Raw genomic sequence first — 57671 nt, 5'->3', positions numbered from 1 at the left:
CCCCTGGAAGCTGTAGAGAGAGGTGCGCGGTTTGAAGGCGCCCCCACGCAGCATGCAGGCACCCGCCGCGCGCACCCGCCGGGCGGCCTCCAGCAGCTGTTCCTCGCTTTCTACGGCGCAGGGACCGGCGATCACCGCCAGCCTGTTTGCTCCAAAGGTGGCATTTCCTACCCGGACTACGCTGCTCTTCCCCTTGGCCTCGCGGCTGACCAGCTTATACGGTTTCATGATCGGTATGACCCTTTCTACTCCGGGCATGGCTTCGAGGGCCAGCGAATCGATGGCGCTCCTGTTCCCAACGGCTCCGATTACCAGGCGTTTGACGCCGCGGATGAAGTGGGCCTGGAACCCGGCCTGTTCCAACCTCTGCTGTACCTCCCTGATTTCCTCCGCTGTTGCTGAAAGATTCATCACGATGACCATTTTTTTATGCCTCCTTATCCTGAAAGTTAACGGACGGTTCCTCCCTGTGCCCGCTTTCGGGCTCGGCAATGCCTTCGCCTTGCCAGTTGCCGGTGATAAGCGATTGGTCTGGAATGGAAAGGAATGGCAAGACGTCTCCAACGAGACCGGCGACCGATTGCCGGTCACCGACTCGTGGCCGCCGGGGTGACTTCAGGTTTTCCGCCCTCACTCAAATTGAGACTCTTTAGATAAACAAAGCCCGCTGCTTTTCCCCCAGGGACGAAAGCAGCGGGCTTCCGCGGTACCACCCTTCTTGGCCGATCAGGCCCTCTTGTCTAAGGGTACGGGAAAGACCCCTCCGGGAGGGCCGTTCCGGAGCTGAATAAAAAGGCCTCTCGCCCTAGAGACGAGAAGCCTTTGCTTTCCGCGTTACCACCCTAGGTGGCCCGTTGTCGGAACGGAACCCCCTTTGTTTAAGAGTACGGGAAGTGTCTTCCGATACCCCCTCCCGTGTAACGTCGGGAGCCGACGGTCAAGCCTACTTGCCGCCGAACGGCGGTTTCAGCCGACACCTCCGGGGCGAACTTCGGCAGGTCTTGATCCGGGAGTGCTTGCAGCCGGTGACACTCCCTCTCTGGGAACCGGTGTCCTGCGTACTTTTCCCCTTCACGGGTTTTGAGGTATTTTTGTACAGTATAGCCGCTCCTAAAAGAAAATGCAAGAGCAAAAATTTCCTTTTTGTCACCGGACTGTGATATTTTAGGGGTGGCTCGGATTCCTCCCTCTTACTCCCTGGCGGGAATGGTCATCCGGTAGAACGTTCGCCATACGAAGAAGATGGCAATTGCAAGAAAGACGAGACCAACATAAGGTGCTACATCCCTAAAACCTTCGGCAATGGCAATTTCCATGGCAAGAAGGCCGAAGAGCGTCGTGAACTTGATGATCGGATTGAGGGATACCGAAGAGGTATCCTTGAAGGGATCGCCAACAGTATCGCCGACGACAGTAGCAGCATGAAGCTCAGAGCCCTTTTCCTGGAGGTCAACTTCCACCACCTTCTTGGCATTGTCCCAGCAGCCGCCAGCATTGGCCATGAAAACAGCCTGGAAGAGGCCAAAAAAGGCGATGGAAATCAGATAGGAAACGAAAAGGGCAACAGCTGCCGGCGTCGTCATGGGAGCCGAAAGACAGGCAAAGGCCAAGGCGAAGGAGAACAAGGCAACGAAGATGTTCAGCATCCCCGCCTGTGCGTACTGTGTACAGATGCGGACAACTTCCTTGGAATTCTCGGTGGCTGCCCTTTGGTTGGCGTTGGGATCCAAGTTGATGTGCCGTTTGATGTAAGCCACCGCTTTATGGGCACCGGTTGTAACCGCTTGGACGGAAGCCCCTGAAAACCAGTAAATTACGGCTCCCCCACAGACAAAACCAAGGATGGTGTAGGGGTTAAGGATTGTGAGGAGCGTTGCTGGATCCACCCCAAGGACATTTTTGATGACCAGGATCAGAGAAAAGATCATCGTCGTCGCTCCAACAACTGCGGTTCCAATGAGAACTGGCTTCGCGGTAGCCTTGAAGGTGTTGCCGCTACTATCATTCGCTTCCAGGTAGTACTTAGCTTTGTCAAAATCTGGCTTAAACCCGAAGTCCTTTTCAATTTCCTCGTCGATATTCGGAATGGTTTCAATAAGGGAAAGTTCATAGATGGATTGAGCGTTGTCGGTTACTGGGCCGTAACTGTCGACAGCAATAGTTACCGGCCCCATTCCAAGCATTCCAAAGGCTACAAGGCCAAATGCAAAAATCGACGGATAAGCCATGATTTCAGCAAGGCCAAAGGTACTCGCCAAGTAGGCAATGAACATGAGCAGGATGAAAACCATCCCCATCCAGAAGCCACTAAAGTTACCCGCCACAACCCCTGACAAGATGTTCAGGGAAGCTCCTCCTTCCCGAGATGTCTTTACGACCTCCTGGACGTGTCCTGACTTGGGGCTGGTAAAGATCTTGGTAACTTCGGGAATTAAAGCTGCACCCAAGGTTCCACAGCTGATGATTGTCGCCAAGATGTACCACAGGTGCTGGAGATCTTTTGGAATTCCCGAGTTCGGCCCCAGTATCACGTAGCTGACACCGTAAGTTACAGCAATGGAAAGGAGGGAAGTTAGCCAAACCAGATTGGTTAGGGATTGCTCGAAATCGAGATGATCGCGGTTGCCGTAGCGGTACTGGGTTACTCCCTTGATGATGAAGAAAGAGACCGCTGAGGTGATGATCATCAGGATGCGCATCACGAAGATCCAGGTAAGCAAGGTTGTCTGCAGTTCAGAAACAACCGCAAGCACAATAAAGGTAATGAGAGCCACTCCGGTTACTCCGTAGGTCTCGAAGCCGTCGGCTGTAGGCCCAATGCTGTCTCCGGCGTTGTCGGCCGTGCAGTCCGCAATGACCCCAGGATTGCGGGGGTCGTCTTCCTTGATCCTGAAGACGATCTTCATCAGGTCGGAACCAATATCGGCGATCTTGGTAAAGATCCCTCCAGCGATCCGCAGAGCACTAGCTCCCAGAGATTCCCCGATGGCAAAACCAATAAAACTTGGTCCGGCCAGTTCCCGGGGGACAAAGAGGAGGATAATAAGCATCATGATTAGTTCCACGGATACCAAGAGCACGCCAATACTCATCCCGGCGTCCAAGCAGATACCCATAACTTTGACCGGACGCCTTTCGAGCCCAGCAAAAGCTGCGCGGCTGTTGGCCAAATTGTTCATTCTAATCCCATACCACGCCACGCCGTAAGAACCGAGAATACCGATGATGGTCCAACCGAGGATGATCAGCATGCTCCCTAGGCCCATGCGCTGGAGAAAGCCGAAGTAGAAGATGATACACACCGCAATAAAAGCGAATAACAGGACCAAAAACTTCCCTTGTTGGATGAGATAAGTTTTGCAGGTTTCGTAGATGGTTTCCGCAACGTCTAACATCGAACGGTGTGCCGGATACCGCCGGACTTTTTGGAATTGGTAAAGCCCGAAAATCATCCCTAGCAAGCAAACAAGGATTCCGACCATCAATAGGGTGCTCTGCTCAGGAGCAAGTTCGGGGAGCACGATATTAGCCTCACTTGCCCCCGCCTTGGCAGGGAGCAACAAGATGTTGAACAATCCTGCCAAAAAAAGAGTGATCAGCCATCGCCACTTCATTGCTCGCTCACATCCCCTCCTCAGTGTTTTGTGTGAATTTGTGTAACCCTGAGAACCTTGAAAACCTCGGATGTAAAAAATTCCTAGTAGATTCTAAACGATTCTAGATAAAAAGACAAAACCATTCGCTTTTGCAAAAAACAACCCTCACTAACCAACCCTCGGGAAGAAGGCAAAGAACTTTCCTAAAAGCTGCAAAATACCGTGATTAGGGTTTTTCCTTGACTTGTCCGTTTTTCCTGGTAAACTTAAATTGAGTGTAAATTTTTTGTTTTTACGGTCATCATCGCGGTCTACTTACCGACTGCTCCCCTTTGCTAAGAAGATCACGACAAACGGCGGAGCTTTTGGCTCCGCCTGCCCTTTGAATTCTTTTAGTACCGTTTTCCCTATTTCCCGGAGGCAACAAGGAAAAAAGCTTTCACATTTTTTCGCCAATCGCCAATTCAATTTGCGAACCCCTTGTGCGACAAGAAAGACAGCTCCCCCAAGAAGACGTCTTCCTTTGATAAGGAGGATCAGCAACAAGATCGTGAATTGCCCCCATGATCTGCCCACCAGTGGGTACTTGACAAAAGAGAAAAATACTCGGCCGAAAATTCTCGAAGAAAGATTGTGAGGCATTTCTTCCCTGCCTGGGCTGCCCTTTGCGTAATGAAAAAACGGTTGCGGTCTAAGGTCTGCAGAAAACCCTTGTTTTTGTTTCGGCTCATCCTGTAGAATTTAGGGAAGGAAATGGCAGGGGCGTTGCGTCATCTTCTCGTTAAACCCCCGCCGGGAGGTGTTTGTCGGTGTATGAACCGCGATGGGTGATTCCCGGAGTCCTGGCCAGATCCGCCCGGCCGGGGCGACACCTCGGACCTTATTCGGAGGTCCCCCGGGAGGAGGTGGACGGGTGGCTTTCAAGCCTGCGGGAGATGGGGATTCGCTCCATCCTCTGCCTCCTCGATGACCTGCATCTGCGGTTGTATCCCGGACTTCCCGGAGGCCTCTTGGAGTATTACCGCCGGAGCGGTTTCGCCGTGGCGCATGTTCTGATGCGCGATCCCGAAGCAGGCGGGGTGATCACGGAGAAGGCCCTGGAAAAAGCCCGGCGGGCCTTTGAAGAGCTGCCCAAACCGGTCCTTGTGCACTGCAGTGCTGGGAGGGACCGCACCGGGAAGGCTGTGGATTATATTTTGCGGTGGCTGGGCCGGGGGGGCGGTTGATCGGGAACGGCGTTTTAAAGAATGCCCGCCGGTTCCCGATCATCGGTGAAAGAAACAACTGCGAAAGGGATGTGAGGTTTGGCGCCGGAGCATAGCGGTGATTACCAGACGGCTTTGATCTCCAGGGGCACCTTTGCCCCCATGGCCAGCCGCAGGCGCCTTTCTACTTCCTCCCAGTTAACCAGGCTCCACCAGGATCGCACATAGTCCCTCCGCCGGTTCTGGTAATCCAGGTAGTAGGCATGCTCCCAGGTATCGACGACGAGCACCGGGATCGCCCCCCATTGGGTGAGGTTCTGATGCTTTTCCGCAGTTAAGATCTCCAGTCTCCCCCAGGAAGGCACCCAGGCCAGGATCCCCCATCCCGAAGCCTCCACCTGAATCGCCGCTTCGCTGAACTGCCCCTGAAATGAGGAAAAACTCCCGAAGTATCTTTCAATCTCCCTGCGGGTGTAATAACCGGGGGCTCCCCTTCCCCCTGGAGCCATCACCGTCCAGTAGATGCTGTGCAGAATGTGGCCCGATCCGTTAAAGGCGATCTCCCGCTCCCAGTGCTTTACCAGACTGAAATCACCCGTCCGCCGCGCCTCAACCAGCTTCCGTTCTGCTTTATTTAACCCCTCCACATAGGCGAGGTGATGCCGGTCGTGGTGGATTTGGAGCGTCCTCCTGCTGATGACGGGTTCCAGGGCGTAGTAAGGGTAGGGGAGGGGGGGCAGCCTGTGCCCGCCCGGCGGTACATATGCCGAATCCAGTCCTGCGTTTTCCATAGACAGCGGCCGTCCTTTCTCTTGCGGTAAAATCTGGTATTATGCTATGCGGGAAGCAGGCAGTCTGTGAGCAGGAGGGCACAAAAAAACCGCCGGCCAACCGATTGCCGGCGGTTATCCGTAACTGTTGCTGAATATCATTGTTCCGACCTCTTTCATGTCAGTTTTCCTGGAATGTTTTTTGGATGTAGTCGTAGAGGAGGTACATATCGGCATAGGGAAATTCGTAAGGTCTCTCATTGGTGGTCTTGGTGGTGGGAACCAGCTTCAAGGTCCTCTTTTCTCTTACCTTCTCTTCAATACCCTTCAGCACGACTGCCATTTTCTTCAACCTCCTTCTTCTGCAGCCTTCAGCTGCGTGTGATTCTTTTCACCAATATGTTATAGCAAGAAGTGTGCCAGTTGGTCTTACCCGGCTGTGGCCTGTCTTTCAGCGCGCGTATTTCCCGGGCTTTTATTGCGGCCGGTGTGACCGCAAAGGCTGCGTCAAAAGGGGCGTGCGCCATTGGGGGAGTCCAACCGGTTGTCCGGGGGGCTCCTGCCTCGTTGAATGCCTCGCAGTCTGCGGTTCTCCTGAAGTATCTTTTCCGCAGTTACGTCACCGGTGCCGAAATTTCGTTACGTTCTTGACGACTTTCGTTACTTTCTTCACGTTCCCGCACTCTCTTCTCTTTCTTGCTTGACGCTCCCTGTCATATTCCGTAAGATTATTGAGGAAAGGAAATCGATGCAAAGCCGGCAAACCGGCTTGAATTAAGGAGAGGTTTGGATGATGTCAGCGGGAACGGGGGATATGGTGGCAATCCGCGAGGAAATCAGGGAATGGAAGGAAAGGCGGAAGGCGGTGATCCTGGCGCACTATTACCAGCGCCCCGAGGTGCAGGAGATCGCCGATTTTGTAGGGGATTCCCTGCAGCTGGCCCGGCAGGCTGCAGGGGTTGCTGCTGAGGTCATCGTCCTTTGCGGTGTTTATTTTATGGCTGAAAGCGCCAAAATTCTCTCGCCGGAGAAAACCGTCCTGCTCCCCGAAGCAGGGGCGGGCTGTCCTCTGGCCGACACGGCTGCGGCGGAGGAGGTGCGATTGAGGAAGGAAAAAATCCCGGGCTGTATCGTCGTCACTTATGTGAATTCTTCCGCTGCGGTGAAGGCCGAGAGCGACATCGTCTGTACTTCCTCAAATGCCGTCAAAGTCGTCAACTCCCTTCCCGCGGACAGGCCGGTGCTCTTTGTCCCGGACGGCAACCTGGGGAAATATGTGTCCCGGCAGACCGGAAGGAAGCTGTTTTTGTGGGACGGCTGCTGTAATGTGCACCATCAATTGACCGCGGAGGACATCCGTCTTGCCCGGGCTGCCCACCCGGAGGCCCTGGTGATGGTGCACCCGGAGTGCCGTCCAGATGTGATCGACCTGGCCGACTATGTAGGCGGTACCGGAGGCATGCTCAGGTTCGCCCAGGAGTCTCCCCACAAAGCTTTTATTGTGGGAACTGAGGAGGGAATGATCTACCCCCTGCGGAAGGCCTGTCCCGACAAGGCACTCTATCCTGCCGCCTCTTCCCTTGTCTGTCGAGACATGAAGCTGACGACGCTGGAGAAGGTGAAAACCGCTCTTGAGATGATGGAGCCTCAAGTTGAGGTCGACCCCGGGGTGGCGGAAAGGGCGCGGCGCGCCCTGGAGCGGATGCTGGAGATCTCCTGAGCCGGTTCTTTTATAGAGAACCGGGCACCGGAGATCGGAAGGAAGAGGCCGCCGTCGGGAGCGGGCTGCTTTGCCGGAAACGGGCGGACGGCAACGGCTGGAAGGAGCCGTTCGATTATTGGACTGGAAGGGGATGAAATTTCTTGCCTTCCGGGGAAGCCGATTTTTTGGTGATCGGGAGCGGGATCGCCGGCCTTTTCGCCGCTTATAAAGCAAAAGAATATGGGTCGGTTCTGGTCGTGACAAAGGATCGCGCCGAAGATAGCAACACCGGAGAGGCCCAGGGTGGGATCGCCGCTGCCATCGATGATGAGGATTCGCCCTATCTGCACCTGGAAGACACCCTGGAATCCGGGGCCGGCCTCTGCGACCCCAGGGCCGTGGAGATCCTGGTAACCGAGGGCCCGGCCAGGGTCATGGAGCTGGTGGATATGGGAGCGCGCTTCGACCGCAAAGGGAGTGAGTGGGCTCTGGGGCAGGAGGGGGCTCACCGCAAGAGGAGAATTCTTCATGCCGGCGACACCACCGGGGGTGAGATTGCCAGGACGCTTCTCCGGGAGTGCCGCCGTGACAGTAGGATCACCCTGCGAGAGGGCTGTTTTCTGGTGGATCTCCTGCGTGAGCCGCGCACCGGTAGGTGCCTGGGCGCTCTGGTGATGGACAGCCTCTCGGGGGAGTTTTCCGTCTGCAGGGGAAGAGTCGTCATCGTGGCGACAGGAGGGGCCGGGCAGCTGTACCGGAACACCACAAACCCCGCGGTGGCTACCGGGGACGGGATGGCTGCCGCCTATCGGGCCGGGGCCGCTCTGGTGGATCTGGAATTCGTTCAGTTCCATCCAACCGCCCTGGCCCTCCCGGGTGTGCCCCGCTTTTTGATTTCCGAAGCCGTCCGCGGGGAGGGCGCTTACCTGCGGAACGTCCGCGGAGAGCGCTTCATGCCCGGCTACCATGAGATGGCCGAGCTGGCGCCGCGGGATGTGGTCTCCCGGGCGATTGTCACCGAGATGCGCAAAACCGGGGCCGATCATGTCTACCTCGACTTTTCCCACCTCGATCCTGAGAAAGTGCGGAGGCGTTTTCCCAATATCTGGCACACCTGTTGTCAGTACGGTCTCGACCCCGGAGAAGGCCGTATTCCTGTAGCCCCGGCTGCCCATTACATCATGGGTGGTATCGCAACCGGCAGGAACGGCGAAACCTCTATTCCCGGGCTTTATGCCTGCGGGGAGGTGTCCTGCAGTGGTGTGCATGGAGCCAACCGCCTGGCCAGCAATTCCCTGCTGGAAGGGCTGGTTTTCGGCGCCCGGGCGGTGGAGCACGCCCGAAGGTTTATCGAGAAAAACCCCGGGGAGCCTAAGATGCCGGATCTGGCGATCGGGGAGAGAACGCCGGACTGGAGCGTTCCCTGGGAAGAGGTTACCGGGCGGGTGCGCTCTCTGATGTGGGAGAAGGTGGGGATCATCAGGACGGGGGAGGGCATTGCCGCTGCTTTAGCGGAGCTGGAAGAACTCAGGCGGCAGTATCCTGAGCGCCCTGCCTCCCGCCGGGGGGTCGAAGGGGAAAACCTGATGACCCTGGCCTGGCTGACGGCCAGGGCGGCCTTGATGAGGAAGGAAAGCCGCGGCGGCCACTTCCGGGACGATTTTCCGTTGAGGGATGACCGCTGCTGGCTGCGCCATATTGTTTTTCAGAGATAATTTTTGCGTTTTAAGCTGTGTTGTTGAAGGCATTCTGTAAAACAGCTGCCGGCGGGAGCAGGATTCTCCTCTCGTTACTAGTTTTACCCGGCGGATTCGGCTCTGGTCAATGCGGCCGTCTAAAAAACCCGGCCGTAATTCGGACGGCAAGGGAAAGGTGGATAAAAGTGCTTCCTTTATGGATGATCGATGATGTGGTGCGCCGGGCTCTGATGGAGGATGTGGGCAAAGGGGATCTGACCACTGCTGCTCTGGTGCCGGAGGGCGCCTGGGCGGAGGGGGTCATCCACAGCAAGGCGGAGGGGGTTCTGGCGGGGACGCCGGTTGCCCTCCGGGTGTTCCAGCTCCTCGACCCGAATGTGGAGGTCGCTCAGGAACTCCCTGACGGGAGCCAGCTGTTCCCCGGGGCCGTCATCGCCCGCATCAAGGGGGCCGGGCGAGCCCTGCTGACCGGAGAGCGGGTGGCCCTGAATTTCCTGCAGCGCCTCTCCGGGATCGCAACTGCTACGGAGCGCCTGGTGAAAATGCTGGAGGGCACGAAAGCGCGATTAATAGACACCAGGAAGACCACTCCGGGGCTGCGCCTCCTGGAAAAATACGCGGTGCGGGTCGGCGGGGGGTACAACCACCGCTTCGGGCTGGATGGCGGTGTTCTCATCAAGGACAACCACATCAAGATCGCCGGGGGGATCACGGAGGCCATCCGGCGGGCGCGGTCCTCGGTGCCTCATACCGTCAAGATCGAGGTAGAAGTGGAGAGCCTGGAGCAGCTAAAGGAGGCCCTAGAGGCCGGGGCGGATGTAATCATGCTGGACAACATGCCCCTCGACCTGATGCGGGAGGCCGTGCGGATCACGGCGGGGCGGGTGCCCCTAGAGGCGTCGGGCGGCATATCCGCGGACGCCGTACGGGAGGTGGCGGAGACAGGGGTCGACCTGATCTCTGTAGGCGCCATCACTCACTCCGCGGCGGCTCTGGACATCAGCATGGACATCGGTGAGATCAAAGGGGCTCAGGGAAAACGATGATCTTAAGGGAAAAGCTCTTGACTGTATTCGAGAAGGAAATGGGGAACTATGTCTCCGGGGAGGAGTTGAGCAGGAAACTGGGTGTCAGCAGGACGGCCGTTTGGAAACAGGTAAGCAAGCTGCGAGAGCTGGGTTACCGGATCGACGGAACCACCAGGTCCGGCTACCGCTATCTGGGGCCACCCGACATCCTCTACCCCCGGGAGGTCCGGCGCGGTCTTAATACCCGCTTCTTCGGGAAAGAGGTCCTTCACTTTCAGAGGGTCGGTTCCACCAACCAGGTGGCCCTGGAGCTGGCCCGCAAGGGCTATCCGGAGGGGACGCTGGTGGTGGCCGAGGAGCAGACCGCCGGCAGGGGGAGGTGGCGCCGGCCCTGGCTGGCACCGCCGGGGAAGGCCCTTCTCTTTTCTCTTGTTTTACGCCCCTCTCTTGTCCCTTACCGTGTTCCGGAGGTCACCCTGGTGACGGGGGCCTCCGTCGCCCGGGCGATTCACGAGCACACTGGACTCCGGGTGGGCATCAAGTGGCCCAATGATTTGCTCTATGAGGGAAAGAAATTGTGCGGTATTCTGGTGGAGATGGAGGCCGCTGCCGAACAGGTCAACTATCTCGTGCTGGGGATCGGCATCAATGTGAACCAGGAGCGGGATGACTTTCCCCCGGAGTTGCAGGATACGGCCACCTCTCTCCGCATGATCCTGGGGGAGAAGGTCCTGCGCCTACCCTTGCTGCAACGCCTCCTGGAGATTCTGGAGGATGACTATCAGGAATACTGTCGAGATGGCTTTGCTCCTTCCCGGGAGCGCTGGCTCGGATATCAGGTTACCCTGGGGCGGAGGGTGCGGATTTCCGTAGGAGGGAAGGAGTTCTCCGGGGAGGCCGCGGGGGTGGCGGAGGACGGCAGCCTGCTTCTCCGGCTTCCGGGGGGGGATCTTATCAGCTGTAATTCCGGGGAGGTAGTTCTCTGCCGGGAGGAGGGTGAACCATGATCCTTGTATTCGATGTCGGCAATACCAATGTTGTGCTGGGAATTTTCGACGGTGAAGAGCTGCTCACCAGCTGGCGGATCGGGACAGACCCCCGGCGCACCGCCGATGACCTGGGGATGTTGGTCAAAAACCTCTTCGATTTCCGGGGTCTGCGGTTTCAGGACGTTGATTCCCTGGTGATGTCCTCGGTGGTGCCCCCTTTGACCCCCGCCCTGTGCGAGATGTGCCGTAAGTACTTCGGCAAGGAACCCCTTGTGGTGGGGCCGGGTGTGAAGACGGGGATGCCCATTCGCTATGAAAACCCCCGTGAGGTGGGTGCAGACCGGATCGTCAACGCAGTGGCGGTGGTGCACCGCTACGGCGTTCCGGCCGTGATCGTCGATTTCGGTACGGCTACCACCTTCTGCGCCGTTTCCAGGAATGGGGACTACCTGGGAGGAGCCATTGCACCGGGGATCGGGGTTTCCATGGAGGCGCTCTTTGCCAAGGCCGCCAAACTGCCCCGCATCGAGCTCTCCAGACCGGCCCAGGTGATCGGGAAGAATACCGTTGCCAGCATGCAGGCGGGGTTTTACTATGGCTTCATCGGGCAGGTGGAGGGGATCGTCCGGCGGATGAAGGCCGAGATCGGGGAGGAGGCCGTTGTTGTGGCCACCGGCGGCCTGGCGGAGCTGATCTGCAGTGGAACCGAGTGCGTCGATCATGTGGACCCCTATCTCACCCTCTGGGGGCTTAAGATCATCTATGAGCGCAACCGCTGAAGTGAGAATCGAGGATCTTGCCCTGCCCAATCCGGTATTTCTGGCGCCCATGGCCGGGTTCACCGATAAGCCCTTCCGGATGCTGGCCCACGAGTGCGGATGCGGCTTCACCTATACCGAGATGGTGAGCAGTGAGGCCATCCTCTACGGCAACCAAAAAACCGCCTCCCTCTTCGACCTGAGCGGTGAGGAGTACCCGGTTGGCGTTCAGATCTTCGGGTCAGATCCGGAAAGGATGGCCCGGGCGGCCAGAGTGGTGGTGGAGCGCGGGGCTGCCCTGGTGGATATCAACATGGGCTGCCCTACCCCCAAGATCGTCAAGAACGGGGAGGGAAGTGCCCTGATGCGGGACCTTCCCCGGGCGGCCGCCATCATCCGGGCGGTCAGCGAAGCGGTTCCCGTTCCGGTTACCGTCAAGATGCGCAAGGGATGGGCTGCCGGTGAGATGACGGCGGTGGAGCTGGCAGTGTTGGCCGAGGAGAACGGCGCCGCCGCAGTGGCCGTGCACGGGCGCACGCGCGACCAGTTTTATTCCGGGAAGGCGGATCGGGGGATCATCCGCCTGGTGAAAAAGGCGGTGCGGATCCCGGTCATCGCCAACGGGGATGTCTTTACTCCGCAGGATGCCGGGAGCATGATGGAGGAAACGGGGTGTGACGCCGTCATGATCGGGCGCGGTGCCCTGGGGAACCCCTGGATTTTTCGGCGCACGGTGCATTATTTGCGGACTGGGGAGCTTTTGCCGGAGCCGACTGCAGCGGAGCGCCTGCGGATGGCGCGCCGGCACTTCGACCTGGCGGTAAGGCTGAAGGGCTCCGGGGTGGCGGTGCTCCAGATGAGGAAGCAGCTGGCCTGCTACTTGAAGGGCCTGCCCGGCGCCGCCAAAAAGAGGGACCGGATCAATGGCTGCAAAACGGCAGAGGAAGTGCAGAGCCTGCTGGATGAGTATTTATGGGAGTTCTCCTCCCCCTGATGCTCGCTGCATTTTGGCCGTGCACGACCCTTTGGCCGACTTCTCCGGAGGGGAAAGAGGGTTCCTTCCTTGGGAAAGAGGAAGAACAGACCTGGGAGACTGCTTGTTTCAGGTGTAATAATACTTATTATAACGTTATTATGCTTTATTGATAACGAACTGATCGGGGTCAGCCGGTATGATGTGGAGATCGGCGGTCTTCCCCGGTCATTCGTAGGATTTAAAATCCTCCATCTGAGTGATCTTCACGGAAAAGAGTTCGGCAGTGGCAACCGAAGGCTGCTGAAGATAATCGAACGGGAAAACCCCGACATTATCGTCGCCACGGGAGATATGATCGACTCTATCGGAGATGATGGGAGTTCCTTTCTCAATCTGCTCAAAGGAATCAACGGCCGATACCCCGTCTACTTTTCCCTGGGTAATCACGAGCAGGCTGTCAGGGTTCGCGATCAACGGCAGGATACGGAGGTTTTCCGTGAATTTATAAAACAGATTCGGGAAGCCGGAGGTATTGTTCTGGACAACGAGAGAGCGGAAATCAAGAAGGAGGACGGCTCTCTTCACCTTTATGGTTTGACATCAATGCTTTACCACTATACGGGCAGTGATACAGCTTATTGGGAAGGTTCAGATCTGAAGGCGGATTTTTTGGTTGCTGAACTGGGCAGGCCGTCCGGAGAGGGGATCGATCTTCTTCTGGCGCATAATCCCAAGTATTTTGCTGAGTATGCCCGATGGGGCGCGGATATTGTTTTGGCAGGGCATGTCCACGGCGGTATTGTCAGATTGCCCTTTTTGGGGGGGATCTTCTCTCCCGATAGAACCCTTTTCCCGGAGTACCAGGCGGGGATCTACAAGCGGGGAGATGCGGTAATGCTGGTGAGCCGGGGTTTGGGGAGCTCTGTTATACCATTGAGGCTGTTCAACCGACCTGAGGTGGTAGTAATCACACTGAAGTGAGAGGGGGTAACATTTGCAGTGAAGGAAACCGGAAGACGCTAATAGCGGATATCCCTGCCGCTTCGCCGGTATTGATAACCATCATAATAAGAGGAGTTCACCACTGATGGCAGACTTATTTTTGGAACTGGCGTTAAAAGTGACCGGTTTTATCGCTTCTCTCGGTTACTGGGGGATAGGGATTTTGATGGCTGTTGAAAGCTGCAATGTGCCCATCCCCAGCGAGATTATCCTCCCCTTCGGAGGCTACCTCGTCTCTACCGGGGAGCTGCATTTCTTTCCCGCCGCCCTGGCCGGGGCCACAGGTGGCACCGCCGGTTCGGTGCTCTCTTACTACATCGGTCTCTGGGGCGGACGGCCGTTTCTCTTCCGCTACGGCAAGTACTGCGGCCTGACCCCGGCGCGGCTGAACAGGGCGGAAAGCTGGTTTCTCCGTTACGGGGATGCAGCCGTCTTTTTCTCCCGCCTGCTCCCGGGGATCCGCACCTTTATCTCCCTTCCCGCTGGGGCGGCGCGCATGAAAATGCTCCCTTTTCTGATCTACACCTTCATGGGATCGCTCATCTGGTCGCTTGCCCTCACTTACTGCGGCTACCTGCTGGGGGAAAACTGGGAACTGGTGCGTACCTGGTTCCACCGCTTCGACCTGATTCTGCTGGCCGGGGTCGTTCTGCTGGTGGCCTGGTACATCTGGAAGAGGCGCAGATAGTCATGTGTTTCCCCTGTTCTTTGTAAACTCCGGAAATTATTCTCTCTCCGGGCCGGTGATGTCAAAAATCCTGTGGCTAAGGGTCCAACTGTCTGCGAGAATCATCCCCGCCGGCGTTATTATCTTTTCCTGGTCTTGACAACCGTCCTGTTCCTTATATATACTTACGTTTAACCAGGAGAGGATTACCCGCAACAGTGCAGGAGATCCGGTCCCCGGTTGGGCCGGCCGGATAAGCATAGATGGGTAAAAAACTGCATAAGTTATAAAAGTTAACAGATGAGTTGTGAGGAGTCGAGCAGAGCAGAGTTGAGCTGAGATGAGGCTGGTGGCGTTTGTTTTCTGAAACCAACCGGCGCTCATTTGAGTGCTGGTTTTTTTGTTTCAATTGAGGGTAGGAGCGGTATAACTTTGATCTCGCCTTCCCGGGAGCGTTAGCCGTTGGTATGCGAGGAGGGTGCGCCTCGGATTTCGTTCGGCATGAAGCGGTGGTGGCTATGAAATCTTATCGACTGGTGAGCCGTGAGGCCAAAACGGAAAAAACCCTGGTCAGAGTAAGGGATGCCGTCTTCGGCGGTGAGAGGGTTGTGGTTATCGCCGGTCCCTGTGCCGTGGAGAGCAGGGAGCAGCTGCTTGCCGTGGCAGTTAGGGTGTGCCGGGCTGGAGCCTGTATGTTGCGGGGAGGTGCTTTTAAGCCCAGGAGTTCACCGTACAGTTTTCAGGGCTTGGGCAGGGAAGGTTTAAAACTCCTGGCGGAGGCTTCGGCGGCAACCGGGCTGGCTACGGTCACCGAGGTGATCGATGAAGCCAGTCTGGAACTGGCCCTGGATTATGTGGATATGCTCCAGATAGGAGCGAGAAACATGCAGAACTTCAGTCTGCTGCGGGCGGTGGGGCGCTCCGGGAAGCCGGTTCTTTTAAAGCGCGGCCTTTCCGCTACGGTGGAGGAATGGCTGATGGCAGCCGAATACATTGTCGCCGAAGGAAACGGGAACGTGGTGCTCTGTGAACGGGGGATCCGCACCTTTGAAAGGGCCACCCGCAATACCCTCGATCTCAGCGCCGTTCCCCTCGTCCAGGAGTTGAGCCACCTCCCGGTGATCGTCGACCCCAGCCATGCCACCGGGGACCGCCGCCTGGTTGTACCCATGTCCCGGGCTGCGGTTGCCGCCGGTGCGGATGGCCTGATCCTGGAGGTGCATCCCGAGCCCGAAAATGCCCTCTGCGATGGGGTCCAGTCCCTTTCACCAGACAGCTTCGACCGCTTGATGGCGGAGTTGCAGCCGATCGCGGCGGCGGTGGGGAGGGTTGCCTGACCGGAAAAACCTCTCTGGGGTGAGATGAGCCTGAGGTGGGGTGGAGAAACACGGCGGGGCGGATAAATTACACGCCGTGACGGGGTGCCGTCGGGCACCGGAGTTGAGCGGAGTGCAGTTGAGCTGAGATGAGCCCGGGGTTTATTTCTTTGATGAAAAAATGGCCGGCGCTCATTTGAGCGGCGGTTTGTTTGTTCTCGGAAAAGATTCTTTGTTGTAGGAGAGGAGTGATCCTGATGGTTTTTCCCGGGAGGGATGAATACCTGCAGCTGGCGGCCAGCTACGGGATGGTGCCGGTCTGGGAGGAACTGCCTCTCGACCTGGAAACCCCTGTTTCCCTTTTCCAAAAGGTGGTGACGGGGGACTATGCCTACCTTTTGGAGAGCGTTACCGGTGGTGAGCAGGTCGCCCGCTATTCCTTTATCGGTTATGACCCCTTCCTTATTCTCCGGGCGAAGGGTGACCGGATAGAGATTATTCGGGATAATGACGGGTCGGAGGAGAGGGGGGAACCCCTGCAAAGGTTGGGGGAGTTGCTGGAGGGCCTGAAGGTTCCCCCCCTGCCCGGTAAGCCGCGTTTTTTCGGGGGAGCCGTCGGTTATCTGGGGTATGATCTGGTGCGCCATTTCGAACGCCTGCCGGAGCAGGCCGTGGACGACCTGAAGTTTCCCGACTGTTTTTTCCTGCTGGCAAAAACCGTGCTCATCTACGACCACGTCAGGCGTTCCCTGATGATAGCCTCTTTCCTTCCCTGCGGGGAGGACCCTGCCGCTGCCTATGAAGAGTCTGTTGCTATCATCGAGAGGGTCGTAGAGAGGATCGGGATTCCCCTGCCTACTAAAGAGCTCCCGGACCGCCCTTCGGACGGCCGGCCCCCTTGCGGGGTGAATTTCGACGATGAACAGGCCAACATCACCCGCCAGGAATTCCTGGAAAAGGTGCGTCGGGCGAAGGAGTACATCAGGAAAGGTGACATCTTCCAGGTGGTCCTGTCTCTGCGCTTCAGGCGCCCCGCCGGGGATGATCCTTTTCTCGCCTACCGGATGCTGCGGAATCTCAACCCCTCCCCTTACATGTTTTACCTGAAGTGCGGCGACCTGATACTTGTCGGCTCTTCACCGGAGATGCTCGTCAGGTGTGAGAACGGCATTGTCGAGACCCATCCCATCGCCGGCACCCGCCCGCGGGGGGAAGACGCGGCTGCCGATGAGGCCCTGGCCCGGGAGCTTGAGGGGGATCCTAAAGAGCGGGCGGAGCACGTAATGCTGGTGGATCTCGGAAGAAACGACCTCGGACGGGTCTGTGAGTACGGTTCGGTGGCGGTTACCAGGTTTATGGAGAACGAGCGCTACTCGCATGTGATGCACCTGGTTTCCGAGGTGAGGGGGAAGCTCGCCGCAGGTCGGGCGGCCCGGGACGCCCTGATAGCCTGCTTCCCCGCCGGAACGGTTTCCGGAGCCCCGAAGGTGCGGGCGATGGAGATCATCGAGGAGCTGGAACCAACCAGGAGGGGGCCTTACGCCGGCGCGGTGGGCTATTTCAGTTTCAACGGGAACCTGGATACCTGTATTGCCATCAGGACGATCGCGATCAAGGACGGGTGGGCGTACGTGCAGTCCGGAGCGGGGATCGTCGCCGATTCCAACCCGGAACAGGAGTACCGGGAATGTGTGAACAAGGCCGGAGCGCTTCTCCATGTATTGGAACTTGCCGGAAAGGAGGGAAGGTTGTGATTCTGGTGATCGACAACTACGATTCCTTTACCTACAACCTTGTGCAGTATCTCGGAGAGTTGGGGGAGCAGGTGCGGGTTTACCGCAATGACGGGATTACTCCCGCTCGTATCCAGGCGATGAACCCTTCTGCCATTGTCATCTCCCCGGGGCCGGGAACCCCCTCCCGGGCGGGGATTACCAAGGAGGTGATCAGGCAGTTTGCCGGGCGGATACCCATTTTGGGGGTCTGCCTGGGGCATCAGGCCATTGCCGAGGTTTTTGGGGGGAGGATAGTTCCGGCCGCCCGCCTGATGCACGGAAAGACCTCCGCGGTCTGGCACGACGGCAGGAGCGTCTTCACAGGTCTGAAAAACCCCTTAACCGTCTGCCGTTACCACTCCCTGATCGTCGACCGGGAGGTGATTCCCGAAAGTCTGGAGGTGACGGCCTGGACCGGGGATGGCGAGGTGATGGGGATCCGCCACCGGGAGCACCTGGTTGAGGGGGTGCAGTTTCACCCGGAGGCGTTCCTGACAGAAGCGGGGAAGGACCTCCTGAATAATTTTCTCGTGCTGGCCAGATGCTTCCATTCCGGTCAGCCTTTGTTGATAACAAAAAGAGGAGGGAGAGGTATGAAACTGCAACAGTTGATCGACAAGGTGGTCAGCAGGTACCACCTGGGAGAGGGGGAAGCGGAGGAGGCGATGACCCTGATCATGAACGGGGAGGCGACTCCGGCACAGATCGCCGCCCTGATCACCGCCCTGCGGTTGAAGGGGGAGACGGTGGAGGAGATCACCGGCTTTGCCCGGGCGATGCGGGCCAAAGCGAAAAAGATCAGGGCGAAAAGCCGGCTTATGGACATTGTCGGCACCGGGGGGGACTGCAGGTTTACCTTCAATATCTCCACGACCACGGCTTTCGTGGTGGCGGGGGCTGGCCTTCCCGTGGCCAAACACGGGAATCGCTCGGTCTCCAGCAAGTGCGGGAGTGCCGATGTGCTGGAGGCTCTGGGGGTGAAGGTCGCCCTGGCGCCGGAGCAGGTGGAGCGCTGTCTGGAGGAAGTGGGGATCTGCTTCCTGTTTGCTCCTGTTTTTCATGAGGCTATGAAGTATGCCAGCGGACCCAGGAGGGAGATCGGGATCCGCACCGTGTTCAACCTCCTGGGGCCTCTGACCAACCCTGCGGGGGCGCAGGTTCAGCTGGTAGGAGTTTACGAACCCGAACTGACTGATGTCATCGCCCGGGTCCTGCGCAGCCTGGGGGTGGAGAGGGCGATGGTTGTGCACGGCGAGGACGGTCTGGACGAGATTACTAACACCGGGAGAACCAGGGTGAGCGAACTGGTTGGGGGTGAGATCAAAACTTATTACTTGACCCCGGAGGACCTCGGGCTGCGGCGGGGGAAGCTGGCGGATATCTGCGGCGGGACGGCGGAGGACAACGCCCGGATTACGAAGGATGTGCTGACCGGCCGGCCGGGCCCCTGCCGGGATGTGGTCTTAATGAATGCTGCCGCCGCCTTGGTGGTGGGAGGAAAGGCGAAAGACCTGCAGGAAGGATTGCGCCTGGCTACGGAGGTCATCGATTCCGGCACCGCCCTGCGCAAGCTCGAGGAACTGCTGGCTTTTACGGAGAGGTGTGCATAGACGAAAAATCCGGTTCGGGAGGTTGCCATGATTCTGAAACGCATTGTGGATGCCAAACGGGAGGAGGTGGCCTTCTTTCGGAGTCTCCTTCCCCTCAGGGAATTGAGGAGGCGGGTTGCTGCGGCTCCGCCCGTCCGCGACTTTTTGGGGGCGGTACGGCGGAAAGGGGCGACGGTCAATTTGATCGCCGAGATCAAGCGGGCCTCCCCCTCGCGCGGGCTGCTGCGGCCGGATTTCAACCCGCCGGAGATCGCCTGCGCCTACGAAAAAGCGGGGGTGCAGGCCATCTCCGTTCTCACCGATGAGGGGTTTTTCGGCGGCCATCCTAAGCACCTGCGGGAGGTAAGACGGGTGACCCGACTTCCCCTGCTGCGCAAGGACTTCATCATCGATCACTATCAGCTCTACCAGTCCCGCCTCCTGGGGGCGGATGCCGTGCTGCTGATCGCCGCCCTTCTGGAGCAGGCACGGCTGGTCGATTTTCTCGGCCTGGCCGGTGAGCTGGGGCTGACCGCCCTGGTGGAGGTGCACACCCCGGAGGAGCTTTTCCGGGCGCTGGAAACAGGGGCTGCTTTGGTGGGGATCAACAACCGCGACCTCCGCACCTTTCAAACGGATCTGGGAGTCACCCTCAGGTTGCTGCCGCTGGTGCCTGAGGGAACGGTGGCCATAAGCGAGAGCGGTATCCGCAACCGAAGGGATGTAATGAGGCTGGCGCGAGCGGGTGTTGATGCACTGCTGGTGGGGGAGACCCTGATGCGCTCCCGCGATATCGGAGCGGCGGTGGCAGAGTTGATGGGTGATGAAGATGAGGATGCCGTCGATCCCGCCGGCCGGAGAGGATGAAGGGGGGGTGAGGGGATGGTTAGGGTGAAGATCTGCGGCATCACCACCCTTGAGGAAGCCCTGGCAGCGGTTGATTGCGGGGCACATGCCTTAGGCTTTGTCTTTGCCGAGAGCCCTCGGCGGGTGGACCCTGTTCAGGTGCGCCGCATCGTGCAGAAACTGCCTCCTTTTGTCTGCAAGGTGGGGGTTTTCGTTAACGCCAGAAGGGATGATGTTTTCAGGTTGGCCGCATACTGCGGTCTGGACGCCCTGCAGTTTCACGGAGAGGAAGGCCCGGAGTACTGCCGGGGCTGGCGCTGGCCGGTGATCAAGGCCTTCCGGGTGCGGGACCGTTCCTTTATCGAGGAAATTACACGGTACCGCGTCTCCGCCTGTCTCCTGGACGCCTTCGTGCCGGGGAGAAGGGGGGGCACCGGGGTGAGCTTTAACTGGCAGCTGGCCCGGGAGGCCGGGGGATTGGGGAGGATCGTTCTGGCGGGAGGGCTATCTCCCGCCAACGTGGAGGAGGCAATCAGAACGGTGCACCCCTTTGCCGTCGATGTGAGCAGCGGTGTGGAAACGGAGGGCAAGAAGGACCCGGAGAAGATGAGAGCGCTGATGGCTGCAGTAAGGAGGGCTGATGATGGAATTCCCGGATTGTAAGGGGCATTTTGGCATATTCGGCGGGCAGTTTGTCCCGGAGACGCTGATGCCCGCCCTGGAGGAACTGACACTGGCTTATGAGGAGGCGCGCAGCGACCCCTCCTTTCAGGAGGAACTGAATTACTACCTGAAGGATTATGTGGGCAGGCCGACCCCGCTCTACTTTGCGGAGAGGCTGACTCGCTACTTAGGGGGAGCGAAGATCTACCTCAAGCGGGAGGATCTCAACCACACAGGGGCGCACAAGATCAATAACACCATGGGGCAGATTCTCCTGGCCCGGCGGATGGGAAAAAAGCGGGTGATCGCCGAAACGGGCGCCGGCCAGCACGGGGTTGCTACGGCGACCGCCGCGGCCATGTTCGGGCTGGAGTGTGCCGTCTACATGGGAGCCGAGGACATCAAACGCCAGGAGCTGAACGTTTACCGCATGCGGCTGCTGGGCGCGGTGGTGGTGCCGGTGACCGCTGGGAGCCGCACCTTAAAGGACGCCATGAATGAGGCCATTCGCGACTGGGTGACCAATGTGGAGAACACCTATTACCTGCTGGGTTCGGTTGGGGGGCCGCATCCCTATCCGGTGATGGTCAGGAACTTCCAGTCGGTTATCGGGAGGGAGGTTAAGGAGCAGGTGCTGGCCGCGGAGGGCAGGCTCCCCGATTTCCTGGTGGCCTGTGTGGGCGGCGGGAGCAATGCCATGGGCCTTTTTTACCCCTTCCTGGACGATCAGGTGCAGCTGATCGGGGTGGAGGCGGCGGGGCGCGGCCTGGATACGGGTAAGCATGCGGCCACCCTTAGCGCCGGGCGCCCGGGGGTTCTGCACGGGGCGCTGAGCTATCTGCTTCAGGACGAGTACGGGCAGGTGCTGGAGGCCTACTCTATCGCCGCCGGGCTGGACTACCCGGGGGTGGGGCCGGAGCACAGCTTCTTAAAGGAAAGCGGGCGGGCACGGTATACGACGGTAACCGACCGGGAGGCCCTGGATGCCTTTCAGCTGCTTTCCCGGACCGAGGGAATCATTCCCGCACTGGAGAGCGCCCATGCCGTAGCCCAGGCCGTAAAAATGGCACCTACCCTGGAGCGGGAAAAGGTGATCGTGGTCAACCTGTCGGGGCGGGGGGACAAGGATGTGCCGGAAGTTGCAAAGTTCTTGAGGGTCGAGGGGAGTGGAAGGGAGAATGTCATCTCAAGGTGTTCGGGAGAGGGCTTTACCGACAGGGTATAGGGGGGAGGGACAAGATATGCAGGAGAACCGCATCGATGCCCGGCTGCGGCGGCTGCGCCGGAGCGGTGAAAAGGGCCTGATCACCTTTATTACGGCAGGGGACCCCGACCTGGAAACAACATCCAGGCTGGTGCTGGCCATGGAGGAGGCGGGTGCGGACATGGTGGAGCTGGGTGTGCCCTTTTCCGATCCCCTGGCCGACGGGCCGGTAATCCAGCGGGCATCACAGCGCTCCCTGAACGGCGGCACCAACCTGGAGGGGATATTGATGATGGTGCGGGAGCTGCGCCGGCGGACGGAGATCCCCCTGCTTCTGATGACCTATTACAACCCGGTGCTCCAGTACGGGCTGAAGCGGATCGCTGCCGAGGCAGGGGCGGCGGGTGTGGACGGCTTCATCGTCCCCGACCTGCCCCTGGAGGAGAGCCGTCCGCTGCTCGATGAGTTGGGCAGATCGGGGCTGCACCTGGTTCCCCTGGTGGCCCCTACGACCACCGAAAGGCGGCTGGAAGAGGCCGACCGGGTGGCCGGAGGGTTTATCTACTGCGTCTCTCTGACCGGTGTGACCGGAATGCGGGAAGAGGTACCGCCCGGCATCGTGCAGTTCATAGAGAGGGTGCGGAGGTGTTGCCGGCTGCCGCTGGGCATTGGCTTCGGAGTTTCCGGTCCCCGGCAGGCGGCCCTGATGGCCCGGCTGGCGGATGCGGTGATCGTGGGGAGCGCCATCGTCCACCTTGTGGAGAAGTATGCGACGCAGCCGCCGCTGCTGCTGGATAGGGTATCCGGCCTGGTGCGGGAGTTGAAGGAGGCGGTCCGCACCTGCCGCGGCTAAAGGGATGGTGTCCACTGCCTGCCGGCGGTTCCCCTCCTCCTTCCGGCAACTGCTCCTGGTTCCGGCGAAGATGGTCGTTCGGTGGATGGTGGTTGCTCCGGTGAGACCCGCACCGCCTGAAGGGCCGGCCTCTCGGATGCCAGTGGGCGTTTGTTAACCGGTTTGTGATCTGCATAATACCTGTACTGTTGCAAACAATAAGGAAAAAAAGGTCGGTAGAGATGAGGTATAAGGTCAGGATTCATTACGACAACAAGAACGGTTTTCTGGAGCCGGTGCTGTGGGTCTGGGTGAGCGACGGGGCCACCCTGGAGAAGGAAATTATGCCCAGCGGCAGGGATGACTTCGGAGTCTATTACGACCTGTATTATAACCGCAGCGATTTCCGCTTTATCTTTAAAGACGGCCGGGGAAAAAAGGTGCGCTGGGAACGGCAGCAGTTCGGCAGGACCTTTCACAGGAGTCTGGGGGACGAGATCTGGACGATGGCCAACAGGCACAACGTCTACAATGTTCGTCCGGCGGAACCCCAGGGTAACGTCAAGGATTACTACCGCAGCATCAAACACCTGATCCCTGAAGAAAATTATTACTTTCCCACCACCGATGTTTCCGGCCTGGGGATACCCTCCATGCTGGGAGCGAACATCCTCAAAGACGGCTCGATCCTTTTCGGCTTCTTTCACCCCCGTGCGGCCAGGGTCTATCTGGTGGGGAACTTTAACGAGTGGCAGTGCCCCGGCCACCCCTATCCCAAAGAGGAGCAGTTTATCGAGATGGGTCTTTACCGCGGCTTCTACTACCAGCCCAACGTCTGGCTGGCGCGGATCAACCCACCGGTGCTGGAATTTCCCATTGAATACAAGTTCTACGTCCAGGGCGGGTGCACGGATGTGGAGCGCTATGTTCCCGATCCCTATACCAGGCTCTACAGTGATGACTATAAGTACCGGAACTCCGTGGTGGTCGATCCAACAAAGTTTCGCTGGACCGACCAGGACTGGAAGACCCCCGATGTCAGCGATCTGATTCTCTACGAGCTGAATATCTACGGCTTTACCGATAACGACCCGGATATACCCGAGGAGATCCAGGGTACCTTCAAGGGGGTAACCGCCCGCATCAGGGAAGGCTATTTTGAAAAGCTGGGGGTAACCGCACTGGCCCTGATGCCCACCGCCGAGGTGCCCATGAAGCGCGGTTTGGGTTACGAACCGTGCACCTTTATGGCTGTTGAAAAGGATTTCGGCACCCCCGACGACTTCCGGGAGATGGTTAACGAGGCCCACCGGCATGGGCTGGCGGTGATCACCGATCAGGTTTACAACCACACCTCCAACGACTTCAACCCTTTGTGGGACCTGATCGACGACGGCTCCGGTGACGGGGGATTCTACTTCGAGGGGAAGACCATGTGGGGGAACAGGGTGGCGACGGGGAGGGATGAGGTGGACAACATGCTCATCGATGCCTGCAAGATGCTGATCAAGGAGTACCACATCGACGGCTTTCGTTTCGACGCCACCCACAGCTATTTCCTGAACCATAAGCTGCTGCACCGGCTGGCGCACGAGATTAAGGATTCGGGGTTCAAGCCGGATGCCATCCTGATCGCCGAAAACCTGCCCAACGAGCAGGACATCAACCTGGAGGGTTACAACGGGTATGCCCAGTGGTCGAATATCTTCCACGACAAGATCAAGGCCCTGCTGCGGGAGGGGGTTTTCGAGGGGGTGGGGAACGGCGTGGAGAACCTGGGTGTTCCTTTCTATTTCAGCAAGGAGAGCTATGCCGCCCACACCAACAACGCCATCAACTTTTGTGAGAGCCACGATGAGAACAGCGTGCAGTTTGAGGTGACCACCAACGGCATAACGGATCCCGTGCTTAAGGACCGCAAGGCCCGCCTCGGTTTGATGGCGACGATGGTTTCCCTGGGGCAGCCCATGATCTACATGGGACAGGAGTTCGGTATCGAAAGGGAAAGGAACAGGATCAAGGTGGAGTGGGTCAAGTATTCGGAGGCCACCAACCGCTTCTATAACTGGACGAGAGGGCTCATCCATCTTCGCAAGCGGTATCGGGGGCTGAAACTGAGCGGGTATAACCCCGTTGAGGAGGGAACCTTTGCCTGGGTCCTCGGCCCCTGGCTGGAAGAAAGGAGAGGTAAGGGCAAGCGGGTGATCGGCTGGAGAGTTCTTGACAACAGGGCGCCCCACGAGCGGATGCTGGTGATGCTGAACTTCGAAGCTCACGAGGTTCCCGTGGAGGTGGACTTCCATACACCGGGGCGGTGGGTGAAACTGGCGGATATCGAAAATGTCAACGACCTGCCGCCGGAAGGAACCAAAGACCCGCAGGATCCGGACAGCATTCTCCTTGATAGGGGGATCCTTCCGGAATTCGTCCTTCCCCCTTACAGCGGTTTCATCTACAAGTACGTTCCGGAGCAATTACACTAAACAGGAGGTCCGGTCATGAAAGATGTCTACGTGATTCTCGTCTTCCACGCCCACGAACTGCTCTGGGACCTTCCGGAGACCCTGCTCTCCTACCTGGAAGAGGGCAACCCGATGAAGGTATCTCTCCTGGATGTCAATTATATCAAGAAAAGACGGGAGGAGGGGAGGGATATCTACGCCCTCTGCAGCCGGTTCGGCGATGCCCTGGAGGCGCCGCTCTGTGTAGAATTTACCAACGAACTCCTGGTCCAGATTAAGCAGATAATACCCGAGACCTTTGAGAGGCTGAAAAGTGATTACCGGAGGGGAAGGTTCTGCCCCATCTACGGGCATGCCCATCACACCCATGTTTCCCTCCTGCGCCCTGAAGAGATCACCCAGGAGATCGTCTGGAACCGGGAGTACCTGCACAACCATATGGGTGTTCCCTATCCCCGTTACAACGGCCTTTTCCCTACCGAAGCATCCTTAAGCTATGACAAAATGGAGGCCATTGCAGAGGCGAATATCGACTATGTGATCTTCCCCCATCTGAGGGAGGATAAGGTTCCTTTTGAAGTGATAGGTGAGGGGGACTATACTTACAGACCCTTCCTGATCAGGGCTGGTCGCAAAAAGATCATTGCCCTCCCCCGCAACTTCCCCATCTCCCAGGAGATCTGGCGCCCCATTACCAGGATGAAGAGGGATGAGCTGAAAAGCCAGGGTTACATACTGGGGGATTACCCGGTGTTCGCCAACGAGTATCTGTGGGGGGAGCAGGAGGGTTTCCCCATCGGCTTCGAGGAAGGTGTTGAGCTTTATCTCGGCGTCCTGCGCCGGGAACTGGAGAATGCCCCTGACCGGGGAGTGCTGGTGTATATTCAGGATCTGGAGTTGATGGACTTCGGGGATCTGGCCCTGCAGATCATGGAGCATGCCTGGAAAAAGCTGCTGCAGGAGCAGCGGGACTGCCGGGTGCACTTCGTGACCCCGGATCAGTACCTGAATGAGATAGTCCTGCCCGAGGGGCTGGACCAGCTCCCTGAAGTCAAATTTCATCAGATCTGCTGGACGCCGGAGGTCAGGCCGGTGCTCAGGGCGGACGGCCATTATCCCCCTCTGGGAGTAACCGGCACCGGCCGCTACGACATCCGCAAGACGGGGCTCTACGACCACCCCCTGATTTTCTGGGAGAACGGAAAGTATTATTGCGGTATCTTCGACACCCTTCTGGAAAACTTCGCCATCACCACCAATGTTCCGGTCAGTGTGGAGCGCCTCGGGGAGACGGGTTACGACCTGGCCCGGGAAAGCCCGGACTCCCAGGCTGTTCTCTATCTGAGATTGATGAAGAGAGCCTGCAACTGGGGCTGGCGGCCGACGGAAGGGAGACAGAAGCGACCCTGCCTCAAGGGATATCTGCTCTGTTCCGTCCTTCTGCGCCGGCTGGTGGAGCAGACCCCTGCACTGCAGAGCCGGGATTTAAAGGAGATCGACCCCCGTAATTTTGTGGGGCTCTGTGAGACCCTGCGCGTCTTCATCGACAACAGGGTGGCCTATCTGCGTTACGGTTTGGAGGAGCTGTCCCGGGAGCGGGGTGTCGACTCGTCCGCTGCCTTCAAGCTGTTCCCGGAAGTTGAGAAATGGAAGAAGATGGCTCTGGACAAAGCAAGGGAGTTGTTCTTGATTCACCGGAGGGCACCACGAGACCTCCAACGGTTCTTAATACTCCTGCAGGAATACTCCCTGGCGGTTTACATGGCTACCGACTGCATTCAGAGGGTGTGGGGGGAAAGCGGAAACGCCGAATTCCTGGTGGAGAAGATGTATCACTACCTGTACGACCTCTACCCACCGCTGTTTCCGGGGATGATCGCCAGGATCGACTCCATGGACAGGAGGGATGTGGAAGAATACTTCCAGGCTGAAGAGGTGAGGATCGGCTAGTTTTCCAGGATCGCCACCTGCCCTTTCTTCAGAGACCTGCTCTCTCCATCATCTTCCCCACCGTAGGCCCTCCACTCCGAATTGAAGATCTCTCTTCCTTGAAAACCCTCGATGGGGATGACCCTCTCTCCCAGGTTGAACAGCCCGGTGAGCCTGACCCCCTCCCTCCACCTGGCGATCACCACCAGACGGCTGACGCCGTCCACTTTGATCTCCAGGTTGCGTTTGTCCGGCTCTTTGAGGACGGGGTGGGAGAGCCGGAGGGCGATCAGATCCCGGTAATAGCGGAACAGCCGGCGGTTTTCCTCCCGCCACAGCCGCCGGGGGGTGAGCCGCGACCGGTAAAAGGTGGCCGGGTCCTGGGGATCGGGGATCTCCTGCCACCCGAATTTCTTGAATTCTTCCTTTCTCCCCAGGGAAATGTTCCTCTTCAGCTCGGGGTCCTGGTAGTCTGTGAAGAAGAGGAAGGGGTTCTTCTCCCCGTATTCCTCTCCCATAAAGATCAGCGGTACATAGGGGGCGAAAAACAGCAGGCCGGCGGCGGCCTTGAGATAAGGGAAGTCCACCAGTGCTGCCAGCCGTTCCCCCCAGCCTCTGTTGCCCACCTGGTCGTGGTTTTGAATGGCCACCACAAACTGCCTCCCCGGATTCCGGGAGCCGTCCGTCCCCCGCTTTTTCCCCCAGTAGCGGGAGTACTGTCCGGTGTAGAGGTAGTTCTTGAAGACCTTTTCCAGGTATTCCGGCCATCCGTAGTCGATGTAGTAGCCCTGGTGCTCTCCGGTCAGCACCGTGTGAATGCAGTGGTGGAAGTCGTCCATCCACTGGGCGTCCATGCCGTATCCCCCCCTGTCCAGCGGGTTGATCAGGCGAGAGTCGTTGGCGTCACTTTCGGCGATGACGAACTTGCGGCGGTTTTGCTTGAGGCTCAGATTTCTGACGGTGAGGGCGATCTCCTGGAGGATGTGGATGGGGCTGCTGTCCTTGATGGCATGAACGGCATCCAGTCGCAGCCCGTCGATGTGATAATCCTCCAGCCAGTAGCGGATGTTGTCCAGGACCATTTTTCTGGTGTACCTGCTGTAGCGGTCGTCGTAGTTGACCGCCGGTCCCCAGGGGGTTTGGTATTTATCTGTAAGATAGGGGCCGTAGACGGGGATGTAATTCCCCTCGGGTCCGAAGTGGTTGTAGACCACATCCAGGATGACGGCGATCTGCTCCCGGTGGCAGGAGTCGATCAGCTGCTTGAGGTCGTCGGGGGTTCCGTAGTTGTTGTTTACGCTGAAGAGGTTGGCCCCATCGTACCCCCAGTTCCATCTCCCCGGGGTCTGGACGACGGGCATCAGTTCGATGGCATTGACGCCCAGCTCCCGGAGATAGTCGAGTCGTTCGAGCACCCCCTTGAAAGTCCCCTCCTGGGAAAAGGTGCCCACGTGGATCTCCATGATGACCAGCTCCTCCAGGTTTCTTCCCCTCCAGTTTTCGTCCTGCCACCTGTAGGAGTTGTGGTCGATCACCTGGGAGAAGCCGTGCACCCCTTCCGGCTGGTAGTGAGAATAGGGGTCGGGGAAGTCCCCCTCGTCATCCAGCCGGAACTTGTACAGCAGTCCCGGGCCCGCTCCTTCCAGCACCGTGCTGTAGAGGTGCGGTTCTTCCTCCGTCATGGGGAAGACCTCTTCCCGGCCGTTTCTGTGGACGACCAAAGCGACCCTTTTTCTGTTGTAGGCGAACACCCTGAAAGAGACCCCGCCGTTGATTATACTGGCACCCATTTTGAGCATGCTATTAATGACCTTCCTTAAACAGATTATCGTATTCAGGGATTTAGTATAACCGCATCTATAAAAATCATAAGGAGGATGGCCGTGCAGCTGGTGAAAACGGGACCGAAGAGATATGAGGATTACCGGGAGCTGATGGATATCGAAACCGGGCTGCAGCTGGAGTACTATGCCAAAAGATTGAGCGGCAAGAGGATTGCCATGGTCAACGCCACTTCTTACGGCGGGGGTGTGGCCGAGATCCTCCATTCCCTGGTACCCCTGGTCAGGGATCTGGGGCTGGAGATTGACTGGTGGGTGCTGGAGGGGTCTAATGAGTTCTTCACGGTGACGAAGATCATCCACAACTGCCTGCAGGGGCAGGGGGAAACCCTGACACCCGAGGCCAGGGCCCTTTACCTCAGGTACAACGAGCAGAACGCTGCCGCTATTAAGGACTGGGACTATGATTTCGTCGTCATTCATGACCCCCAGCCGGCCGCACTGATCCGCCACCGGAACGACGGAGGCCGGGCGAAATGGATCTGGCGCTGCCATATCGATACCTCTACCCCGGATCCGGAGTGCTGGGATTTTATCTACCAGTACATCAAGGATTATGACGCCTGCATCTTCACCATGAGCGACTTCGTCAAAGAGAATGAGAGCCTGCCCGGACTTACCATTTTTACGCCTTCCATCGACCCTCTCAGTCCGAAGAACAGAGCCCTGGAGAAGGAGAAAGTCGAGGAGATCGTCAGCCGGTTCGGAGTGGATGTCGGCCGGCCGCTGATAACGCAGATATCCCGGTTCGATCCCTGGAAGGACCCCTTAGGGGTGATCGATGTCTACCGCATCGTTAAAAAGGATTTCCCCAGTGTTCAGCTGGCCCTGGTGGGTTCCATGGCTACGGACGATCCGGAGGGCTGGGATTACCTGTACAGAACTTTGAGGAAAGCGGGGGAGGATTACGACATCAAGGTGGTGACCAACGTCAACGGGGTCAGCGGCCTGGAAGTGAATGCCTTTCAAAGCGCCTCCAGTGTGGTCATCCAGAAGTCGATCAGGGAGGGATTCGGGCTGACGGTTTCGGAGGCGCTTTGGAAGAGGGTTCCGGTGGTGGGGGGGAATATCGGGGGAATCAGGCACCAGATCGACGACGGCATCAACGGCTACCTGGTGGAAACGGTGGAAGAGTGTGCCGACAGGGTGTTGACCCTCTTGCGGAACGCCACCCTGGCCGCGGAGATGGGCGAAGCGGGAAGGGAGAAGGTGCGCCAGAACTTTCTGATTACCACCAATATCCTCAACTATCTTAGGTTGTTCGACAGCCTCCACGGGCAGGAGGAGGCCATTAAGCAGCGGTGAGCGGAGGTGCATCGTTGGCGGGAGGATCGGAGTCTCTGCTGGAACAGCTCGCCCGTGAGTACGGGGTGGAGATCGCTTATTACGATACCGCGGGCCGGCTTCGGAAAGCCGAACCGCACTCACTGCTGGCGGTGCTCCGCTGTCTGGGAGCCCCCCTGGAAAGCCTGCAGGATGTGCCCGCTGCCCTCAAGGAGCGCCGGGAGGGGAGGTGGCGCCGCCGTCTGGAACCGGTGGCCGTGGCCCTGGCAGGGGAACCCCCGGCCCTGATGCTGAGGCTGCGGGAGGATGAGGCCGAAGCCCCGGCCCTTTGCGAACTGGAGCTGGAAAACGGGGAGCGGGAGAGCTGGAGCTGCCGGCCGGCGGACCTGCCCATGATCTCTCGGGCGGCGGTAGAAGGGGTGCCTTATACGACCAGGCAGGTACTGCTGCCGCATCTCCCCCCGGGTTACCACCGGTTTGCCCTCTCCTTTTCATCTGACCGCAGCGAAACACTGGTCATCGCCGCTCCCCCTCAGGTGTTCGATCTGGCAGCGGACGGAGGAAAGGTCTGGGGGGTGTTTCTCCCCCTTTACGCCCTGCGTTCCGGCCGGAACTGGGGTGCCGGTGATTTCAGCGATCTGGAGGCCCTGGCCGGCTGGGTGCGGGGGCTGGGAGGAAGGCTCGTCGGCACCCTTCCCCTGTTGCCCGTCTTCCTTACGCAGCCCTTCGATCCCAGCCCCTATGCCCCGGTGAGCCGCCTGTTTTGGAACGAGTTCTACCTGGATGTGACCAGGGTTCCTGAGCTGGAGCAGAGCCCGGCGGCCCGGGAGCTTCTCTCTTCCCCGGGATTTCAAGAGGAATTGAGGTGTTTGCGGGAGGGCCCCCTGGTGGACTATCGCCGCGGGATGGCTTTGAAGCGGCGGATCCTGGAGCACCTGGCGCGCTTCCTCTTCTCGGGAAGCACCGGGAGGCGGGCCGAACTGGAGGGCTGGACGAAAGCCTGCCCGGAGGCCTCTGATTACGCCCGTTTTCGGGCTGTGGTGGAGCGCCGGAAATGCGGTTGGCCGGAATGGCCGCTGCGGTTGCGGGAGGGGCAGCTTCAGGATGGCGACTATGACCCCGCTGCCTCGCAGTATCACCTCTACGTCCAGTGGCTGGCCAAGCAGCAGTTGGGGGAGGTGGTGCGCCGGGCACGGAAGGCAGGGATGGGGATTTACCTGGATTTTCCCCTGGGAGTCCACAGGCTCGGCTATGATGTCTGGCGGGAGCGGGAGGCCTTTGCCGTAGACGCCGATGTCGGCGCCCCGCCGGACGACTTTCTTCCGGAAGGCCAGAACTGGGGATTCCCCCCTCTACACCCGGAGGGGATCAGGGAACAGGGGTACCGCTATTTCATCTCCTGCCTGCGCCATCATCTCCGGTATGCCGGGTTCCTTCGCCTGGACCATGTCATGGCCCTGCATCGGCTTTTCTGGATCCCCAAGGGGCTTCCGGCCAAAGAGGGGGTTTACGTCCGCTACCGGGCCGAGGAATTTTACGCCATCCTCGCCCTGGAGACCTGCAGGCATGGGACCGTCCTGGTGGGTGAGGACCTGGGCACCGTCTCCGATGAGGTGCGCGCCGCCATGGGGCGGCACCGGGTCTACCGCATGTATGTTCTTCCTTTCCAGCTGAACGGTCAAGGAGCTCCCGGGGAAGTGCCGGCCGCAGCCCTGGCCTGCCTGAATACCCATGATATGGTTCCCTTTGCCGCCTTCTGGGAGGGCAGCAGTCCGGAGAGGCGTCAGAACTTGACGGACTTCCTGTGGCGGGGCGGTTGGATGGAGAAGCAGGGTGGTGAAACGGAGCGGGCACTCCGGGCCTGCCTGAAATACCTGGCAGCCAGCTCTGCCCGCATCCTCCTGGTCAATCTCGAAGATCTCTGGCTGGAAAAGAATCCACAGAACGTTCCCGGCCTGCAGGGTTATCCCAACTGGAGGCGGAAGGCGCAGTACGCGCTTGAAGAAGTTATGGGGATGGAAGCGGTGACTTCGGTGTTGCGGGAGCTTCACCGGATCAGGGAAGGAGGCGGACGTTAAGGGGGAGATAACTCTGTGCATGATTTGAAGAACAAGCCTCGTTATATGTTTGACGATAACCTGGTGTCTTCTAAAAAAGCCGCTGCCAGGCCGGTCTTCGGGAGAGGGAGCGGTTGAAGACCTCCCGGCGGCGGCAAGAGGTACGGCACGAAAAAAGCTTATAGCAGAGGGAAGAAGAGCTGTCTTAAGGAATGGGCAAGGCCACCGGAGACGGTGGCCTTTGATCAGACAGCCGTGTAGCCGCCGTCGGCGACCAGGTTGATTCCGGTGACATAAGAGGCGGCATCGCTGGCCAGAAAGAGGGCACAGGCGGCGATCTCTTCGGTTTTTCCGTCCCGCTTTAAGGGCACTTCGAACTTACCAACGACGGGGACATCGACCTGGGTCATCTGAGTGGCGATCACTCCGGGGTTGATGGCATTGACCCTGATCCCCTTCGACCCCAGTTCCGCTGCCAGCGCTCTTGTCAGGTTGGTGACCGCTCCCTTCGATGTGCAGTAGGTTGTGGCCTCTGCAAACCCGTTGATCCCGGCGATACTGGAGAGATTGATGACCGTCCCCTTAATGCCGCGCTTCAGCATCTCTTCGGCCGCAAACTTGGCGGCGAAGTAGGTTCCCTTGACGTTGATGGCCATCATTCTGTCGTACTCTTCCTCCGTCACCTCGGTGATGGGTTTCATCATGAAGATCCCGGCGTTGTTCACCAGGATGTCCAGGCGCTGGTAGGTGGCAACGGTCTTGTCCACCATCTTTTTCAGGTCGTCGATTTTACTGACATCTGTCGGCTGGAAGATGGCCTGCCCACCCTTGTCCTGGATTTCCAGATGGGTGGGTTTGCCCCCCTCCCGGGGGTTCTCCCGGATGTCCGCCACGACCAGGCGCGCACCCTCTTCTGCGAATAGAAGGGCGATGCTCCTTCCGATCCCGGAGCTGCCTCCCGTAACTATGGCTACCTTGTCTTTTAGTACCGGCATTGGCTGACCTCCTCATCTTATTGTGTAATCTTATTGTGTGATGTGGAGGTTCTCCTTATGCGAAAGGCGGCCGGTTTGCTCCGGGCAGGGAAAGGTCAGCCTTCCGCATCCACCGCCGCAGAAAAAAGACCCGGAACAAGGGAATTCCATCGCACGCCTTTCCCTTCGGGGTTGATTTCGTGATGCTTATATTCGCCTGGAGCTGGCCTGAAGCGGGCATGGCACTCGTCCGGGACGGCATCTTCAACGACGGGAACCAGCCGGAGCAGATTTGAGAGTAATTATGCTGTATTTCACGATAAAGTAGAGGGGAACGAATTCCCCTGGGTAATTGAGTGCGAGTGCGGATGGAAAGGCGACAGGGACGTAAACGCCGCACTTGTCATTCTGAGGAAAGGGCTTGGCCTGAGCCCCAATCAGGCCGCAGGGCTGGACCCGCCCGAGCTCAAGCCTCCGGAGAGGGAGGCCGCTGTGCGGATACTGGGGAGCAACCCCTACCTCCGCGTAAGCTTTTCTTAATGAAAGAGGAAGCCCACCTCCTTTAGGAGGAGGTCCCTGAAGAATAATTCAGCGTGGGCGGATTTTTTCTATCCATGCCTGATTGTACAGTCAGGGCGTTTCCTGGTGGTGGAGATCCAAACCACCTCTCCCCTTTCCAGACGCACCACCCGGTCCCCCAGGACGGCTGCCTCTTCCGGGTCGTGGGTGACCAGAATGAAGGGGATGTCCCAGCGCCGCTGCAGGGTCTTTAGCTCTCCCCGCAGCTTGATCCTGGTTTCGTGATCCAGGGCGGAGAGGGGCTCATCCAGGAGCAGGAGTTTCGGGTCGGCCAGGAGCGCCCGGGCCAGGGCGGTACGCTGCTGTTCGCCGCCTGAGATCTGTCCCGGGTAGCGCTTGGCCAGATGGCTGATCTGCAGCATTTCCAGCATCTCCTGTACCTCCAGACCGTTCCGCCGCTTTTTCATACCGTAGGCGGCGTTCTGCTCCACGGTCAGGTGGGGGAACAGGGCGTAATCCTGGAAGACGTATCCTACCTGGCGGAGCCTGGGAGGAAGATTGATCCTGTTGGCGCTCGAAAAGAGCACCCGACCATTCAATACGATCTCTCCCCGCTCCGGCCTCTGCAGCCCCGAGAGACACTGCAGAAAAGTGGTTTTTCCGGCCCCAGAGGGCCCAACCACCACCAGAAACTCATTCAGGACCCGGAGATTCAACCGGAGGCGGAAGGAGGGGAGTTGCTTGTCAATGGTTACGGTCAAGAGATTTTCCATAAGCAGTCACCCTATTCCTTGGGAAATAAGCTTTTTTGACTGGTCTGAACAGGATTATCAGAACCTGTTTCTGACCTTGTCCGGGCAGGAAAACGGCTTGCTTCGGCTGTTCCGAGCGGTATATCCCAGCCGGGGATGGCTCAGCTCCGGGGCAGTTTCTCTTTTATGGTCCAGCGCTTTAACCTGTGCCTGCTCCAGAGGTTGACCCCCAGGATAAAGACGAAACTGAGGAGGGTCATGATCCCCACCAGGACCAGGGCGATGCGGTTTTCTCCGGACTCGGTGGCGGCGTAGATGGCCAGGGGCACCGTCTGGGTCCGGCCGGGGATGTTGCCGGCGATCATTAAGGTTGCCCCGAATTCCCCCAGGGCTCGGGCGAAGGCCATCACCGTCCCTGCCACCAGCCCCGGCCAGGCCAGGGGTAGGCTGATGGTCCAGAAGACCCGCCATTCCCCGGCCCCCAGGGTGCGGGCGGCGTTTTCCAGGTTCCGGTCCACCGACTGGAAGGACGCCCGGACAGTCTGGTAGAGGAGGGGGAAGGCCACCACTGTAGATGCCACCACCGCCCCCCACCAGTTGAAGACCACCGATACTCCCCATAACTTTTCCAGTAGCAGGCCCAGGGGGCCGTGCTTGCCGAAGAGGAAGAGGAGACCGAACCCCACCACTGTAGGTGGGAGTACCAGGGGGAGGGTGAGGACTGCCTCAACCACCTCCTTGCCGGGAAAGTCCCGGCCGGCCATCAACCTGGCCACGGGTACCCCGGCGATGAAGGCCAGCACCACTGCCAGCACGGCAACCCTGAGGGATAAAAGTGCTGGTATCAGGATTTTTTCATCAAGCATGTTCAAACCTCCCCCGGCGGCAACAACCAGCGTATGTTCCTTACTTCTTTCCCGACTTGAAGCCGTACTCTTCGAAGACCTGCATCCCCTCCGGTGAGGCGAGGTAGTTTAAGAACTTCCTGGCCTCATCCTTCTGGCGGGCATTTTTCAGCACCGCCGCCGGGTAGACGATGGGTTTGTGCAGGTTGTCCGGTACTGTCAGAGCAACACGGATGTTTTTACCCGCCAGGACATCGGAGCGGTAGACGAAGCCGGCGTCCACATCCCCGGTTTCCACATAGGTGAGCACCTGGCGCACATTGTTGGCCATGACCAGTTTGGGCTGCAATCGGTCCCACAGCTTCAGGTTGACCAGGGTTTCCTGGCTGTACTTGCCGGCCGGTACTGTATCCGGAAGTCCGAGGGCGATCTTCTTTACCGCCGGGCCGGCCAGATCACTGAAATCCCTGATCTCAGGGCCGTTTTGGGGAGTTATCAGTACCAGCTCGTTGCCCAAGAGGGTAATCCTGCTGGCGGTATCGATCAGCCCTTTGGCGGCCAGCTGGTCCATCTGGCTGGCTCCGGCGGAAATGAACAGGTCGGCCGGGGCTCCCTGCTCGATCTGTTTCTGCAGGCTGCCGGAGGAGCCCAGGTTGCAGGTCAGCTTCACCTCCGGGTATTTCTCGGTGTAATTCTTTTTGATTTGCTCCAGAGCGTCCTTCAGGCTGATGGCTGCCGAGACGATAACTTCTTTCTGCTTCTGCGGCACCCCGGTGCTCGGCTTGCCGGTGCCGCTCTGGTGGCCACATCCCGTTGCCGCCAATACCACCAGCAGCGCCAACAGCGCTTCTGCAGCCAGCTTTTTCAAAAAATGAGCTTTCATAAAGTTCACGCTCCTTTGTTATTTTATTTGTTACGCTAGCCTTATAATAAACGCCACTTTCTCCATTTCCCGTAATTTCGGCCACCAGAACGGTGAGCAGCTCACCGAGAGCCGGGGGTAGTGCCCCCAGGCAAAGGAAGGGATGAAGGCGATCACCGGCAGGGTGGCCTGGTACCGGGAATGGACCACGATGCTTGAACGGCTTCCTGTTACAGGCATCCGGGGGGTATCGGTGATATCTGGTTTCACATAACCGGCTGGCTGCGGCCTGAGCTCGTCCGCGAAATGACCTCCTCCGGCAGTGGCAATTTTGTTGTTGCTGGATGCCCTGGTTGGAGTGGCCGGCATCTCCTGGATTCATGACAAGGGTAAAATAGAAGACCAGCCGCGCTGTCGGGGCAAGAGCCTGCTCCGACGACAGCAGTACCGTGCTGGTCAGAGAAAGACATGCTGCATTGTTCTTCACTCCTTTCCAAACGGGAGGCGCAGCCGTTTCCAGCTACACCCTGGCGGCCGGCCGCCATGCCCGCCGGTTTAGGCGGTCCGGCTCGGAGTGTCTGAATGAGTCACAGGGGACGGCCCTGACTTATAATTTCCATCCCTTGTCATCGTTCCCCACTGCCACCGCGAAGTGGTTCCTGCATTCCGGCTCGACGGCCGGTCGGCTGCGGGGGAGGAAGCTGGGGAACAACATCTCCACCAAACATAAACAAACGCAAACAAACATAAACTAATATAACTATTATTAGATGTTATTATAATATTTGGTATAATTAAAATCAATCATAAAATAAACGTGAACGGGGTAACGAAAATGCCGGGTGATATTTCCTATACCCCCAGAGAGGTGGCCGAACTCCTCAAGATCTCCCGCTATACCGTCTACGAACTGATCAAGCGGGGAGAACTGAAAGCTTACCGGGTGGGGCGTAAGGTACGGGTAGAGGCCTCCGACCTGGAGGCCTTTAAATGGAGGGCGCGGGATGATTTCTCAGGGGTACAGCCTGCTCCCGGGGTAGCGCCGCCAACCGGCGGGGGACCGGCCGCCGCGGGAGCACCCTCTCCCCTGGCCCCGTCCCGTGAGCCGGTAATCATCTGCGGCCAGGATGCCGTCCTGGACATTCTGGAAAGGCACCTGGAGAGGGTGCTCCCAGGGTGCAGCTGCCTGCGCAACCACAGCGGGAGCAGCAACGGCCTGTTCGCCCTTTATCACCGCAGGGCGAATGTGGCCACCTGCCACCTCTGGGACGGTGACACGGACGAATACAATATTCCTTACATCAGGCGCATTCTCCCCGGCCAACCGGTTGTCGTCTACAACCTGGTTTACCGCACCGCTGGGTTTTATGTGGCCGGGGGGAACCCCCTGGGGATCACCGGCTGGACCGACCTGGTCAAACCCGGTATCCGGTTTGTCAATCGGGAGCCCGGTTCCGGCTGCCGCGTCCTGCTGGATGAAAAGCTGCGCAGGCTGGGCCTCGACCGGCACCTGGTGCGGGGCTACGAGCGGGTGGAAATGACCCATCTGGCGGTGGCCAGCTGTGTCGCCCGTGGAGAGGCCGATGTGGGACTCGGTGCCGAGGCGGTGGCCGGGCAGGTGAAGGGGATCGACTTTATCCCCCTGCAGAAGGAGCGCTACGACCTGGTGATCCGCCGGGAGGACCTGAATAAGCCCTTCGCCCGGGCGATTCTGTCCATCCTCCATTCTCCGGATTTCCGCAGGGAGGTGGAGGGGATGGGCACCTATGACATTTCCCGGATGGGCGACCTCATCGCTGAACTTTAGTGAATGAAAGGAAGTGCTTTACCCGGCCAGGGCTTTACAATAGGGTTTCCAGGTCGATCGCCAGGCCGGGAAGAGGCGGGAAAGTGACTACGTTATCCACATCCTGGAAGGGATACTGCTCATCCTGATAACATGCTATCATAGCAAAAAATTGCCAGCAAGGATCGGGCTAGCCTGCTCATACACCACAGCCGCTGCCCTGCCTTTCGGGTGATGTTTCGGCATGTAAGCGGCAATTCCGCTGACATTAATAATATCGGTGTTATTGTGGTGCAAGAGGTGAGAGGTACTCTTCCCGGATCCGGCCGTTCAGGTAGCAGGTATTGCCAGATCGTTTCAGCTGCTATACACTCAAATTGGAGGATTCTGCATATCCATACTCTTTACGACTGGAGGTCTTGACATGAGGCTGTTCCTGGTGCGGCATGGGGAAACGAAGTGGAACCGGGAAGAGGTTTTTCGGGGTCGGATTGATGTGGAATTAAGCGAGCGCGGGATCGAGCAGGCCCGGCTGACGGCGCGGGCGCTGGCCGGTGTGCAGCTGGCAGCGGTTTATGCCGGCCCCCTCTCCAGGGCGCGGGAGACGGCGCGCATCATCGCCGGGCCGCACGGGCTGCCGGTCGTCATCGTTGAAGGACTGAACGACCTGGATTACGGGAGCTGGCAGGGCCTCAGCCATCAGGAGGTCAGGGAGTGCTACCCGGATGTTTACTGGCAGTGGGTATCCCGGCCCCACGCCGTCCGCTTCGAAGGTGGAGAGAGCCTGGATGACGCCCGCCGGCGGGCGGTGGCCGCTTTAGAGGAGATCGCCGCCCGCCACAGGGGGCAGAACGTGGTGGCCGTCAGCCACCGCGTCATCAACAAGATCCTGCTGCTGGCCTTCCTCGGTCTGGACAACTCCCACTTCTGGGAGATCAAGCAGGACACCTGCGCCGTCAACATCATCGAGTTTCATCCCGACCGTTACGTCATCTGTCGCCTCAACGACACCTGCCATATTAACCCACTTCATCAGGGAATGGATGCGCCGGATTTTTGAAACACTTCCGAACCATGAGTCCGGTAGCACCAATGTAAAACCGGAGCGTATGTATTTGTAAGAGCAGACTACCCTGAAAATTACGTGTCATCCTTTACGCTTGCTCCCGGACTCCGTTTAACTCGCCCTAAACTAAATCCCGTCAATAGATAAGCGGCCGACCGGCTCCTATGACGGCCCTGCCGCAGAGTCGCCTATCTCGACATCCTGTCTCGATTCGGCTGCCGTTTGCTGCTCCTTCGTCAAGGGCGAGTAACAACCTCCGTCAGGTCGCTGCGGGACAAGGATAAACCCTTTTTTCGTTCCTCTGTTGGTGCCGCCGTTGGCGGCATGGTGGTCTATCATGTAAAAACCTGCGGCATTTCTCTTCAAGAGCGGCAGCCGACCGGTGGCGCCGCGATCCTTCAGGAAATCTTGTGAATAAAAAAGGCGGCGGTTCCAGTTAACGGGGGGGGGAACCGCCGCTATATGAATGGGGATTTAGAGGGTGTCGAAATTCAGATCGCCCTGCTTCAGCTTTTCGTAGACGGTGGCGACTGCCTTTTTTACCCCGATGAAGGCGGGGAGCCCGAACAGCACATCCCGGGGCTGGATTCCCAGCAGGTAGACCTGGGGAACGAACTCCCTCAGCGCCCTGATCAGGTAGGTCAGGGGGAGGTTGTGGGTGGTCATCAGCAGGTGTTCCCCGATGGCCTCCGGAGGAATGAGACGGATGCTCCCAGGAGGGAGGTTCATGTCTGCGGCGTCCACAACCAGCACCAGGTCGGGCCGCATCTCCCTTATCCGGTAAAGGTAGTTTTCCGGAGTTGTTCCTCCGTCGATGACCTCCCAGTTGCTCAACGGGTTTTTCTCAAGAAGCTTTGCCAGCAGCGGGCCGGCGGCGTCATCGCCCATCAGTTCGTTGCCAACGGTAAGCACCAGCTTTTTCACGTCAACCTCACCACCAGGTAGATCGTCGGTTCCTTTTCCATCAGGCGCAGCAGGTCGCAGAACTCCTGCGCTCCCTTTTTATCCTCAGGTGGCAGTGTGGGGACGACCTGTTCCACTTCCCTGAGGAGTGGTCCTGCCTGCTCTGATCTGATTTCGATCTCCCTCCATTTCAGAATGCCCTCCAGCTTGCGCCGGCCTTCGCTCCGGGGAAGGCCGGCGGTAAGGCGGCTGAAGCTTTTTTCCGGCATCACCAGCGCCTTTTGGAAGCAGTCGAGCACACCGATGTGATGTCCCAGAGCCAGGGAATGGTAGATCAGGTTTTCCGAGCTGGGGGATGCTTCCCCGCTGTCGACGAACTTCCGGTTGAGCCGATAGAATTCGACTGTTTCAGGCACGGCTGTTCACCCACTCCCTGTAGATCCGGTGAATGGCTCTGTAGACTTCTGTCAGACGCGGATCCCCTTTTCTGCTCAGGTACCCCTCCAGCCGGTAATCGAGAACGTCATCCGGGGATTCCGCCAGCAGTTTGAAGTAGTCGGCGGCGATTCTTTTCCCCTGCCAGTAGCCGCAGAGGCGCCGGGCGGTGCGTTCGATTTCTTTGCGCAAGTTCGGGTTGATCCCGGCAGGAACGGTTAACTCGACCCCCTTTTCTTCTTCCGATTCCCTGTGCTGCTGCCCCCTGATTTTCTGCTCCAGCAACCCCAAAACGGTGGCAAAGCCGTAGATGGTCGCATAGGGGCTTGGGGGGCAGCCCGGTATATAGAGATCCACCGGGAAGAGGTTCTCCGCTCCCCCCCAAACGGCATAGGAGTCGTGGAAGATCCCCCCGCTGCAGCCACAGGCCCCGTAGGCCACCACGATTTTGGGGTCCGGGGCGGCCCTGTAGGCCCTTAAGGCCGGCAGGCGCATAGCCCTGGTCATGGGGCCGGTGTAGACGAGAACATCGGCATGTCTGGGGGAGGGGACGACTTTGATTCCGAACCTCTCCACGTCAAAGAGAGGGGTAAGAGAGGCGAAGATCTCGATCTCGCACCCGTTGCATCCCCCGCAGTCGATGCGGTAGACGTAGACCGAGCGCCTGATGTCATGCAGGAGTTTCGCTTTGAGGGCCTCTATCTGCTCCTGCTGGGCTGCTCCGGTTTGTTCTGCCGTGTTCATCTCGTCACCCCCTTTCCGGTGAGGCCTGTCGTGGCTTTCCTTAAGTTACAGATGCTGATTTTCCTCCTGCACTCCGGGCAGGTTCGCAGAAGGCGGCGTTTTTCTTCCGCTTCTTCCAGGGGCAGGCCGTTTTCCATCAAGGACGTTAAGAGGTAGGTCAATTCCCTTGCCGGGGCAAAGAAGCGTCCGCATGCCCGGCACTTGGTCAACCGGAACTCCGCCGTCGTGATCAGATCATCCCTGTTCACGGCAGCCAGTTCGAAATCCTGGGAGAGGGTGATGGCCCCGGTTGGACAGACCTCTTCGCAGCGACCGCAGAAAATGCAGCGGCCGTAAAAGATCGCCCACCTCCTGGTGCCCAGGTCCGGGTCGCTTTCCAGGGTGATGGCGTTGGCGGGGCAGGCTCCGGCGCAGGCGCCGCAGGAGATGCAGGACTGAAAGTGATATTCCGGCTTGCCGCGCATCCCCGGGGAGACCGTTGCCGGGGTGAAGGGGTACTTCTCCGTGGCCTCCCCTACCTGGAGCACCTTTCTCAGAAGCTTGATCATGGATAGCCCTCCTTTCGATAGAACCCTTCTTGCCTACCGGCTCTCTGCTGCCGGTTCCCAAAAACTCTATCCCTTAAGAGGAGAGTCCTTTTTCTCGATGCAGTACCGCTCCAGTTCCTTATAAGAAATGTCTTTGGCCTTTTTTTTCTTGATGTCCACCACCGTTACCCTCTCGGTGCAGGAGTAGCAGGGGTCGATGGAGGCTATGATGAGGGGGGCGTCGGAGATCGCGTTCCCCCGCAGCATGAAGCGGATCGCCGGCCAGTTGTTGTAGCTTGATGCCCGCGGCCGCCACCTGTAGAGCTTCTGGTTATCACAGGTCATCACCCAGTGGATGTCCTCTCCGCGGGGTGCCTCGACATAGCCGAGGGCATAACGGTGTGGCTTGTAGGTGAACCCCTCGACAAGCACCGGGCCGCCCGGCAGCTCCTGCAGGCAGTGTTGAATGATGTTGAAGGTCTCGTAGACCTCCTTCGCCCTGACCAGGACGCGGGAGAATACATCACATCCCTCCGCGGTGACGACCTCCCACGGGATGCTGTCGTAGGCCAGGTAGGGGTGATCGCTCCTGGTGTCCCGTTGAAAACCGGAACCCCGGACGTTGGGGCCGACCGGGCTGAAGTCCCGGGCGACCTTTCGATCCAGTACCCCGACTCCCACCGTCCTCTTGCGCAGGTTGGGTGTGTTCAGCAGGATGGCGATCAGGTCATCCGTTTCCCGGCGGCACTCTGCCAGCAGGTCGACCACCTGGTCTCTTTCCTCCTTGAGAATATCCCGGCGGACACCCCCGATCAGATTCACTCCGTAGGTTTTCCGGGCTCCGCTGAGGATCTCGGCTATTCTCATGGCCTTTTCCCGCACCCGGAAGAACTGCATGAAGCCGCTGTCGAAACCGGTGAAGTGGCAGGCCAGCCCCAGGTTCAGAAGGTGGCTGTGGAGCCTCTCCACCTCCAAAAGGATCGTCCTCAGGTAGCGGGCACGCTCGGGCACCTCCAGCCCGATGGCCCTTTCCACCGCCGTGGTGTAGGCGATGGAGTGGGCGTAGCCGCAGATTCCGCAGATGCGCTCCGCCAGGAAGTGAACCTGATCGTAATCCATGCGGTTTTCCGCCAGCTTTTCCAGGCCGCGGTGACAGTAGAAGAGCCGGTAGTCGGCGTCGACGATGGTTTCTCCGTCCACAAAGAGGCGGAAGTGGCCGGGTTCGTCGGAGGTTACGTGAAGGGGGCCGAGGGGGACCTCCATAATCCCCTCACCTTCCACATTTACGAACTCGTAGGTTTCCTCGTCCGTGGCCGCCTCGGGGCGGAAGCGGTAGTCCATCGCATCCTTTCTCAGGGGATGGAGGCCGTCCGGCCAGTCGTCAGGGAGCACCAGCCGGCGCGGGTCCGGGTGGTTCACAGGGTGGATCCCCAGAAGGTCGCGAACGTCCCGCTCGTACCAGGCCGCTGCAGGGACCAGCGGGGTTACCGAAGGAAACTCCAGTTTCTCCGGTGGGACGAGTGCCTTGATGGTCAGCCAGAAGTTTTCTTCGGGCCGCTCGTGCTCCATGGACAGAACATAATAGAGGGCGAATGCTCCGTTGAGCCGGCGTTCGTCATTCCCGATGACGGAGGACAGCCAGCCCCCCAGCCGGTAGTAAGCAGCGGCCACCACCTGCGGCAGGTAGTCCAGGTCCACGGTCAGGGTGACCTGGTCGGGGGTCTGCCAGGTTTCATCTAATATTGCTTGGCCGAAGCCGCTGCGCAGGGATTCGACCTCTTCTTTTTTCCCGTTGCTCTTCACAGGCTCGGTTTGAGGATTCATTGAACAGCCTCCTCGTAAGATAGTTTTTGTAACACCAATTGATCCAGCCCTTAAAAGAAGCCCGGCTTGGATCAAAAATGCTCCTTGACAACTGGAAATTGGGTATTCACTTTTGGCGGTGTTCCAGGCAAAATGTAGTCGTGAGATTATGTTCTGGGTAGGTGTTGTCTCCTTGAGGTCCGACCTCTTAGAAAGCCTGACCCCCAGCCCATAACCTGTACCCCTGACACGTAAGTTGCGCAACTTGTCAAGATCCTGTCCAATGGTAGCAGGTTGGATAGAACAAGGTCCTGACAGGAAAGCGTTGTTTCCGGCGAGGCTGTTGACCGGTTATGGTGCCTGGGACCCCGCATAATCTTGCACAATTCCTCCCTGGGAGGGGGTGAAACTGATGAAACTGTTTGTCGGTATCGATGTCAGCATGAAAGATTTCAAGGCCCGGATGTTCGACGCAGAGGGCGAGGAGATCGCCAAGCGCATTCGCTGCAAGAACGACGATCCGGGTGCAGAGTCCTTTGTTAAGTACCTGGTGGAGATCTGCGGCGCCAACGAAGTTGATTCCCTGCGGATCGGCATGGAGTCCACCTCTGTCTATGGCTGGCACCTGCAGATGCGCCTGGCCGGTGAGCCTTTGCTGGCTTCCTTTCACCCCCAGGTGTACGTCTTCAATCCCAAGGTGATCGCCAACTTCAGAAAACAGTACGTCGATATTCCAAAGGATGACTGGTTCGACTGCCTGGTGATCGCCGACCGGCTCAGGTTCGGACGGCTGCCCGAGAGCTGCCAGGTGGACTTCCGCTACCTGCCCCTCCAGCGGCTGACCAGGTTCCGTTACCACCTGATCCAGACCATCACTCGGGAGAAGAACTACTTCCTGACCAACCTGTTCCTGAAGTTCAATACCATCTGCCAGGACAAGGTGCTGAGCGACATCTTCGGGGCCACCTCGGAGGCGATCCTGACCGAGTTCCTTTCTCCGGAAGAGATTGCGGCACGACCGCTTGATGAGTTAATTGACTTCCTGATGGAGAAGGGAAAGAGTCATTTCTCCAACCCCGAAGCTACGGCCAAGGCCTTAAAGCATGCCGCAGCCTGCGCTTACAGGCTGCACGGAAGCCTCCTGGAGCCGGTGAACCTGATCCTGGCCACCAGTTTGCAGACCATCCGTACCCTGGAACAGCAGGTCAAGAGTATTGACAAGGCGATTGAGAAAGAACTGTCACACTTTCCGAACACTCTGCAGTCGATGCCGGGCATGGGGCCTGTCTGTACCGCCGGAATAATCGCCGAGATCGGCGACATCCACCGGTTCGACAACGAGAAGGCAGTCGCCAAGTTTGCCGGCCTCACCTGGCGGAAACACCAGTCAGGCGAGTTTGAAGCCGATGACACGCCGCTTACGAAAACCGGCAATGTGTACCTGCGCTATTACTTTGTAATGGCCGCCGACAGCGTGCGTAAATGGGACCCCAGGTTTGCCGAGTTCTATGCCCGTAAGTTTAAAGAGAGTTCCACTCACCACCATCGCCGTGCTTTGGTTCTGACCGCACGTAAACTCGTGCGGGTGGTTGATGCTCTGCTACGCAGCAACCAACTATACGTGCCCCAGGGGCAGAGAAAGGTGGTTTAGGTTTAGTCTGTCGGGTGGCTCTTCTGCTAATAGCAACAGCTTCATAATACCGTAGTATCGACCGTCCAGTAGGGTTTATCCCGAAAGACCACAACGGATAAGACGCTACAGTGCATGGAGCAGCATTCATATCACCCACCTGACTATTGTCTCTTAACCAATAATCCATTTATGTTGCTTTTTTCCATTTACCTCTGGAAACAAGCTTAGTTTGGTATGCGCTTTTTTAGAAAATTTTCTTAGAAATTTTGGTCCTTGGATCTTGACATATTACCGTAAGGCTTTCACTTTAAATTCCCGTAACAAGGGATGCCGCTCCTTCCAGCAGTTCCGCCAGCGGCTCCGGGGTATGGACCCCTAAGGCCAGCATCAGCAGGAAGAGGAGGGCTATGGGCAGCAGGGTTATCCAGTTGACATCCCCCTTCTCCATCCCCTCGGGGGGCTCCCCGAACAGGGTCTCTCCGATGAGGCGGAGAAAGGAGGCGAAGACCACCACCAGCAGGGCCAGGCACAGAAGCATCGGCCAGAGGTACCCTGCCTGGATGCCGGCGCTTACGGTCAGCAGTTTGCTGATAAAGATGTTGAGCGGAGGGCAGCCGGCGATCCCCAGGGCGCCGCTTCCCAGGAAAAATGCCGTTAAGGGCGCCGCCCGGAACACCCCCTTGATTGCCTTAAGGTCACGGGTGCCGTATTTGATCAGGATGTTCCCGGAGGTGCAGAAGAGCAGGGACTTGGTAATGCTGTGGTTGATCGTGTGCAGGAGTGCGGCGAAGACCCCTAAAGGGCCGCCGATCCCCAGGCCGATGGCGATGATGCCGATGTTTTCGATGCTGCTGTAGGCGAACATCCTCTTTAAATCCCGCTGCGCAAAGATCAGGAAGGCGGCGCAGGCTATCGAAAGGATGCCGAAAATCAGCAGTAGCAACCGGGGGAAGTCCGGCCCCAGACACCTGGCGGCGATCATGTAGTATTTGATGATGGCAAAGAGGGCGCATTTTAACAGTACCCCGGAGAGCAGGGAGCTCACCGGGCTGGGAGCCTCACTGTGGGCATCGGGCAGCCAGGTATGCATCGGGAACAATCCTGCCTTGGTGCCGAAACCGATCAGGATGAAGACGAAGGCCAGCTTGACCACCTGAGGGTCGAGCATTCCGGCGGACTTCACCACTTCCGTCCAGAGCATGGAGTTGTGGGCGTTCTGGAGGAGGTTGAAGGATCCGGCGTAGATGAGGATTGTTCCGTAAAGAGCGAAGGCGATCCCCACGCTGCAGATGAGGATGTACTTCCAGGCCGCCTCCAGGGACTCCCTGCGCCCGTAGATGCCTACCAGGAAGACCGAACCCAGTGTTGTCGCCTCGATCCCCACCCACATCAGGGCGATGTTGTTGGAGAGGACCGTGAAAAGCATGGTGAAGAGGAAGAGATGGAAAAATCCGTAGTAGGTGCTGCAGGAGTCAACACCCAACTCCTCTCCGGCCAGGTCGTATCTCAGGTAACCGATGGAATAGAGCCCGTTTAAGAAGCCCATCACCCCGATCACCAGCAGGAAGACCGCGGTGAGCCGGTCGGCGTAGAACAGATCTGCGAGTGCGGAGAGCTCTCCTCCGGAATAGATCAGGAACGCCGTTTTCAAGATCAGCGCCAGCACGATGATGATCCCGCCCAGGTGCAGAACTTCCGGTACCCGCTGCGACCGCCACCCGACGGCCCGGATGAGGAAGGTGATCAGGGAGAGGGCGAGCGGGAATGCCAGAAGCCAGATCAGGATATTCTCATCCATTTTTGTTCACCTACCCTGTTAATGGATCTGGGATGCCAAACGTTGGCTATCGAGGGCTCGAAGAGCCGGTTCCGATAATCATCAGTCTAAAAACTTTTTACCTTTATTTTTCACGATACCGGTTGAACTTGCCAGCCGGTGCTTCTTGTCACCAACAGCCCGGTTTAAATCATCCCTTGAGTGAAGTCAGCCTGTCCGTGTCCAGGGTGCCGGTGACCCGGAAGAGGCCTTTCGTGATGATGCACATGATCAGAACGGCAAAAATGGCGTCTGTCAGAATACCGATCTCCACCGTTTCCGGGGCGTTGTAGGCCATGAAGGCCAGGGTTAGATGGGACCCGTTTTCCATCAGGCAGTAACCCAGAATCTGCTTGACCGCATTCCTCCTGGTGAGGATGCAGAGCAGGCCCAGCAGGAAGTGGGCGATGGAGACGGCCAGTGCGGGTTTCAGCTTCAAAATGGCCTCGTTGTGAAAGGGGGTCACGATGATGAAGGCCAGCCCCACGAAGATGGCCGCCGTCAGGACGGAGGCCGCCGGGCTCAAAATCGTCCCCGGTTCCCCTTCGTCCCCCACTCTGCGCAGTGCCCGTACCAGGATTAAGGGCACCAGAATCACCTTGGTGAGCAGGGCGGTGATCGACCAGATGTAGAGAGGGGTGGCTTCCATGAATACCGCCAGAGAGATAAAGATCAGCACCAGCACCAGAGACTGCAGGCTGTAGAGATGGGCCGAGAGGCGGGGGCTTCGGCTCTCTACAACCAGCAGTGACGTTATAATCAAGAGCACGGCCAGGGAGTTGACGATATCGACTCCTGTCACCAGGTTCACCTCCTAAATCTCAACCAGGTAAAAGACGAAGGACAGAAGGGCTATTCCTAAGGCGACCCAGGTTGCTCCGGGTGCCTTGTAGATGGTCAGCCGGCACATGGAGTTTTCGACGACGGCGGCGAGAAAATAGCAGACCGCCAGCTTGATCAGGAAGAATGCCAGGCCGGCCATGACCGCCGGTGGGGAAAGGCTCGCCGCGCTCCCAAAGGGGAAGAAGACGGCCAGGAAGAGGGAGGCGACAGCGACCTGTTTCATAAAGAGGCCCCATTCCAGAACGGCCAGGCGCCGCCCCGAGTATTCGGTGAGTGGCCCCTCCTGCAGCTCCTGTTCTGCCTCCGCCAGATCGAAGGGGAGCTTTCCCATTTCGACGAAGGAGACCACGGCCAGGGCTGCCATTCCCAGCCAGACCGCCGGGGATGTGTAGGGGATTTCTCCCTGGGCGATCATCAGGCTGATAGATCCCAGGTTTGTGGAGCCAGCGAAAAGGGCCATGATCAGGAGCACCAGGATCAGAGCCGGCTCCACCAGAACCGATAGGGCCAGTTCCCTGATGGAACCCACTCCGGCAAAGCCGCTCCCGGAATCAATCCCGGAGAGGGCCGTAAAGAAGCGGATTGCCGCCAGCAGGTAGATGACCACGATGAGGTCCCCGGCATAGCCCAAGGGAGCCTCGAGCGTCACCATGGGGACGATCATCGCCATTAAAAAGGCACAGGAAAAAACTATGTAGGGTGTCAACCGGTAAACCCAGGTCGCCGGGGCCGGACTGACATCCTGCCTTTTCAGCAGCTTCCAGAGGTCGTAGTAGTACTGCAGGATGGGAGGGCCCGTCCGCGAATGCATTTTGGCCCGCAGCACCCTGGCGAAGCCTGCCAGCAGGGGAGCCGCCAGGACCACAAAGACCGCCTGCAGGATTCCCAGGAGAAAAAGATTGACGTCGAACACTGCCTTCACCCCCTTAAATGCTGGTCACGGTTAGAAGAATTACCAGAACCAGGATGATATAGCAACAGTAAAGGCGGACGTTCCCCATTTGCAGGGCCTGCAGGCCGCTGCTGATCCCCTGGACGCATTTCACCAAGGGGCGACCCAGGTAATGCTCCCAGAGGTCGTCGAGCTGGACGTTGTAGGTGAGGCGAAGCGGGAAATAGCCGCCTTCTGACTCCTTCAAGACCGTGCGCGCCAGATAAAACGGCTGGAAGATCACCTGGAGGGGCTGGGCGAAGGAGCGCGAGGTACAGGACATCTCCGCCCTGTAGCCGTATCCGCAGGCCCAGGGTGAGGGGTCCTTCCGCCCTGCCGGTACGCCGCCCCCGGCGAAGGCTGCCAGCAGCGGCGGCAGGAGGAGCGAACCGACCAGGAGTAGAGCGATCAGGGGAGGTGATACCAGACCCTGAACGGCGCTGCCCGAATGAACGGCCAGACCGGCATTCACGGCGACGGGCCCGCCAGGGATGAACTCTCCGGCTACGGCCGCCAGCTGTGGCGCTACCGCGGGCGCTCCGATGCCCAGTATCAGGCAGGAGATTGCCAGCACGCCCTTCCCGGCAATCATAGAGAAGGGGACCTCTCTGGCCTGCTCAGCCTCTGCACTCCTGGGCGGGCCGGCAAAGGCTATCCCGTAGGCCTTGACAAAGCACATGGCGGTGAGAGCTCCGGTCATGGCCAGCACAACGGCGAAAAGGGGTGCCAGCAGTTTACCTGTAAAACCGCCTTCGAGCCCCAGGTTAAAGAGGGACTGGTAAACAAACCACTCGCTGACGAAGCCGTTTAAAGGCGGGAGGGCGGACACGCAGATGGCTCCGGTCAAAAAGAGGAGGGCGGTGAGAGGCATCAAGCGGGCCAGACCTCCCAGCTTTTCCAGATCCCTGGTATGAGTGCTGCGGAGCACAGAGCCTGCTCCCATGAAGAGGAGCCCTTTAAAGGATGCGTGGTTGATCAGGTGGTAGAGGCCGGCCAGCAGGCCGGTGAGAGCCAGGACAGGCTTTCCCAGGGCCAGTCCGGTGATCCCCAGTCCTACACCCATCAGGATGATTCCAATATTCTCGACGCTGCTGTAAGCCAGCAGTTTTTTCAGGTCCTGCTGTGCCAGAGCATAGGCAATTCCCAGGAATGCCGAGACTGCCCCCAAAGCCAGAATGAGTACCCCCCACCAGATGGGCCCAGGGCCTAAAAGGTCTACCGTGACGCGAATGATCCCGTAGACGGCAGTTTTGATCATGACCCCGGACAGCAGTGCGGAAACATTGGACGGCGCCGCGGAGTGGGCACCTGGCAGCCAGAAGTGGAGAGGTACTGCCCCCGCTTTGGCGGCGAAGCCGATGAATGCGAGGATGAAGATGCACGACCGCAGGACCGGAGTCAGGTCGCACCCCCGAAAGGCGGAAAAATTGAAGCTCCCGGTTGCGGCAAAGAAGAGCAGGAAAGAGGCCATGATCAGGCAGGTGCCGGCGTGGGCGACCAAGAAGTAGAGGAAGCCGGCTTTGAGAGAAGCCTGATTGTGTTCGTAAACCACCAGGAAGTAGGAGGTGAGGGTCATGACCTCCCAGAAGATCAGGAAGTAAAAGGCATCCCCCGCTGTTACCACCAGAATCATGGATGCAATAAAGGTGTTGTAGAGGAACCCCAGAACCCCGGGATTTCTGTCTGCGTACTCCTCCAGATAGGACAGGGAGTAAAGGGAAGCCGCCGTCCCGATCAGGGAAATCACCAGCACGAAAAACCCGGCCAGGGCGTCCATATTCAGAACGAAGGCGGTAAAGGGGAACCAGCCCGGGGCGACGACCTGAAAGCGGTCACCGCCCAGGGCAAAAACTGCGGAGGCGATTCCGGCGAGCGAGGCCAGCGATGCCGTTCCCCCAGTGATCTTGATGGCCGCCCGGCCGTACCCATTGCAGAGGAGGGCGAGGAAACCTCCCGCCAGGTAGAGGAAGACGGCGAGCAGCAGGAGCTCTCGGGCGTTCATCGTTCAGGCACCTCCCTTCCTTTGATTAAGGCCATCATGTCGGCTACCGCATGGAGGCGTCGGATTTTGCTCCACTCCTCCATGTCCTCACCGGTCACCACCTGCAGGGCCTTGGTAGGGCATGCCTGCACGCAGGCAGGGCCCTCACTGCTGAAGGTGCAGAGGTCGCACTTGATGGCCACCTGTTTTTTCCCCGGAACCCAATCGAGGAGGGAGGGCTTAAGGGAGAGGGGTTCCTCCCGGGCCGGTGGGTTGGTGCCGTTCACGGTTACCGCTCCAAAGGGGCAGACGTAAGCGCACATCTTGCACCCGATGCAAAGCCCCTCATTCAACTGCACCCCTTGATCGCCGATGGTTATCGCCTGCACCGGGCAGACCAGAGAGCAGGGGGCGTTTTCACAGTGATGGCACTGGACGGGCATAGTCCCCACCGCCGAGTGGGTGAGGAAGAGCCGCGGTTGGGCCTGCAGCCCCTCCTTTCGGTGGTTCACCGAGCAGGCCGCCATGCAGGTGTAGCAGCCCAGGCAGCGGTCGGGGTCGGCAATCACAAAGGTGTTGGTCATCTTTGCTCTCCTCCTTTCCGCTCCAGTTCCTCCTTCGTTTTCTGTACCAGGTCGAGCCGATACTTTTCCATTTTCTCCTTATAGGAGCTGGCCGCCTCGGCAGGGGTGACCCGCTCCAACCGCGCTGCACAGACCTTGTACTCCGGGATTCCGGCTACGGGATCCCTGGCGGTGTTGGTCAGTTCGTTGACATTGGCTTCCCAGAAGTGGAAGGATGTGAAGAGGGTTTTTTCCGGGACGCGGCCGGTTACCCAAGCCTTGGCGGTTATGGAGCCGCGCCTTGTAGCGATCCTCACGAAGTCACCGTCCTTGATCCCCATCCTGGCAGCGTCCACCGGATTGACTTCGATGAGCTGCTCCGTCCCTATGGTGTTCAGGACCTCCGCCCGGCGGGTCATAGTCCCGGTGTGATAGTGATAAACCCTTCTCCCGGTTGTGAGCGTAAAAGGGTAATCCTCATCAGGCAGTTCCTTGATGCTGCCTGTGAGGGCGCCGGGGAAGGCTTTGGTTTTTTCCTCTGGAACCTGCACCGGGTCGAAAATTACCGGGCGGAGTTGCGCCTTGCCGGATGGTGTGGAGAACTTGCCTCCACTGTAGAGGATGGGCGTTCCCGGATGGTCTTCCGACGGGCACGGCCAGTGGATGCCCCTCTGTTCGTTCAGGCGCCGGTAGCAGATGCCGCCGAATTTCTCCGGTACCACTCTCCGGACCTCCTCCCAGATTTCCCGGGGATGCAGGTAGTCGAGGCCGCGGTATCCCATTTTCCCGGCAAGCTCCTTAAAGACCCACCAGTCCTCCCTGGCTTCTCCCGGAGGCGCCACTGCCTTGCGTACGAGCTGCACCCGGCGCTCCGTACTTGTGAAGGTGCCGTCCTTCTCCCCCCAGCAGGCAGCCGGGAAGACCACGTCTGCCAGGCGGGCAGTTTCTGAAAGGAAGATGTCCTGGACGATCAGAAAGTCCAGCTGTTCCAGTGACTTGCGGAAGTGGTCGCAGTCCGGATCGCTCATCACCGGGTTTTCACCGAAGATATAGAGGGCGCGGATCTTTCCTTCCAGTATTGCTTCCGGCACCTCGGAGACTTTCAGGCCGACGGTTGAGGGGAGTTCTACACCCCATTCTTTGGAAAAGCGGGCGCGGTTCTCGGCAGCGGTAACGCTTAAATAGCCTGGAAAGACGTTGGGGAGGCATCCCATGTCGCACGCCCCCTGGACATTGTTCTGCCCCCTTAAGGGATCTACCCCGGTCCCCGGCCTTCCGAGATTGCCTGTGATCGCCGCCAGATTGGAAAGTGATACAACTGTTCCGGTCCCGAAGCTGAACTGGGTAACCCCCATGCAGTATAGGATCACCGCCGCCTTTCCTCCCGCGTAGAGGCGGGCGGCTTTTCGGAGATCCTCTGCCGGAATCCCGGTCACCTCTTCCACGCGTTTGGGTGTCCATTCCGCCGCCGCCTGTTTCATCTCTTCAAAACCCTCGGTGCAGCTGGCGATAAAGTCACCGTCGTGCAGTTTCTCCTCGATGATGATGTTGATCATCCCGTTGAGCAGGGGGATGTTGTACCCCGGAGGCACCTGCAGCCAGACATCGGCCTTATTGGCCATCTCCGTTCGGCGGGGATCGGCCACGATAAGCCTGGCCCCCCGTTCCCTGGCCCGAATTACCTGGCGGGCGATGAGGGGGTGGCACTCGGCCGTATTAGAACCGATGATGAAAATGCAGTCTGATTCCGCCCCGATTTCGGGGATGGAGTTGGTCATTGCTCCTCCGCCCAGGGTCATCGCCAGACCGGCGACTGTAGGGGCGTGTCAGAGGCGGGCGCAGTGGTCCACATTATTGGTGCCCATTACCGCCCGGGCGAACTTCTGAGCAATGTAATTTTCTTCATTGGTAGCTCTAGCCGAGGCGAAAAGGGCGAAGGCATCCGGGCCGGATTCTTCTTTGATCCGGGTGAGCCTGGCTGCCACCAGATCCAGAGCCTCCTCCCAGGAAACAGGGACGAACCGGCCCTCCTTTTTGAGGAGAGGTGTTGTCAGCCGATCCCCGGAGTGAATGTGCTCGAAGCCGAAGTATCCTTTAAGGCAGAGCTCTCCTTCATTGACAGGATGCAGTTTATCCGGTTCCACACCGGTGACGCGGCCGTTTTCTACGACCAGGTGGAGGCCGCAGCCCGTCCCGCAGTACGGGCAGACGGTGAGGATTTTTTCCATAGGGTTGACCTCCCTTCCCAATGTTTGTGAATGTTGACAGGCCTGCTGTAACCGTTTTATTTAGACGCTCAGCTCTGCTACCTCGCTCTTTTTCGCACCCCCTTTATCCATTTTCCGGCACACCACAAAAACCGCGGGTTTAATAGCCGGGAGCCTTTTCCGCTGTGCTGCAGAAGAAGGATTAGTGCAATATTTCACAAAATCCCGGCCGAAAAATCCGGGCCCTTTTGGTTTTTGCGGGAATGAAGTTACTGCGATTAAATCGGCCCGGATTGAGCGGGCGCCTTTATGGTAATCGGTGTTGTTTGCCGCCTTCCCGGAGACCTTCCGAAACTGCGGCACGGTATTCCGGAAAATTGGCGCGCCTGTCTTGCGCGTTTCGAAGGCCGATCATTCAAAGGGGTCTTTGATTCCCATTTCTTTGAGAGTGTACTGGTAGAGCAGCTCAAGATCGTCGTAGGGAAACTCGAGCTTGACTTTTTTGCTGTTGGCATCGGTATCGGTGGCGGTAACCTTCTCTACGGAGTGTTTTGCGGATTGCTTCTTCTTATCGCTCTGCCGCTCAGCACGGGGACCTCCTATTTTGAGGTGGATGTTTTTTTTCGGTAAACGCAGGTGTACTGCCATTATTGCTACCTCCTTCTTCGGTTGTGGAATGTGCTGATTTTCACAATCTCTACGAAAGTGATCTAGCAAATTGCGTGCCAGTTAATCCGGGCGCACCAGGAAGTGGTGCAATAACAGCTTGCGGGAAAGTCGATGCTCTGTTAGAATAATGTACACAAAAATGTGCACAGAAAGGCGTATGAGCTGTGAATGAATTTTATCGCATTGGAGAAAAGCTCATCAGCATGGAGAAGCTCAACCGTACCGTTGCCCGGATTATGTCCCTCCGCAGCGAAGGCCTTTCCCAGCAGGAGGTGGCCGTGCGCTTCGGAGTGGACAGGAGCTTTGTTTCGCGCCTGGAAACCCTGGGTGCGGTTCGAAAAGGGGCGCGCCTGGCCGTCGTTGGTTTTCCCGTTAAGAATAAAGAGGAAATCCTGTCGCTGCTCAAGGAAACAGGGGTGGACTTCAGCCTGATCATGACCAACGCCGAGCGCTGGCGTTTTGTTCAGGAAAAGTCGGGTCTTCAGCTGTTTAACGAAGTCATGCGGTTGGTGGCCGAGATCAGAACCTATGATGTGGTCATCCTGATCGGGTCACGGCAGCGCATCAACTGGAGCGCAGCTCTTCTCGACAAGGAGGTCATCGGCATCGTTCTGGGGGAGTCGCCGCTTACTGAGGACAAATATGTGGATCCCGGCCACCTGCGGGATCTCATTCTGTCGGTACAAAAGGATTGACTAAAACTCGGGAAGTAGGTCTCATGATTATTTTATTAAAAGAGAGGGCGAGATGTCGTGAAGCATGTTGTCAGCATCAGTCTTGGTTCTTCCAAGCGCAACCACAGGGTGGAAGCGGAATTCTTGGGAGAGAAGTTCCTGATCGAGCGGATCGGTACGGATGGGGATATGAACAGCGCCATCGAGATGATCCGCGAGCTGGACGGAAAGGTCGATGCCTTTGGAATGGGGGGGATCGATCTCTATCTCGTAGCAGGAGGACGGCGCTACGCCATCAGGGAAGCGAAAAAAATTGCCTCTGCCGCCCGGCTCACCCCCATTGTGGACGGGAGCGGACTAAAGAACACCCTGGAGCGGCGTGTTATCACCTATCTTCAAGATGAGCTGGGATGGACTTTCGCCGGCAGGCGCGCCCTGGTGGTTTCCGGGGTTGACCGCTTCGGGATTGCCGAGGCGCTCTGGGAAGCCGGGTGCCGGACCACCTATGGGGATTTAATCTTTGCTATGGGTATTCCTATCCCGATCCGTTCTCTTGCTGCATTGAGGTTGCTCGCCTGGATGCTGCTCCCCGTAATCAGCCAGCTCCCTTTTAAGTATTTGTACCCTACGGGGGAAAAACAGGAGAGTGTGACCACGAAGTATGAGAGCTACTACCGGGAAAATGAGATAATCGCCGGTGACTTTCATTTCATCAGAAAGTATATGCCGCCGGAGCTGCCGGGGAAGATCATCATCACTAACACTGTGACCAAAGACGATCTGGAGATGCTTCGGGAGCGCGGCGTTGCCGTGCTGATAACTACAACCCCGGAGCTTCAAGGGCGTTCCTTTGGGACGAATGTGATGGAAGGGGTTCTCATCAGTATTCTGGGGAAGAAGGCCGATGAGGTGACCCCTGAGGACTACGGTGAGCTGCTCGACCGGCTGCAGCTAAAACCGCGCTTGGAGGTCCTGAACAATATGGAGGGGGAGCAGTCTCTATGACCAGGTTCGCCTTTATCATCCACCCCATCGATATAACGGACATTACCAAAAGGCTGCGAATATTCAAACTCCTGCCGGAGCGGATGACGGAATGGATTGTCGGCCGTTTTCCGGCCTATAAGGCCTCCCAGATCCGGGGGGTGAGATCCCCTTATGCGGAAACCGAAGGATGGTTTATCATCTGCCCATTGACCTCCCGCCAGATGCTGGAGCTTCCTACGGAATACGTCATCCGGCGCATCATTGAAGCAGGAAAAATTGCCGAAAGGCTGGGGGCGGAGATCGTCGGTCTGGGCGCAATGACCTCTGTGGTAGGGGATGCCGGGATTACCGTGGCCAGGAATCTGAATATCGCCGTTACTTCGGGGAACAGCTTCACTGTGGCCATGGCTCTGGAGGGCACGCGCAAGGCTGCGGAATTGATGGGGATCGAACTGTCCCGGGCTGAGGCAGCTGTGCTGGGAGCCAGCGGATCCATCGGGAGCGTCTGCGCCAGAATTCTCGCCAAAGAGGTCGGGCAGCTGACGCTGGTGGCCAGAAACCGGTCGCGGCTGGAACGCCTGGCCCATCAGATCCTTCAGGAAACCGGGGTGGCCGCCCGCCTGACCACCGATTCCAGAGCAGCCCTGCGCCGGGCTGATGTGGTAATCACGGTTACCTCCGCTGTGGACACTGTTATTGAGCCTGAGGACCTGAAGCCGGGAGCGGTTGTCTGTGATGTTGCCCGGCCGCGAGATGTTTCCGTGCGGGTTGCTGCGGAGCGCCCTGATGTTCTGGTCATTGAGGGAGGTGTCGTGGAGGTTCCGGGTGATGTGGAATTCAATTTTAATTTCGGATTTCCCCCGAAGACTTCATACGCCTGCATGGCCGAGACGATGATCCTGGCTCTGGAGGGGAGATGCGAAAATTATTCCCTGGGACGGGAACTCACCGTGGCTCAGGTGGAGGAAATCAGCCGCCTGGGAGCCAAGCACGGCTTCAGGCTTGCCGGTCTGCGGAGCTTTGAGCGCGCCCTCACTCCGGAGGAGCTGGAAAGGGTCCGCAAGTGTTCCAAAAACTTTCATCCCAAGCCCTTGACAAATTAACGGAGCATTTCTATAATAGCGGTAAAATACAGCAACAGTAAAAGAAGCAAAAAGAGCCGTCAAACGTCCAGCTTTCGGCTGGGCTTGTTGTTCTTTAGGGATCTATTGGTAAGCGGGGCAGGCAAGGACATTCGAAAAGGATGTCATTGTCTCCTTTTTTATGGCGGGTTTAAGAGCGGGCGCCGTTAGGTGTTGCGAGAGGAGTACCCAACTCCATGGGACGGTATCCTTACCCTGGAGCCGGGGCCGAATAAAATAAGGCTGAGGCTCATAAGATTTAATTAAATTTTATTTCTCAAGGGAGAGATCGCATTGCCAGAAAAAGAGGTGCTTCTAACAGGAGATGGAATTAAGAGGCTGGAAGATGAGCTTCACCTCTTAAAGTCCGTCAAGCGCCGGGAAATTGCAGAACGAATCCGCACGGCAATAGAGTTCGGTGATATCTCCGAAAACTCCGAGTATGAAGAGGCGAAAAACGAACAAGCCTTTATTGAAGGCAGGATTATTACCCTGGAAAAGTTATTGCGGCGTGCCCGGGTCATCGATACCAAGGACGTACCGGAGGACACTGTTGCCGTGGGATCTACGGTTTTGTTAAAGGACCTGGAGTATGGCGATGAGATTGAATACACGATCGTGGGAAGCGCAGAGGCCGATCCCGCGATCAATAAGATCTCTAACGAATCCCCTGTGGGACGGGCAATCCTGGGGAAAAAGGTTGGGGATGTGGTAGAGGTTAAGGTGCCTGCCGGAACCCTGAAATACCAGATCTTGAACGTCCGCAAGTAATGACGGCCGAGCTGGACGGTGATGGGTTCGCTAAAACCGGCCCGGGGGGCAGAGAAACCTTCGAGTTTAAA

At 58.3% G+C, this 57671-nt stretch carries 49 protein-coding genes, 1 pseudogene and 1 riboswitch (1 of these 51 running past the window's edge); of the genes and pseudogenes, 27 read left to right on the top strand and 23 right to left on the bottom strand.

Annotation, left to right across the window (positions count from 1 at the left end; translation table 11 throughout):
• Together aroF (TPH_RS13250) and TPH_RS13235 are read right to left on the bottom strand one after the other, a co-directional pair.
• Positions 1-423, bottom strand: the 5' end (the start) of a protein-coding gene (aroF, locus tag TPH_RS13250) for a 3-deoxy-7-phosphoheptulonate synthase (RefSeq protein WP_015051696.1). Its footprint begins 591 nt before the window's first position; only the first 423 of its 1014 coding nucleotides appear in the window; the start codon lies at positions 421-423; its stop codon lies beyond the left edge, outside the window.
• Positions 424-1190: 767 nt separating this feature from the next.
• Positions 1191-3614, bottom strand: a complete 2424-nt coding sequence (locus TPH_RS13235; RefSeq protein WP_015051695.1) for a sodium-translocating pyrophosphatase — start codon at positions 3612-3614, stop codon at positions 1191-1193.
• Between the two features lie 791 nt (positions 3615-4405).
• On the opposite strand from TPH_RS13235, the gene TPH_RS13225 reads away from it, so the two are divergent.
• Positions 4406-4822, top strand: a complete 417-nt coding sequence (locus TPH_RS13225) for a tyrosine-protein phosphatase (protein ID WP_015051694.1) — start codon at positions 4406-4408, stop codon at positions 4820-4822.
• A 101-nt stretch (positions 4823-4923) separates the two neighbouring features.
• Here TPH_RS13225 and TPH_RS13220 read toward each other — a convergent pair whose 3' ends face one another.
• Both TPH_RS13220 and TPH_RS15495 read right to left on the bottom strand, forming a co-directional pair.
• On the bottom strand, positions 4924-5592 hold the full coding sequence (locus tag TPH_RS13220) for a superoxide dismutase (RefSeq protein ID WP_015051693.1): 669 nt from the start codon (positions 5590-5592) through the stop codon (positions 4924-4926).
• Between the two features lie 160 nt (positions 5593-5752).
• Complete coding sequence (locus tag TPH_RS15495; protein ID WP_015051692.1) at positions 5753-5914, bottom strand: hypothetical protein; 162 nt, start codon at positions 5912-5914, stop codon at positions 5753-5755.
• A 447-nt stretch (positions 5915-6361) separates the two neighbouring features.
• Between TPH_RS15495 and nadA the strand changes: the two genes are divergently transcribed.
• The 17 genes and pseudogenes from nadA (at position 6362) to TPH_RS13135 (ending at position 27027) form a co-directional block, all read left to right on the top strand.
• The gene (gene nadA, locus TPH_RS13215; RefSeq protein ID WP_015051691.1) at positions 6362-7291 is read left to right on the top strand and encodes a quinolinate synthase NadA; all 930 of its coding nucleotides are present in this window, start codon (positions 6362-6364) and stop codon (positions 7289-7291) included.
• Positions 7292-7434: 143 nt separating this feature from the next.
• Positions 7435-8988 carry an L-aspartate oxidase gene (nadB, locus tag TPH_RS13210; RefSeq protein ID WP_015051690.1) on the top strand — a complete coding sequence of 518 codons (1554 nt, stop codon included), beginning with the start codon at positions 7435-7437 and terminating at the stop codon, positions 8986-8988.
• Between the two features lie 167 nt (positions 8989-9155).
• Positions 9156-10016, top strand: a complete 861-nt coding sequence (nadC, locus tag TPH_RS13205; RefSeq protein ID WP_015051689.1) for a carboxylating nicotinate-nucleotide diphosphorylase — start codon at positions 9156-9158, stop codon at positions 10014-10016.
• Complete coding sequence (locus tag TPH_RS13200; RefSeq protein WP_015051688.1) at positions 10013-11005, top strand: biotin--[acetyl-CoA-carboxylase] ligase; 993 nt, start codon at positions 10013-10015, stop codon at positions 11003-11005. Before nadC ends, TPH_RS13200 begins: the two co-directional genes overlap by 4 nt.
• Positions 11002-11766: a type III pantothenate kinase gene (locus TPH_RS13195; RefSeq protein WP_015051687.1), complete on the top strand. Its 765-nt coding sequence runs from the start codon at positions 11002-11004 to the stop codon at positions 11764-11766. Before TPH_RS13200 ends, TPH_RS13195 begins: the two co-directional genes overlap by 4 nt.
• Positions 11750-12739, top strand: a complete 990-nt coding sequence (dusB, locus tag TPH_RS13190) for a tRNA dihydrouridine synthase DusB (protein ID WP_015051686.1) — start codon at positions 11750-11752, stop codon at positions 12737-12739. Before TPH_RS13195 ends, dusB begins: the two co-directional genes overlap by 17 nt.
• Positions 12740-12808: 69 nt before the next feature.
• Positions 12809-13702, top strand: coding sequence for a metallophosphoesterase (locus TPH_RS13185; protein ID WP_015051685.1), 894 nt, complete (start codon positions 12809-12811; stop codon positions 13700-13702).
• 106 nt (positions 13703-13808) lie between these two features.
• Positions 13809-14411, top strand: coding sequence for a DedA family protein (locus TPH_RS13180; protein ID WP_015051684.1), 603 nt, complete (start codon positions 13809-13811; stop codon positions 14409-14411).
• A 482-nt stretch (positions 14412-14893) separates the two neighbouring features.
• Positions 14894-15727: pseudogene (gene aroF, locus TPH_RS13175) on the top strand (3-deoxy-7-phosphoheptulonate synthase); the annotation flags it as partial.
• Positions 15728-15963: 236 nt separating this feature from the next.
• On the top strand, positions 15964-17460 hold the full coding sequence (gene trpE, locus TPH_RS13170) for an anthranilate synthase component I (protein ID WP_015051682.1): 1497 nt from the start codon (positions 15964-15966) through the stop codon (positions 17458-17460).
• Entirely contained in the window at positions 17394-19091 is a 1698-nt protein-coding gene (locus TPH_RS13165) for a bifunctional anthranilate synthase component II/anthranilate phosphoribosyltransferase (protein ID WP_248642567.1), read from the top strand. The genes trpE and TPH_RS13165 overlap by 67 nt, the downstream gene beginning before the upstream one ends.
• Positions 19092-19118: 27 nt before the next feature.
• A complete protein-coding gene (trpC, locus tag TPH_RS13160) occupies positions 19119-19937 on the top strand; it encodes an indole-3-glycerol phosphate synthase TrpC (protein WP_015051680.1) in 819 nt (272 codons plus the stop codon).
• Positions 19938-19952: 15 nt separating this feature from the next.
• Positions 19953-20579 carry a phosphoribosylanthranilate isomerase gene (locus TPH_RS13155; RefSeq protein WP_015051679.1) on the top strand — a complete coding sequence of 209 codons (627 nt, stop codon included), beginning with the start codon at positions 19953-19955 and terminating at the stop codon, positions 20577-20579.
• A complete protein-coding gene (gene trpB, locus TPH_RS13150) occupies positions 20560-21804 on the top strand; it encodes a tryptophan synthase subunit beta (RefSeq protein WP_015051678.1) in 1245 nt (414 codons plus the stop codon). The genes TPH_RS13155 and trpB overlap by 20 nt, the downstream gene beginning before the upstream one ends.
• A gap of 16 nt (positions 21805-21820) precedes the next feature.
• Positions 21821-22636 (top strand): tryptophan synthase subunit alpha, encoded by an 816-nt coding sequence (trpA, locus tag TPH_RS13145; RefSeq protein ID WP_015051677.1) that lies wholly within the window; start codon positions 21821-21823, stop codon positions 22634-22636.
• Positions 22637-22857: 221 nt separating this feature from the next.
• On the top strand, positions 22858-25098 hold the full coding sequence (locus tag TPH_RS13140) for an alpha-amylase family glycosyl hydrolase (RefSeq protein WP_015051676.1): 2241 nt from the start codon (positions 22858-22860) through the stop codon (positions 25096-25098).
• 15 nt (positions 25099-25113) lie between these two features.
• Entirely contained in the window at positions 25114-27027 is a 1914-nt protein-coding gene (locus TPH_RS13135) for a polysaccharide deacetylase family protein (protein ID WP_015051675.1), read from the top strand.
• Here TPH_RS13135 and treZ read toward each other — a convergent pair.
• A complete protein-coding gene (treZ, locus tag TPH_RS13130) occupies positions 27024-28805 on the bottom strand; it encodes a malto-oligosyltrehalose trehalohydrolase (RefSeq protein ID WP_015051674.1) in 1782 nt (593 codons plus the stop codon). The two genes, TPH_RS13135 and treZ, sit on opposite strands and share 4 nt — an antisense overlap.
• Before the next feature lie 84 nt (positions 28806-28889).
• Here treZ and TPH_RS13125 point away from each other — a divergent pair, with 84 nt between their 5' ends.
• Both TPH_RS13125 and malQ read left to right on the top strand, forming a co-directional pair.
• A complete protein-coding gene (locus tag TPH_RS13125) occupies positions 28890-30152 on the top strand; it encodes a glycosyltransferase (protein ID WP_015051673.1) in 1263 nt (420 codons plus the stop codon).
• Positions 30149-32209, top strand: a complete 2061-nt coding sequence (gene malQ / locus TPH_RS13120) for a 4-alpha-glucanotransferase (protein WP_236608796.1) — start codon at positions 30149-30151, stop codon at positions 32207-32209. The genes TPH_RS13125 and malQ overlap by 4 nt, the downstream gene beginning before the upstream one ends.
• 224 nt (positions 32210-32433) lie before the next feature.
• On the opposite strand, the gene TPH_RS13115 is transcribed toward malQ, so the two are convergent.
• The 5 genes from TPH_RS13115 to TPH_RS13095 form a co-directional block, all read right to left on the bottom strand.
• On the bottom strand, positions 32434-33183 hold the full coding sequence (locus TPH_RS13115) for an SDR family NAD(P)-dependent oxidoreductase (RefSeq protein WP_015051671.1): 750 nt from the start codon (positions 33181-33183) through the stop codon (positions 32434-32436).
• Between the two features lie 587 nt (positions 33184-33770).
• The gene (locus TPH_RS13110) at positions 33771-34454 is read right to left on the bottom strand and encodes an ATP-binding cassette domain-containing protein (protein ID WP_015051670.1); all 684 of its coding nucleotides are present in this window, start codon (positions 34452-34454) and stop codon (positions 33771-33773) included.
• A 140-nt stretch (positions 34455-34594) separates the two neighbouring features.
• Positions 34595-35299 carry a molybdate ABC transporter permease subunit gene (gene modB / locus TPH_RS13105; RefSeq protein WP_015051669.1) on the bottom strand — a complete coding sequence of 235 codons (705 nt, stop codon included), beginning with the start codon at positions 35297-35299 and terminating at the stop codon, positions 34595-34597.
• A 40-nt stretch (positions 35300-35339) separates the two neighbouring features.
• The gene (gene modA / locus TPH_RS13100) at positions 35340-36161 is read right to left on the bottom strand and encodes a molybdate ABC transporter substrate-binding protein (protein ID WP_015051668.1); all 822 of its coding nucleotides are present in this window, start codon (positions 36159-36161) and stop codon (positions 35340-35342) included.
• A gap of 30 nt (positions 36162-36191) precedes the next feature.
• The gene (locus TPH_RS13095; protein WP_028991284.1) at positions 36192-36509 is read right to left on the bottom strand and encodes a hypothetical protein; all 318 of its coding nucleotides are present in this window, start codon (positions 36507-36509) and stop codon (positions 36192-36194) included.
• 101 nt (positions 36510-36610) lie between these two features.
• Positions 36611-36727: riboswitch (molybdenum cofactor riboswitch) on the bottom strand.
• Between the two features lie 248 nt (positions 36728-36975).
• Between TPH_RS13095 and TPH_RS13090 the strand changes: the two genes are divergently transcribed.
• Positions 36976-37947, top strand: a complete 972-nt coding sequence (locus TPH_RS13090) for a helix-turn-helix transcriptional regulator (RefSeq protein WP_015051667.1) — start codon at positions 36976-36978, stop codon at positions 37945-37947.
• A 403-nt stretch (positions 37948-38350) separates the two neighbouring features.
• On the top strand, positions 38351-38986 hold the full coding sequence (locus tag TPH_RS13085; RefSeq protein ID WP_015051666.1) for a histidine phosphatase family protein: 636 nt from the start codon (positions 38351-38353) through the stop codon (positions 38984-38986).
• Positions 38987-39154: 168 nt separating this feature from the next.
• Here the strand turns inward: TPH_RS13085 and TPH_RS15490 are convergent, their stop codons facing one another.
• The 6 genes from TPH_RS15490 to TPH_RS13060 form a co-directional block, all read right to left on the bottom strand.
• Positions 39155-39331, bottom strand: coding sequence for a hypothetical protein (locus tag TPH_RS15490; RefSeq protein ID WP_155990800.1), 177 nt, complete (start codon positions 39329-39331; stop codon positions 39155-39157).
• Between the two features lie 135 nt (positions 39332-39466).
• On the bottom strand, positions 39467-39916 hold the full coding sequence (gene hycI, locus TPH_RS13080; RefSeq protein ID WP_015051665.1) for a hydrogenase maturation peptidase HycI: 450 nt from the start codon (positions 39914-39916) through the stop codon (positions 39467-39469).
• Positions 39913-40311, bottom strand: a complete 399-nt coding sequence (locus tag TPH_RS13075; protein WP_015051664.1) for a formate hydrogenlyase maturation HycH family protein — start codon at positions 40309-40311, stop codon at positions 39913-39915. Before TPH_RS13075 ends, hycI begins: the two co-directional genes overlap by 4 nt.
• Positions 40304-41074, bottom strand: a complete 771-nt coding sequence (locus TPH_RS13070; protein WP_015051663.1) for an NADH-quinone oxidoreductase subunit B family protein — start codon at positions 41072-41074, stop codon at positions 40304-40306. The genes TPH_RS13075 and TPH_RS13070 overlap by 8 nt, the downstream gene beginning before the upstream one ends.
• A complete protein-coding gene (locus tag TPH_RS13065) occupies positions 41071-41622 on the bottom strand; it encodes a formate hydrogenlyase complex iron-sulfur subunit (RefSeq protein WP_015051662.1) in 552 nt (183 codons plus the stop codon). The genes TPH_RS13070 and TPH_RS13065 overlap by 4 nt, the downstream gene beginning before the upstream one ends.
• Before the next feature lie 66 nt (positions 41623-41688).
• A complete protein-coding gene (locus tag TPH_RS13060) occupies positions 41689-43425 on the bottom strand; it encodes a hydrogenase large subunit (RefSeq protein WP_015051661.1) in 1737 nt (578 codons plus the stop codon).
• A 391-nt stretch (positions 43426-43816) separates the two neighbouring features.
• On the opposite strand from TPH_RS13060, the gene TPH_RS13055 reads away from it, so the two are divergent.
• A complete protein-coding gene (locus tag TPH_RS13055; protein ID WP_015051527.1) occupies positions 43817-45055 on the top strand; it encodes an IS110 family RNA-guided transposase in 1239 nt (412 codons plus the stop codon).
• Positions 45056-45344: 289 nt separating this feature from the next.
• Here the strand turns inward: TPH_RS13055 and TPH_RS13050 are convergent, their stop codons facing one another.
• From TPH_RS13050 to TPH_RS13010, 7 genes are all read right to left on the bottom strand, one after another.
• Positions 45345-46835 carry a hydrogenase 4 subunit F gene (locus TPH_RS13050; protein WP_015051660.1) on the bottom strand — a complete coding sequence of 497 codons (1491 nt, stop codon included), beginning with the start codon at positions 46833-46835 and terminating at the stop codon, positions 45345-45347.
• Between the two features lie 169 nt (positions 46836-47004).
• Complete coding sequence (hyfE, locus tag TPH_RS13045) at positions 47005-47655, bottom strand: hydrogenase 4 membrane subunit (protein WP_015051659.1); 651 nt, start codon at positions 47653-47655, stop codon at positions 47005-47007.
• 12 nt (positions 47656-47667) lie between these two features.
• Positions 47668-48609 carry a respiratory chain complex I subunit 1 family protein gene (locus TPH_RS13040; RefSeq protein ID WP_015051658.1) on the bottom strand — a complete coding sequence of 314 codons (942 nt, stop codon included), beginning with the start codon at positions 48607-48609 and terminating at the stop codon, positions 47668-47670.
• Positions 48610-48622: 13 nt separating this feature from the next.
• Positions 48623-50629, bottom strand: coding sequence for a hydrogenase 4 subunit B (gene hyfB, locus TPH_RS13035; protein WP_015051657.1), 2007 nt, complete (start codon positions 50627-50629; stop codon positions 48623-48625).
• On the bottom strand, positions 50626-51192 hold the full coding sequence (locus TPH_RS13030) for a 4Fe-4S dicluster domain-containing protein (protein WP_015051656.1): 567 nt from the start codon (positions 51190-51192) through the stop codon (positions 50626-50628). Before TPH_RS13030 ends, hyfB begins: the two co-directional genes overlap by 4 nt.
• Entirely contained in the window at positions 51189-53399 is a 2211-nt protein-coding gene (gene fdhF, locus TPH_RS16245; protein ID WP_081578687.1) for a formate dehydrogenase subunit alpha, read from the bottom strand. Before fdhF ends, TPH_RS13030 begins: the two co-directional genes overlap by 4 nt.
• Before the next feature lie 390 nt (positions 53400-53789).
• Complete coding sequence (locus TPH_RS13010; RefSeq protein WP_015051653.1) at positions 53790-54026, bottom strand: hypothetical protein; 237 nt, start codon at positions 54024-54026, stop codon at positions 53790-53792.
• A gap of 185 nt (positions 54027-54211) precedes the next feature.
• Between TPH_RS13010 and TPH_RS13005 the strand changes: the two genes are divergently transcribed.
• The 4 genes from TPH_RS13005 (at position 54212) to greA (ending at position 57600) form a co-directional block, all read left to right on the top strand.
• Entirely contained in the window at positions 54212-54742 is a 531-nt protein-coding gene (locus TPH_RS13005) for a helix-turn-helix domain-containing protein (protein WP_015051652.1), read from the top strand.
• 57 nt (positions 54743-54799) lie between these two features.
• Entirely contained in the window at positions 54800-55726 is a 927-nt protein-coding gene (locus TPH_RS13000; protein WP_015051651.1) for a hypothetical protein, read from the top strand.
• Positions 55723-56811 carry a shikimate 5-dehydrogenase gene (locus TPH_RS12995; protein WP_015051650.1) on the top strand — a complete coding sequence of 363 codons (1089 nt, stop codon included), beginning with the start codon at positions 55723-55725 and terminating at the stop codon, positions 56809-56811. Before TPH_RS13000 ends, TPH_RS12995 begins: the two co-directional genes overlap by 4 nt.
• Positions 56812-57123: 312 nt before the next feature.
• Positions 57124-57600, top strand: coding sequence for a transcription elongation factor GreA (greA, locus tag TPH_RS12990; protein WP_015051649.1), 477 nt, complete (start codon positions 57124-57126; stop codon positions 57598-57600).
• Positions 57601-57671 lie beyond the last annotated feature (71 nt).

Source organism: Thermacetogenium phaeum DSM 12270, assembly GCF_000305935.1.
Taxonomy (GTDB): Bacteria; Bacillota; DSM-12270; order Thermacetogeniales; family Thermacetogeniaceae; genus Thermacetogenium; species Thermacetogenium phaeum.
The sequence above is the reverse complement of the archived record's forward strand: the minus strand, read 5'-3'. Positions and strand labels throughout refer to the sequence as shown.

What these genes read in the sequence shown, in the direction of transcription:
- TPH_RS13235 (WP_015051695.1), bottom strand. Translation starts at nt 3,614, where the DNA reads ATGAAGTGGCGATGGCTGATCACTCTTTTTTTGGCAGGATTGTTCAAC.
- TPH_RS13220 (WP_015051693.1), bottom strand. Translation starts at nt 5,592, where the DNA reads ATGGAAAACGCAGGACTGGATTCGGCATATGTACCGCCGGGCGGGCAC.
- TPH_RS15495 (WP_015051692.1), bottom strand. Translation starts at nt 5,914, where the DNA reads ATGGCAGTCGTGCTGAAGGGTATTGAAGAGAAGGTAAGAGAAAAGAGG.
- nadA (WP_015051691.1), top strand. Translation starts at nt 6,362, where the DNA reads ATGATGTCAGCGGGAACGGGGGATATGGTGGCAATCCGCGAGGAAATC.
- TPH_RS13200 (WP_015051688.1), top strand. Translation starts at nt 10,013, where the DNA reads ATGATCTTAAGGGAAAAGCTCTTGACTGTATTCGAGAAGGAAATGGGG.
- TPH_RS13195 (WP_015051687.1), top strand. Translation starts at nt 11,002, where the DNA reads ATGATCCTTGTATTCGATGTCGGCAATACCAATGTTGTGCTGGGAATT.
- dusB (WP_015051686.1), top strand. Translation starts at nt 11,750, where the DNA reads ATGAGCGCAACCGCTGAAGTGAGAATCGAGGATCTTGCCCTGCCCAAT.
- TPH_RS13180 (WP_015051684.1), top strand. Translation starts at nt 13,809, where the DNA reads ATGGCAGACTTATTTTTGGAACTGGCGTTAAAAGTGACCGGTTTTATC.
- trpE (WP_015051682.1), top strand. Translation starts at nt 15,964, where the DNA reads ATGGTTTTTCCCGGGAGGGATGAATACCTGCAGCTGGCGGCCAGCTAC.
- TPH_RS13165 (WP_248642567.1), top strand. Translation starts at nt 17,394, where the DNA reads ATGTGTGAACAAGGCCGGAGCGCTTCTCCATGTATTGGAACTTGCCGG.
- trpC (WP_015051680.1), top strand. Translation starts at nt 19,119, where the DNA reads ATGATTCTGAAACGCATTGTGGATGCCAAACGGGAGGAGGTGGCCTTC.
- TPH_RS13155 (WP_015051679.1), top strand. Translation starts at nt 19,953, where the DNA reads ATGGTTAGGGTGAAGATCTGCGGCATCACCACCCTTGAGGAAGCCCTG.
- trpB (WP_015051678.1), top strand. Translation starts at nt 20,560, where the DNA reads ATGGAATTCCCGGATTGTAAGGGGCATTTTGGCATATTCGGCGGGCAG.
- trpA (WP_015051677.1), top strand. Translation starts at nt 21,821, where the DNA reads ATGCAGGAGAACCGCATCGATGCCCGGCTGCGGCGGCTGCGCCGGAGC.
- TPH_RS13140 (WP_015051676.1), top strand. Translation starts at nt 22,858, where the DNA reads ATGAGGTATAAGGTCAGGATTCATTACGACAACAAGAACGGTTTTCTG.
- TPH_RS13135 (WP_015051675.1), top strand. Translation starts at nt 25,114, where the DNA reads ATGAAAGATGTCTACGTGATTCTCGTCTTCCACGCCCACGAACTGCTC.
- treZ (WP_015051674.1), bottom strand. Translation starts at nt 28,805, where the DNA reads ATGCTCAAAATGGGTGCCAGTATAATCAACGGCGGGGTCTCTTTCAGG.
- TPH_RS13115 (WP_015051671.1), bottom strand. Translation starts at nt 33,183, where the DNA reads ATGCCGGTACTAAAAGACAAGGTAGCCATAGTTACGGGAGGCAGCTCC.
- TPH_RS13110 (WP_015051670.1), bottom strand. Translation starts at nt 34,454, where the DNA reads ATGGAAAATCTCTTGACCGTAACCATTGACAAGCAACTCCCCTCCTTC.
- modB (WP_015051669.1), bottom strand. Translation starts at nt 35,299, where the DNA reads ATGCTTGATGAAAAAATCCTGATACCAGCACTTTTATCCCTCAGGGTT.
- modA (WP_015051668.1), bottom strand. Translation starts at nt 36,161, where the DNA reads ATGAAAGCTCATTTTTTGAAAAAGCTGGCTGCAGAAGCGCTGTTGGCG.
- TPH_RS13095 (WP_028991284.1), bottom strand. Translation starts at nt 36,509, where the DNA reads ATGCCGGCCACTCCAACCAGGGCATCCAGCAACAACAAAATTGCCACT.
- TPH_RS13090 (WP_015051667.1), top strand. Translation starts at nt 36,976, where the DNA reads ATGCCGGGTGATATTTCCTATACCCCCAGAGAGGTGGCCGAACTCCTC.
- TPH_RS13085 (WP_015051666.1), top strand. Translation starts at nt 38,351, where the DNA reads ATGAGGCTGTTCCTGGTGCGGCATGGGGAAACGAAGTGGAACCGGGAA.
- TPH_RS15490 (WP_155990800.1), bottom strand. Translation starts at nt 39,331, where the DNA reads ATGATAGACCACCATGCCGCCAACGGCGGCACCAACAGAGGAACGAAA.
- TPH_RS13070 (WP_015051663.1), bottom strand. Translation starts at nt 41,074, where the DNA reads ATGAACACGGCAGAACAAACCGGAGCAGCCCAGCAGGAGCAGATAGAG.
- TPH_RS13065 (WP_015051662.1), bottom strand. Translation starts at nt 41,622, where the DNA reads ATGATCAAGCTTCTGAGAAAGGTGCTCCAGGTAGGGGAGGCCACGGAG.
- TPH_RS13060 (WP_015051661.1), bottom strand. Translation starts at nt 43,425, where the DNA reads ATGAATCCTCAAACCGAGCCTGTGAAGAGCAACGGGAAAAAAGAAGAG.
- TPH_RS13055 (WP_015051527.1), top strand. Translation starts at nt 43,817, where the DNA reads ATGAAACTGTTTGTCGGTATCGATGTCAGCATGAAAGATTTCAAGGCC.
- TPH_RS13050 (WP_015051660.1), bottom strand. Translation starts at nt 46,835, where the DNA reads ATGGATGAGAATATCCTGATCTGGCTTCTGGCATTCCCGCTCGCCCTC.
- hyfB (WP_015051657.1), bottom strand. Translation starts at nt 50,629, where the DNA reads ATGAACGCCCGAGAGCTCCTGCTGCTCGCCGTCTTCCTCTACCTGGCG.
- TPH_RS13030 (WP_015051656.1), bottom strand. Translation starts at nt 51,192, where the DNA reads ATGACCAACACCTTTGTGATTGCCGACCCCGACCGCTGCCTGGGCTGC.
- TPH_RS13010 (WP_015051653.1), bottom strand. Translation starts at nt 54,026, where the DNA reads ATGGCAGTACACCTGCGTTTACCGAAAAAAAACATCCACCTCAAAATA.
- TPH_RS12995 (WP_015051650.1), top strand. Translation starts at nt 55,723, where the DNA reads ATGACCAGGTTCGCCTTTATCATCCACCCCATCGATATAACGGACATT.